Genomic DNA, 57,671 nt, shown 5'->3' on the forward strand with positions numbered 1-57,671 from the left:
TTTGCGCTATTTAAGTCAGTAAAGAAAGTTGCATCTTGATTACCTACATAATAAGACTTTGCATCAGCTGTAAGTAGAGAAGGAGAAGCAACCTCAACAGCTTCATTTGAATTACTGCTACTGCTGCTACTTCCGCCACCACCACAAGCAACAAGAGATAAAGCTAAAGGTAATACGAGGCATCGTTTCTTAGTTATAATACTTTTCATTTTATAAATTCAATCCATTTGAAATAAATGACAATGTTAAGATAGTTATATGACAATCTATTATAAAAAAGTACCAGATTTAACGTACCTTTACTAATTATCATTTAATTCGATTTCGAATATTTATTAAAAAATGGATTTGAAGTAAAAATAGAAGCCAATGTGTAAATTATTCTTTAGATTGTTACCATTCGGAGTGGACTACTACAAATATCACATGATCCATGTTATATCACTCTACTAAGTTAATTATCTGAATTTACGTAGAAAAATAAAATTGAGTCATTAATTAGTTATATTGGTATGGGTATGGGGACGGAAATAGGAAATATTAGTAAATAAGGTAATAGCGGCACCCATTTCTCTTAAGGATAGAAAAATGGGTAGTAGGAAACGTGATACTAAATATTTTGTTCCATCGACATTGAAGGCATCTCACAAGAGGGCCTTCCAACTATTTTGGCAGGTACGCCAGCAACCGTTGTATGCGCAGGTACCGTTTCCAATACCACACTACCCGCACCGACTTTAGCACCAGTACCAATTTCAATGTTACCTAATACCTTAGCACCCGCACCAATCATCACGCCTTGACGGATTTTAGGATGACGATCGCCACTATCTTTACCCGTGCCTCCGAGTGTTACACCTTGCAATAATGAGACGTTATCTTCAATAACGGCCGTTTCACCAATAACAACACCTGTTGCATGGTCAAACATAATACCTTTGCCAATTCGCGCAGCGGGATGTACATCTACACCAAACAACTCTGAACTGCGGTTTTGTAAATAAAGTGCAAGAGGCACTCTATTTTCATTCCACAACCAGTGCGCCACTCTATAAATCTGAATAGCATGAAAGCCTTTTAAATATAAAAGGGGAATTGAAAAGTCTTCAACTGCAGGGTCACGTTGTTGTACGGCAATAATATCTGCCATGGCCGCATTCAATATTTTAGGTGATTTAAGAAATGCTTCTTCAATCACTTCACGGACTAAAATAGCCGGCATAGTATGGCTATCTAAACGATTTGCCAGTTGGTAACTCAGCGCTGATTTAAAATTACTGTGATTGAGAATTGTTGAATGAAAAAAGCTGGCTAAGATAGGCTCATTAGCTGAGCTTGCCCACGCCTCTTCACGTATTTTATTCCATAATTGTTGTTGTTCAACTTCCATTAATCGTTATCCTTTACGCTAGTATCTGCCTTGCTTTCAGCATTAAATCCTTTTTTCTCTTTAGGAACAACAGAAAGTGGATCTAAGTGAATTAAAATATCGGCATTTGGAAAATGCGCTTCTAATTCAACCTCTAACTTATCCGCCTTTTCGTGTGCCTCAAAGAGACTTTGATCGTCATCTAACTCTAAATGTAATTGAATGAACTTAGTATTACCTGACTGACGCGTACGCAGGTCGTGAACACCAAGTATTCCTTCAATTTTATATGCCGTTTTTAAAATCAGCTCTTCATCGGACTTAGGTAATTGTTTATCCATCAACGCATCAATCGACTGTGATCCAATTTCCCACGCGCCGTGCAATATATAAAAACTCACTGCAATCGCAAACAAACCATCCGCCCAATGCAAACCAATACTCGCAAGAATAAGCGCAAGTAATACCGCACCATTCATAAAGATATCTGTACGATAATGCATCGAGTCCGCTTTAATAGCCACACTATCGGTCTTTTTGACAATATAACTTTGGAAACTAACCAGTGCGATAGTCGCTAAAACAGAAAACACCATCACCGCAATACCAATGTTAGAAGCGTGGATTTGATTACCATTTAAAAGTGAAGATATACCATTTAACAGCAGCAATACAGAAGACCCAGAAATAAAGGCGGCTTGTGCAAGACCCGCAAGGCTTTCTGCCTTACCGTGCCCGAAGCGATGTTCATCATCTGCTGGTTGTAGTGCAATTTTGATTGCAAAAAGGTTAATAATTGACGTTGTCACATCCATTAACGAGTCGGTTAAGGCGGCTAATACACTGGATGATCCGGTCATAAACCAGGCAAGTAACTTTACGACTATCAACAGAGAAGCAACCGCAATAGCGACACGCCCCGCAATATTAACTAACCGTGCGTACTCTTCTTTAGATATGTTTTTTTGCAAAATAACACCTTAAAAGTCTTATGTTATGAGGATGTTATTATACCCTCCTTCTTATTACAGATGCAAAACACAGCACCTTAACTAAGAGGCTATTTGCAGTCTTTTACATTTCAAAAATCAATCACTCGGATTTTCAGCATCAATTTAACCTGTATTTTGCATCGTAAAAACAACCTTGTTATAAACGACATTGTCAGTATTACATCACTCTCAAATGAAGTCGGTTTATTGAAAAACTTTCACACCTTACCTATTTAGTGTGTCTAAAAATAAAAAACACCTACTTTAAATAACGACTTACGTCTTTATTGAAAAAAATAAAACCATAAGACACTGAAACATAAGACATAAAAACACTACCCATGATAACATCCGCATTTAATGATGCATTCACTTAAAAGTCACTGTATTATATTCAAAATTAAGGAAAATAAAGTAAAATGTAATTTATGATGCGTAAAGAAGTGTAAAGAAGTGTAAATGAGGTTACATTATCAATAGAAAAGGTGCTTAATAGTCGCATCAAAGAAACATCACAACTCTTTAACTACGAATGGATTTGAAGTAGAGATGAACTTAATTTTATTATAACCTGACATAAGTGACTTATACTTATGTCGAGGCATAACAAAAAGGCCACACTATGAAAAATCTTTTATTAATTGATGATGACAAAGAACTTGTTTCCTTGCTTGCTGAATTTTTATCTCTTGAAAACTTCAATATCGATACCGCACCAGACGGTGAAAGTGGCTTACAAAAAGCATTAGCAACTGAATACGACCTTATTTTATTAGATGTCATGATGCCACGTATGAATGGCTTCGAGATGTTAAAACTTCTACGTCAAAAGAGTGATACCCCAGTGTTAATACTTACCGCTAAAGGCGATGAGATAGACAAAGTATTAGGCCTTGAGATGGGTGCTGATGATTACCTTGCAAAACCATTTAGTGAACGTGAATTATTGGCTCGAATCCGCGCTATTCTTCGCCGTACACAATATAAAAACTCTGATACACCAAGTAAAATAACCCATTTAGATATCGAATTATTTCCCACTCAACACCAAGCTATCTGCCAAGATTTCACTATTGAATTGACGGGTACAGAATTATTGTTATTAGAAAAGTTTCTTGCTCACCCGGGTGAATTATTTTCCAAAGCAGAACTAAGTGAAGAAGTTTTAGGTAAGAAGTTACAACCCTTTGACCGCAGCATTGACATGCACCTAAGTAATATACGTCGCAAACTGCCAACAAGAGCAGATGGCCAAACACGTGTTAAAAACTTCAGAGGTCGTGGCTATATGTGGCTAGAAGGTGATTTAAACTTGTCTGCAGCCAGTTAATATGCGATAAATAAAAGCACTACAACAGTAGTGCTTTTTTATAAGGGTCGTAAATATGAAATGGAATTCGCTTAATTCACTGTTTACTAAGATATTTAGTGTATTTTGGTTACTCATCGCACTGATCATTACCGCACTTATTTTTCTACCATTACTTGATGGACGCCAATTACAACCCCTCTCAGATAGCGATCATGAAGACCTTACTCAGCAACATACCTCACTTAGCGAATTAATTAAAAAAAATCCCACACTTAGTCACCAATCTTTATTATATTTACTGTCTAATGGTACCGATAAAGAAATTTATTTAACCGACTTATCAGGGCGACTGATCAATGCACGCGCGCCACGTAAAATGCGTCAATTCATTTTAGATAGCCAAGCACCAGATGCCCCTCTGAAAAAAATAAACACCTATAAAACCTATTTTGGTCCTATCGCGATAACACACGAGAAACAAGGCATACTCATTTATGTCTCAGTCCCTAATCAGAAAAAATCATTGGAATTAGTCGAGTGGTTACTCGATAACCCCTTATTACTCTTATTGACCGTGATTATTATTAGCGCGCCGATTTGTGCTTATTTTGCCTGGCATTTAACTTACCCACTGCGTCAGCTACGTGATATTTCAACCAAAGTTGCGCAGGGTGATCTTGATGCACCTTTCCCAAGTATAAAAAATAGTGATGAATTCACCTTATTAGCTAAATCCATTCAATTAATGGTCATTTCATTAAAAAATATGCTTAATAATCAGCAACGTCTATTAAGTGATATCTCCCATGAATTACGCTCACCATTAACGCGTTTAAGCCTGGCACTAGCCATTACTAAAAGGCACAGTGGCGAAACAAAAGAATTACAGCGCATCGAATTAGAAGCAGAGCGTATTGAAGAAATGATTGCGGAGATGTTAAGCGTTTCTAGAATTCAATTACATCAGGCGAAAAAAGAAGAACTCGCGCTTGATGATTTTTTAGAAGATCTTTTTTTAGATGCAGAGTTTGAAGCAAACGAACACCAGAAGTTATTTACATACCCGACTCTGAGTGACACCTCTATTAATATTTACCCAGAGCTGGCGTACCGTGCGATTGAGAACATTATTCGTAATGCGATTAAATATGCTCAGCATAAAATTCAAGTTGATATCAAAATCGATAAACACACCATCACATTAAGCATTAATAATGATGGACCGCTTATTCCTGATAGTGAACTTTTGAATATATTCCGCCCTTTTTATCGTTTAAATGAATCTCGTGAACGGGAAACTGGCGGGGCCGGATTAGGCTTAAGTATTGCTGAAAACGCCATGTTAAAACATGGGGGTAAAATTTGGGCAGATAACCTTGGCAATCATGTATCGATGCATTTACAATTCCCCAGATTTAATTAATTGATAAGCTGAGACAACATGATTGAAATTGCACTGTTTTCCTGAGAACCGTTAAAAACAGGTGACGCGATTTTAATCCGATTTATATTATTAGAAACTGAGACAACATGATTGAAATTGCATTGTTTGAACCTGAGATCCCGCAAAACACTGGCGCCATTATCCGCCTATGTGCCAATACTGGCTGTGCTTTACATTTGATTGAACCATTAGGCTTTGATTTTAATGAGAAGAGAGTACGCCGTGCGGGTTTGGATTATCACGAAATAGCGAATATTCAACATCACAAAAACTACGAAGCATTTTTAGAGGCTGTAAAAGGCAAACGTATTCTTGCCTGTACCACTAAAACAACCACTTTTCACAGTAATGCCAGTTTTGACAGTAATGATGTTTTATTATTTGGCCCAGAAACACGTGGTTTACCTAGTGAGATTTTAGAAGCGTTACCATTAGAACAAAAACTACGTATTCCTATGCAAGCGGAAAGTCGTTCGATGAACCTTTCTAACGCAGTGTCTGTTTTTGTTTATGAAGCATGGCGTCAGCTTGATTATAATGGCGCAGTATAAATAATGAGTTAACGATTGCAGGAAACATCGCGTTTCCGGCAATCAAACCTTCCTCTATTCAAACCTTACCCGTTTATTCGCTTTCTGCTTTCACTTGATTACGACCGGTATTTTTTGCGCTATAAAGAGCTTTATCTGCACGCCCTAAACAGTCATCAGCGCTATCATCTGATCGAAATTCAGCCACACCAAAACTTGCTGTTTTTCTACCCACATTAATAAAGATCGCTTGGTAAATTATATCTCTTAATTTTTCAGCTAAAATAAGCGCTTCCTGTAGATTTGTTTTAGGACAAATAATAAGAAATTCTTCTCCTCCCCAGCGACCCACTACATCACTGCTACGAATGTTGTCACTGAGTAAAAAAGAGAATTGTTTTAATAACTTGTCACCAATAAGATGGCCAAACTTATCATTCACCTGCTTAAACAAATCAATATCAATGACGATCAAGCTAAAGGTCGTTTTATAGCGTTTACTTTGCGATGCGGACTGTAATAAGACTTTATCAAGGTAAAGACGGTTATGAATATTAGTAAGTTTGTCAGTCTGTGAAAGCTGTAATAATTCCTTTCCTTGTTTTTTTAATAGACGGTTACGATAAAAAGCAAAACCTATAAGCAGCACAATAAGCAACACTAATGCACGCATTCTTTCCGGTGGGTAACGATCAATATATTTCTGTTTTATCCATTTAGACAGGATCTCATGACGCTCTAATGGTGTTTCATGTAATTTTACCTTATTGATAATATCCCACAATATCGGTTTATTACGATTAACAAACAGGGTCAATTCCATATCTAAGTCAGTCACGCCAACAATACGTAGTTCGTATAACCCTAATTCAGAAATTTGATAACTTGCTAATGCCATACTGGTAATTGCTACATCATACTCTTCATCAGCAATCCCTAATAAAGCATCGGAAATATGATCAACACCAATAAAGGATAAATGTGGGTATGACGTCGCAATGGTATTGCTATAACCAGAGCGATTAACCAAAGCAATACGTAAATCTTTAATCGCAGTGAGGTCAGGAATATATTCCATCGAGCTAGGGCCCACGATCACAATCGGGTTTTTAATAGTGGAATAGGTTGAGCGGTAATTTTTTTCAAGTAATGGGTTAGAGGCGCTGCCAGAGATAACATCAACCTGCTGATCCATCGAATACTTCAGAGTATCACTCCAAGAAACCGTCTCACTGACATTAAAAATCAGCCCTGATTTCTCGCTAATGAGGGTTAATACTTCCGCAACAATACCGGTATAGTTGCCATTGATATCAAAACCTTCAAAGGGGAACCACGCGGTATCGCCAATCACACTAATCGATTTATTTTCCTGCATCCATGCTTTCTCTTGCTCGGTAAATACCAATGCAGAGTTCTCGGTGTTAGCAATATTAGTTTCTAACAAAATATCACTTTGGTTAGCAAACAACATCGGCACAGTGAATGACAATGCACTCACTATAGCGATTAAAAAATAACGCATTAAAATCCCTTTTATTTTACTTGTAATAACTCAATTAATAACTGAACGGTTCGATTACCACGAAACTCATTTACATCTAAACGGTAAGCACAAAGGACTTGTTTGATGTTGGGGTTAGGCCATGTTTTTAGATCAACATTAAACGCAATAGCATCAATAGATTTCCCTTCGACTTCTAATACCATTTTAAGGTGTTTTTCACCGACTAAGCGCTGTTGCAATATGTAAAATTCACCGTCAAATAAGGGTGCTGGGAATGCTTGCCCCCATGGACCCGCTTCGCGTAGTTCATGGGCTTGTTCAAGACAAAGCTGATCCGCATTTAACTGACCATCGGAAAGTAATACATTAGTTAGGATAGCCTCATCGACTTGTTCTGCAAGCACGATAATCAAGGTATCACGGAAAAGCTTGAAATCTATCTCTTTAATAGACAAACCCGCTGCCATTGCATGGCCACCAAACTTCAAGATCACACCGGGAATCTTTTTATCAACGAGGTCTAAAATATCGCGAATATGGATGCCAGGAATAGAACGCGCAGAGGCTTTTATCTCACCTTGATTACCCTGGGCAAATACAAACGTTGGGCGATAATAAGCCTCTTTAATACGTGAAGCGACTAAACCAATAACACCTTGGTGCCACTGCGCATCAAACAAACAAATCGCGTGAGGCATATTATCTTCGTCAAACTTCAGGCTCTCTAAGGTTTTAAGTGCCTCTGCCTGCATGCCCTGTTCTATTTCACGGCGAGACTGATTAAGCCCATCAAGTTCATTAGCCATGATATTCGCTTGCATAGGGTCATCACAAAGTAATAACTCAACACCGTAACTCATTTCATCCAAACGCCCTGCAGCATTTAATCGAGGGCCTAATGAGAAGCCTAAATCACTCGCCACTAATTGCGCTTGGTTACGCTTAGCAACGCTAATTAGCGCGCTAATACCTGGGCGACAAATGCCCGCACGAATACGCGCTAAGCCTTGTTGCACTAAGGTTCTGTTATTCGCATCTAGTTGCACCACATCAGCAACCGTGCCTAATGCAACAATATCTAACAACCCTGCAAGGTTAGGTGCTTGTTGAATGAAGTAATTTTTTTCAGAAAGGTAACTACGCAGTGCGAGCATCAGATAAAACGCAACACCAACGCCGGCTAAATTTTTACTCGGAAAAGTACAACCTACTTGATTAGGATTCACAATCGCATCGGCATCAGGTAACTCTTCGGCAGGAAGATGATGGTCCGTGACCAGTACTTGTACACCTAACGATTTTGCATGCGCCACACCGGCAATACTTGAGATGCCGTTATCAACGGTCATAATTAATTTTGCGCCTTTCGCAATGGCTAAATCAACCGTTTCAGGCGTTAAACCATAACCGTAATCAAAACGATTAGGTACAAGGTAATCAATATTGGTAAAACCAAGGGCACGAAAAGCAAGCATACTTAATGCGGTACTGGTTGCGCCATCGGCATCAAAATCACCGACGACCACTATTTTAGTTGAAGATAACAAGGCGTTATAAAGCAGTTCACAGGCATCATCAATGCCTTTTAATTGTTTCGCATGAAGCAATGTTTTAGTGCTGTTATCTAGTTCACTTTCGCAATTGATACCACGATTTGCGTAAAGCTGCTTTAAAAGAGGCGAGCAGGAAAGCGTTAGAAAACTTGCGTCAACATGTGTTCTATTTTTAACTTGAATGGAAGACATAAAAACTGCACTAATTTATTAGGAATGTGCACACAGTTTATAGGAAAAGCGTTCTAATTTCTCGGAACAACTCAATACTCATTATAATTTGAGATACTTTGTATAAAAACACAGAGAGGGGAAATAAAAACGCCTAAATTAAACCAGTTAAGCTTAATTTAGGGAAAAATAAGCTCCATTGAAAAGCCTTTCAATGGATTAAGAGACTTAAATAACAATGATTTAAGTCTCAAGGGCTTAGCAACGACCCTTTTCTATCCTTTCTTTTGTTCTAATAACTTGATTAAACGGTCTGCTGGTAAGTAACCAGGCTGTAATGAACCATCTTCTAAGACTAAAGCAGGCGTACCGGTCACACCAAAGAACTGACCCAATTCATATTGTGCTTTAACTGTATTTTTACAGCTTGTAGAATCAATCTGTTTACGTGACTTAGCTTGGTCCATTGCTAATTTTGGATCCTCAGCACACCAAATAGACACCATCGTATTATAAGTATTCGAGTTTAAACCACCACGAGGGAACGCTAGGTAACGCACGGTAATACCGAGGTTATTGTAATCAGCCATTTCTGCATGAAGTTTTTGGCAGTAACCACAACTTGTATCCGTGAACACTGTGATGACATGTTTCTCATTTTCTGCTTTATAAACAATCATGTCTTTTTCAAATGCTTTTAGCTTATTTTGGCGTAATACCGTTAAGCTTTTTTCAGTGACATTTTCCATCTTATTATCTAAATCATAAACATTACCATGCACTAAAAACTGTGCATTTTTACTCACATAATAAACACCACGATTGGTTAATACTTCATACAACCCATCAACGACTGCAGGATTAATTGAATTAACTGATATTTCTAAGGTATTTAGTTTTTTAGTGATGTTTTCAACGGTTGCTTTATCCGCAGTCGCTGCAATAGAAAAAGAGCTAAAAGCCACCAGTGCAAGTGCACCAATAAATTGTTTTTTAAGAAAAGTGAGTTGCATAATATAAACCTATTTGCGCAAAGTAGAATATTTCGATTATGCCTTAAATTGTCACAGACACAAAATTTAATACTGCTTATGAATCAAGGCGCTCACCTCTTTGAGTGCCAATCATCAAGAGTATTTATGCGCTTTATTAATGCAAAGTGGAGTTATGGCTCGCATTCATCTGGCAATCTGCACACTGACCACAGGGTGCTTCCTGTAAATCTTCAGGTAGATTTTTATTCTCATGTTTTTGCATATAAAAAACATGCTCAGAAATAAGCGCATCGGCGTACTTTTTCTGATTGCTTAATGGTGAGTTCTGATAATGCTCCAACAAGGTCACTATGGTGCTATCTAATACCTGTAAAGCACAAAAACGTGTTCTTTCAGTGAGTGCCTGCTTATCTGCAAATTGCTGTATTTGAACATGTGCCAATTGATGATAATGGAAAGCTGCATCGGGCTCACCTTGATACAGGCAAGCTTGTGCAAGGTTATAACAGGCGGTTTTATATAAACGCGCGCTGTGCTCATAAAAAGCGCTTAAGCTGAGATCATCAATCAACTTTTGCGCTTCCATTAATGCTTGACCGTAACCCATGACAGCCTCGGTAAACTCACCAAGACGTAAATTCGTTTGTGCTTCATCCGTTAACGATTTCCAATGCTCAAGCGAAAACTGCCCAATTGAAAAAGATTGCATAATGTACCCATTGTTATTCAAAAATATTCATCAGAGACTTACTTAATGATGTGTCAGTAAGTCTCTGTATTGGCATAAACCAGGCGATTTTTAACCCGCTAATAAACGCACAAAATGGTTATGATTAACCTGTTTTGCTTGGTTTACTTTATGGCCACTTAACGCACGTACTTTTTCAGCATGTGATGAAAAATCAAGATCTTGCTCAATCACTTCTCTGAATTTAATTTCAGGATCTGGCACTGCTGAAATCAACAACTTAGTGTAAGGATGCTGAGGATTATTAATCACTTCATGGGTATCACCCCATTCGACAATTTGTCCTTTGTACATCACCGCAGTTTCTTCAGCGATATAATGCGCGGTCGCTAAATCATGGGTAATGTATAAAAAGGCCATATCGTGTTCGGATTTCATGCGTTTCATGGTATCTAACACACCTAATCGAATCGATACATCTAACATCGAGGTTGGCTCGTCAGCGAGTACTAACTCAGCACCAACAGCTAATGTTTTTGCCATATTGACACGTTGACGTTGACCGCCACTGAGTTCATGTGGGAATTTATCAGCGGTTAATGTGGGTAATTCAACCAGGGTTAATAACTCATCAATACGCGCGCGTAATTTTTTGCCGTTATTAGCACAGCGATCATGAATCAATAATGCACGGCTTAAATGGTGATAAATGGTATGGGTTGGGTTCAGTGAGCTGAATGGGTCTTGAAAGATCATCTGTACATTTTTTCGATAATTTAAAAGATCTTTCCGGCTAGTTATCTCTTTAATATCTTGCCCATGAAAAAGGATATTACCTTCGGTTGGTGTTTCTATTTTGGTAATTAAACGCGCGCAGGTACTTTTACCACAACCAGACTCGCCAACAAGCGCTAATGCTCGGCCTTTATATATTTTGAAATTAATGCCATTTAAAGCACGAAAAATATCACTTTTAGCAAAACCTGTACTTTGGAAATCTTTAACGATAGCGTTCATTTCAAGAATCGGAGTATTTGAATCAGACATAAAAACCTCTGTTAAGCGTTAACAATTTGTGGGACAAAATCAAGATTAGGTTTGTAGTGTTTACGCCCTTCATGAATAGAGGGAAATGCAGACCACAGTTTCTTGGTATAAGGATGACGAGGATAATTACGTATCTCCTGGGCGTCATTTACCTCAACAAGCTTGCCTTTATACATAATGCCAATGCGGTCGCAGAACTGTGCCATCAGGCTTAAATCATGCGTAATAAACAGGATAGAGAAACCAAACTCATCTTTAAGTTGGTAGATTTGCTGTAATATTTCGCGTTGCACAACAACATCCAAGGCTGTTGTTGGTTCATCCATCACAATTAATTGCGCATTCAGCACTAAGCAAATTGCGATCACCAAACGCTGGCGCATACCGCCTGAGAACTGATGCGGGTAATCTTTGATACGTTCACGTGGAATTTTAACCACGTCCATGAGCTGTTTAGCACGCTCAATGGCTTCACTACGTGTCATGTTAGTGTGCGTTAAAATCACATCACAAAACTGCTCTTCTACAGTAATAACCGGGTTTAATGAATTCATTGCACTTTGAAAAACCATCGCCACTTTAGTCCAGCGATAGGCTTGTAATTCACTATCAGAAAGATTAATTAAATTAACCCCTTTATAAAGAATTTCCCCACTAGGGATGATGGCAGGCGGTTTCTGTAAACGTGTTATTGCAAAGGCAATCGTGCTTTTTCCACAGCCAGATTCCCCCGCTAAACCAAAGACTTCGCCCGGTGCAATATCAAAACTCACCTCATCAACGGCGCGAAAGGCACCTTCATCGGTAATGTATTCAACCACCAGATCTTTCACTTGCAAGATAGGTTGATTCTCTTGGTCATTTTTCATTGAATTCCCTTTAATATAAAATAAAATAACAATACAAATGATAATCATTAACAAATAAGAGTTCAAGGTTTATTTAAAGGTTATCAATGAGATCGTGAGGTGTAATGCCAATCGGAATAAATAAAGGGGTAGATATGAATCGAGAAGGTTTTATAAGCAGTCATTGATCATTGAATAATGACTGCTGTAGAGAATTAAATAATGCAGAACTTAATGCTTAAAACTGCGCAACCACCTGTGTAACAATCGCTTTTATGGACGCTGAAGGTGACTCTTGATCCTTTGATGTCAGGCGTTTTGTCGCCCACCCGTGCCAAGCGGGTTGGTGTGATTGAATATCATAAACATCAATCGCCAGCTTGCCTTCAGTGTACTGTACGATTTGAGTATCGTTGACCATTAACACATCGTTATAATGCCCACGGTGGTAACCTCTGCCCCAACTAAAACGACTGCTATAAGCCACAGGGTAGCTATGTACTTGGACTTTATCGCGATTACCCACAGTATAAGAAATAGCAAAATCAGCTTTTTTAGGATCTTCAATTAAAACATAACCTTTGTTAATAAAGGCCGCTTCAATAGCATCATCAACACGCACTTTCATCACCGGATTAATATCTATCGGTGGTGCTAATACTTTTGCTTCATTTAGCCATACAAAGGTTTTGTATTCGCTGGTATCTATTTTACTATTTTTATCAAAATTTACTTTTGCTTGGTGTGTTGCGCAAGCGCTCGTAAAAGCGGTAAGGCTCACAATCGAGATTAATTTAACGAGTTTCATAATTATCCTTATAAAAAGTACTTGCACTTTAAATGATTCCTATTATCATTTAAAGGAATTGTTAAATGATAATAAGTGGCGACTCAATAAAATAGGAGAGAATAATGGATAACACTCAACAGATAAAACCAATCGTTTTAGAAAAAAACATCAGTGCGAGTAACCTTCTTTTATTACACGCACTGCTAACACATTCGGGTTTACTAATTTTAGACTGTTATCAGTTAATCATGCTTAATACTCATTATCTTGTTATGACAGCGAATAAATCCTTAAAACGCCAAGCACAAAGAAAGCACTGTAAAAATTGGCTGAAATAATAAATGTTCTGTATTCAAATACTACAATGCAAATTGTTGTGCCTGATGACGACGATTTTCTAATAGTTTAACCCACTGTAATGCACGTTTTTTACTTGTTGGGTTTTCAACTAAATCTTGAGCCACATTTTGCGCTTGTTGATACTTCTTCAAGGCAAACAGCGCCTGTATCTTTGTAAGCGCTACCTTACCTTGTAACTGAGTATTATCAGACTTTATTGACGCTAATACGGTTAACATATTTTCGTAACGGCCAAGTAACTGAAGCAATTGTGCCTGCGTTAAATAATGCAAAGCATCACCACTTAAATCAGCACTTTTTCCCCAATATTGCTGTGCTTTATCGTGTTCTCGGGCTGCCTGCCAAAATATCGCCAGGGTTTTATAGTTTTTAGCAGAAATCGCAACCTGTTCATTGTTAATCGCCGACTGAAGCAATAATGCCGCTTGATAAGGCGCTCCGAGCACAGAGCGGAAATACGCCAATTGTTTTATTTCCGCACTACTGGTTAAGAAACCATGTTGATAGGCTAACTCGTAGGTCGCTAATGCTTTTTTATCTTGATTTAATAGACGATAGTTTGAAGCGAGCTGCATCCACCAGCGTTTATTGCTGGCATCCATTTTTGTTAGCTTGAGCAAAGTAATACTCGCTCTTTTGTAGTCTTTTAATTCATAAAGCGCGCTGAGCTGTAAAATATGCACACTTTGATTAAACTCCACACTTAACTTAATCGCATTCTTTGTGGCATCAACTAGCTTATTCCAAGACTTCTGCTGATAGTAAGCAATCGCTAAATGTTTATACAGATCTTCACTCGCCTGCTCTTTAATCAAGGTTTTATATAATTTAATCGCCTTCTCAGCCTGCTTTTGATTTAAATAAAGATCCGCCAGCATACGTTGGCTTTGTCGCTGTTCTTTTTCTGCTAATGCGTTTTCATTCACCGCTAATTGCAGCGCGTCTAATGCTTTTTTCTCATCTCCCGCTTCCCAATAAAGATTACCTTTAAAGCGATTAATATAGGCTTTATCAAAAGCACTACGTGGACGAATATCATTTAATCTTTCTAAGGCTTGTGTCGATTTCCCTAGCTCATACAGCTCAAAAACAGCACTCACTTGTTGCCCTACTTTTGCGCTTAGCGTGAACTTATTAGCGCCATAACTTGGTAATGAGAACAATAAAGTCGCTAATAATAAGCAAGTAGATTTAAAAGATAACGTCATGTTAAGGCTCCATTTTAAAATCAAGGCGGATTTTTTGCCCACGTTGGCTAACGGCTTTTCCATTAACTAACATTGGTTTATATTTCCATTTTTTAAGGGCTCGTTTTGCTGCACGTTCAAACAGGCGTGGAGGTTGCGCTTCTAAGACGTTAATGTTCACCACTCTGCCCGATTCATTCACATCAAAAGATAAAAGCACATGCCCCTGCTTACCCAGGCGTAACGCTTTCCGTGGGTACTTAGGTTCAACACGATATAACGGCATTGCCATCGTTTCCCCAGTCAACGCGCTGTTCGGTTGTTGCATGCTCTCAATGCCCGGCATCGAAATAGCCATTGCAGATACATTACTTGAAAGGTCTAAGCTGGGTAATTCAAGTGTCATGCTCATGTCAGGACTGCTCACACGGGTTTGTTGTACTTGTGTCACTTGTACATTTTCTTGTGTCTGTGGCTCTGGCGGTGTTGGTTTTTTACGTGTACGAGATTCAAAAGACTCATCTTGATTTGATAATACTAAATCAAAATAAGGGTTCTCATGTTGCGTCTGGAATTGATTCACCTTCTGATTAATCAAGCCAGCCATAAACAGCAATAACGCACAGGTGATAATCGGAGCGCCTAAAAAGGCCACTAAAAAACGCATTATTGATCAGCCTGTGCAGCAACGGAGATCTGCTCAATACCCGCCTCTCGCGCTGCATCCATCACTTTAACCACTACACCATGACGTGTTTCTTCGTCGGCTTGAATAACCAAACCCACTTCGCCCTGCGATGCTACAAGACGCTCTAAACTGGCGCGTACACGTTGTAAATCAACCTGTTTTCTATCGATATAAATTTCACCGGTATCTTTAATCGCCACAAAAATGCCCGCTTTAGTTTGCTCTGTCGCCGTGCTGGCACTCGGACGATTTACCTCAAGACCGGATTCACGTACAAATGAAGTGGTAACAATAAAGAAAATAAGCATGATAAATACCACGTCTAACATAGGTGTCATATCGATTTGGCTATCATCTTCAGCACGATTTTTTCTTCTTCTCATTTTAATTTCTCATCTTGATGACTAACTAACTGCAGGGCTAATCCCGCGTGTAATTTTTTTGCATGGCTATCTAAACGGGAATAGATAAACAATCCCGATAACGCGCAGACTAGGCCAGCCATAGTAGGAATGGTGGCTAATGAAATACCCGAGGCTAATAACCGTGGATTACCTGTTCCGTGTACGGCAACCACGTCAAATACTTGAATCATGCCACTCACAGTGCCCAGTAAACCCAATAATGGAAACATCTTGATCAGCGCGTTTAAGAAACTCATATTTTGCTTTAATAATAAAGACGCTCTGGCTAATTTTCCTTGGCGTATTTGTAATGCAAACCAGGATTTTTTGTCATCACGACAACACCATTTATTGACCACTTTTTGTTGGTAGACAGGAAACAATACCAACAGGTAATAAACGCGCTCAATCATCAGCCCCCAAAGTAGTAATAACAGTAATGCAATGGCCAGCAAGACTGGCCCGCCACTCTTTATAAACGTATCAATCAAATACCATTGTTCGTAGATCCAACTCATGCGCATTGGCTCATCGGTTGTTGCTGCTCCCTATGTGTAGCGTCCTTACTCTGAGGTTTTTTATTAACTGGATCCGTGGGTTTTTCATCTTGCTCTGCTTGTGTCGCAATCAGCCCTGCACTTTGTTGCTCAATAATATTAATCAATACATTCGCACGGCTATGTAACAAACTATGAATCAGCAATAATGGCAAAGCTGCAATCAAGCCCATAACCGTAGTAATCAATGCCATTGAAATACCACCCGCCATCAATTTTGGATCGCCCGTACCAAATAAAGTAATCGATTGGAAAGTGCCAATCATGCCGGTCACGGTACCTAATAAACCCATCATAGGTGCAATGGCAGCTAATACTTTTAAAACACTTGAGCCACGCTCAAGCCTTGGCACTTCACGTAATACCGCTTCTTCTAATTTAAGCTCTAATAACTGTGCTGATTGCGTTTTATTATTTTGATAAATCGCAATAATGCGCCCTAATGCATTATTCTCATTGGCCTCTTTTTGTTTTAGTTGTTGCTTAATTTTGGCTGATTCTTTACTTAGCAAAGTGAAACGGGCAATCGCCACTAACAGACCAAATAACAAAATAGATAAAATGATGTAACCGATAATGCCACCTTGTTGTGTACGCTCAGCCCATGTTGGCGTGCGTGACAAAACCGTTAACAACTCGCCTTTAGCGGGATCAAAATAGAAGGGCTGTACGTTATCAGTACTTTTCGACCATTCATCTAATGTAGATTGCACATCACTTGCAACAGGACGAGAAAGGGGTTGTGGTAATTCAGACTGGTTATCAATGACCAGATACTGTGATTCATCAATCAAATTAAAGGCACCAAAACGCGTCACCTCTTTTGTCGTGGCAACCCCTTGTGCATCAAGTATCTTGGTTGAGAATTTTGTCACTTTGCTCGACTCTGTCATGTCTTGTAACATCACAAACCATAATTTCTCTAGCTCAGTCAGTGAGGGTAATGTTTTGCTTTGCGCTAAACCCTCAACAAATGAATTACGTAATGGATATTGAGCAGAGATAATTGAACCCTGCAATTGACCAGAGAAGTCTCCCGATACTTGGCGTACCACACCAAATAATTCTCCTAAATTTTCTTTACTCATGGCGAGCGTATCACTCAGCGAAGCGAGTAATTTTTCATTATTATCAAATTTGTCACCTTGTTGCACAGCTAATACTTTTTCATTTGCTAAACGTGTTTGTGCCGTTTTTAATTTTTCTTGCCACACACTGACATCTGCTGAAAACTCGCTATCACGTTGTGCTTCTAGCGCACGGTTTTCTGACTGTTGTGATTTTACTTTTAATAACAAAATATCTAATGAATCTTGTGCTGCCAAAGCAGGAAAACTGAACATCAGCGTGAATGTTAATAACAATAACTTTTTCATTGGTTTGCCTTACTTAGCAGGGGAAGTTTTAATAGCGCAGGAATATCTGTTTTTTGGGCAATACGAATGGCTTTGTTAATGTCACGTGCGTAACTTGCATCAATGCTTAACCATTGCGCCTTGCTTCTATCCCACATCCATACACTCTTGCTATCCAGCGCGACTGCGACAAAAACAATGCGTCCTAAATAAAAATAATTAACCGTACGCTCAACACCATCAAGACTCAGACCTGCTTGGTATTGTCCCATTTTGCTGCCGTATTCAGCTTCAATATGATAAGCCGTTAATATGCGACGATACTTTTCTGCATCGCTGACATCGGACTTGTTCATCATATTTTTTAATTGTATTAACCGTTCATGGCGCTCAGTCATTAAAAATGGTGAGTCCAAGTTAATAAAGGTTTCTAAGTCTTCTAACATAGTCATCATTAACGGCACGATGCCCTGACGCGTTTCAGTCACACTGCTTATTTGTGTTTCTAAAGACGTTTTTTCAGTGCCTTGATCAGCCAATAAACGACTTAAATACTGGTTATAAATCGTCAAGCTTTGCGCTTCTGCTTGTACACTTTTAACCTGCTCAACAAGGGCAATTTTCTGCGCATCTAACTGGTTAATATTAACTTGAGCTTGTTTACTTTTCTGTTGATCAGTGGCGCTACTGTTTTGTAGTTTTTCAATGCTAGTCGCATGACTAAACAGAGGCAGGCTGAGCATCAGCACGGCAGGTATTATTTTTTTCAATAAAGACACAATAGTTACTTCCAATATAAAATTTAAATGGGGTGATGTAGATTGTTATTCGCTTTTTAGCGATATTATTTAAATTGCATAGACCACCGGATAGTCTGCACTTGGGTGTTTTAAAACCTCTACTGGGTGTTGATAAACTTGTTCTATTTTCTCAGCCGTCAAGGCTTGCCATGGCGTGCCATCGGCTTGAATTTTTCCTTCATTTAAAATCAGCACCCGATCAGAATATTGAGCGGCCAGATTTAAATCATGTAATACGATGATCACAGCAGCGCCTTTGTCTGCCATATTACGGGCGATTGAAAGGGTATTATGTTGGTGAGAAATATCTAAAGCAGAGGTAGGTTCGTCGAGCATCAACACGGTTTTATTGCCTGACTCACTGAGCTGGGTTAATACACGTGCAAGATGCACACGTTGTTTTTCGCCGCCGGATAACAGTGGGTATAAACGAGTTTCAAGGTGTAACGTATCGACTTTTTCTAACATATCGTTAATCACACAATCAGCTTGCTTGCGTGACAAAGAAAGCGGTAACAAACCCAACTCAACCACTTCACGTACCGTAAAAGCAAAGGTCAGGCTGCTTTGTTGCGGTAAAATACCTACATGCTTGGCCAGTTGCCCACGATTCCAATTCGCTTTGCTTTCATTGAAATAATGAATCTCACTGTCTTTATTTACCGTGGCTTTTATTTCATCGGCGAGTATTTTTAATAAGCTACTTTTACCGGCGCCATTAGGCCCTAATAATGTAGTCACTTCACCTTGGCGTATATTCAAACTAATATCGTTTAAAATCACTTTTCCCGCTAACGTTAGATGAATATGTTTGCAGCTAATTGCACTTTTCAAACCCATTTTTACATTCTCCCGCGTTGTTTAAACAACAAATATAAGAAGAAAGGGGCGCCAATAATCGCCGTCACAATGCCAACAGGCAGCTCTGCAGGTGTGACAGCAACACGCGCAATCATATCCGCAATCGTTAATAACAAAGCGCCCATTAGCGCAGATAATGGCAATAACACTTTATGATCAGGCCCGGTTAACATACGCCCTAGATGAGGCACGATTAAACCAATAAACCCTATCATGCCAGCGATACTGACCGTAATACCCACGCCAGCTGCAGTAAGTAAAATCAAACGACGTTTTAATTTTTGGGTATTCACGCCTAAATGCCCCGCTTCTGCTTCACCTAATAACAGTGCATTTAAGCCTTTGGCATTACGCATAAAAAGGGTTAATAACAGGGCTAAACACACGCTCGCTAAGGTAATACTTGACCACGTTGCGCCCGCTAACGATCCCATCGACCATAATGAAAGGTCACGTAACATTTGATCCGTCGCGATAAAATTCAAATAACCAATACCAGCACCAGAAAGTGCGCCAATCGCCACACCCGCTAATAACATCACCGCAACAGACGTGCCGTGTTTACTGGTGCCTAATGAATAAACTAAAAGAGTGGTTAACGCGCCACCTAAAAAGGCAAACAGTGGCACAGCAGCAATATTCATTAATAACGGATATTGCATCGCAATCGAAGAAAAGGCCACAATGGCAATGGCTGCACCGAGTCCAGCACCGGCTGATACGCCAATAATGCCCGGTTCAGCGAGGGGGTTACGAAATAACCCCTGCATCACAGTGCCACTTATCGCCAGAATAGCGCCAACCACTAAACACAATAAGGTGCGTGGTAATCGAATTTGATGAATCACTAATTGAATATGCGCAGGTAACTCGTTAGCCCAAGGCGATAAACCTTTAAAGCTATCAAATATTGAGATTGTCATGGGCCCAACAACAATTGAAAAAGTCGCAACCAATACCATCAGTGTAATAACAAAGATCATTAATAATGAGAAAGGGATCTGACGTAATAACATCGTAGTCTCGTTAATATAACAGGCTGTTTAGGCGTTTCGCTTCGGCTAAACTTTTTAGCCCCAAGCCACCTAACAAAGCAGCACCATCAATCACTTCAATGGCTCTATTTTTACCCGCTGGTGTTGCAGCTAACGTAGGTAATGCAGCTAAAATCGCATCGATTCCGCCCATTTTTTTCATACTACGTTGGCTGACTAAAATAAGGTCAGGTTGCATCTCCACCAGCGATTCCATGGCTAACGGTTTATAAGAGGTAATTTTCTCCGCTGCCGGATTAATCGCGCCTGCTAAACGAATAATTTCATTCGCACTGGTTTCTTTACCTGCAACATTCGCCGGACGGCCTTCATGAATCATTAAAAACAGCACCTTTTTTTGTGTCGATAAAGGTGGCTGATTACTTTCTAATGCGTCGACTGTTTTATTAATGGTGTTTTTTAGTGCACCACTGTTTTGTTGGCTTTGAGTAATTTCAGCAAGTTGATCAACCCGCTTAAGTAATCCCTCAATCGTTGCTTCGGTATTAACCACATCGACAGTAATACCGACCTGTTTTAATAAGTCTAATGTTGAGTCTGGCCCCATTTCATCAGAGCCCACAACATGTGTCGGGTTAAGTGCAATTAAGCCTTCTGCTGATAATTGGCGGTGATAACCGACTTTTGGCAAGGTTGACTCAGCAGGTAAGTGACTGGTGACATCAACCGCGACTAATTGCTGCTCTGCACCTAATGCATATATAAGTTCAGTGACCGCATTACCTGCGCTAATAATGCGCGGTGGTACTGATTCAGCTTGGCTTACACTGCTATAAAAAAACATCACCATAGAGGCGAATAGGGCAACTCGTTTATTCATCAACACGCTTTTCCTTTATTCATATTAGTCACAATGCGATGTTATCAATTATCATTTGTGTTTAATAGTAATAATGATTATCATTTGAAAATAATTTAAATGATTGCGTTATAAATGTACTGAAGTTCCTCTTATTACCACCAGCACGTTACTTCAGCCCCTTGTCTCATCGATAAAAGGCAACTAATAGAATGTTAACAGAACAACTTACTGAGCAAGTTCAGTCAATGCTTGAGCAACAACCCGGCTTGCTACCCAGTGAAATAGCGCAACAATTACAGGTAAGCGAAGCACAGGTCGTTTTTTCTTTTAATGGCCAGATGGTGACACGTGTTGACGGCAAGCAAACAGAAGCGTTGCTCGGAGAGTTAAACTCATGGGGTAACGTCACAACAATAATGCACAGCGAAGGCTCTATTTTTGAAGTGAAAGCCCCCTTTCCCAAAGGTAAGGTCGCACATGGCTATTACAACTTAATGGGTAAAGCGGGAGAAATACATGGCCATCTACGTATTGACCTCATTACCGATATTGCCTTAGTCAGCAAACCTTTTCGTGGTAATGAAAGCCACTATTTTGGATTTTTTACCAAACAGGGAAATAGCGTGTTTAAAATTTATTTAGGCCGTGACAAAAAACGTCAATTACTCGCAGAGCAAGTGCAAAGCTTTAGCCAATTAAAAACAAAATATGGACAAACACTATGAACATTGAAGTGAAAAAAGAGCGCTTACAGAGCCGTTTAGGGCCTGAGATTAAGGAGTTTCGCGAATCTCGTCGTACCTTACAACTAGCAACAATCTGTGCACAAGGGAAACCTAATGTCAGTTACACGCCTTTTGTTTTAGTCGATGGCAGTTATTATATTCTTATCTCTAAAATCGCACGTCATGCTCGTAACTTACTAGAAAACCCACAGGTATCCTTCATGATGATTGAAGATGAAGAGAACCTAAAAATGGTGCATGCGCGTAAACGTTTAACCTATGAAGCACAGGCTATTGCGATTGACCGTGAAAGCGCGCAGTGGCAAATAGGTATTGATGCGATGCAAGGTCGATTTGGTGAGATTATTGATAACCTCAGTAATATGGCGGATTTTATTCTTTTCCATCTTCAGCCAGAAAATGGGTTGTTTGTGAAAGGGTTTGGTAAAGCGTTTCAAGTCGGTTCAGACGATCAGATAGACTTTGTACATCTAGACCAAGGTCATCAGGCTATCGATAAAGATAAACTCAACTAGCACCTATCAATACACACTAGTTAGTGGCGATATGAACGTATATCGTCATTGCTGATTAAAACCATTTCAACGATAAATTACAGCATCCTTCTAACGCTTCATTATTTGCAGTTAAGTCTTTGTTAGCGACGATATAAGGTAAGTTGGTCAGTTTACACATCGCTTCTACATCAAGTAGCACGACTATTTCACGCTTACCACTGATCACTCCCGCTTGGCGAAAACGCTTAAACAAACGCGACAATGTTTCTGGGGTGATATTGAGTTGCCCCGCTAAAACGCTGTAACTAACAGGTAAAGTTAGCCATTCGCTTTTCTGTGCACCACTTAACTCAAGCAGGTAAGAGACTAAACGTTGCCCAGCATTTTTAAGAGTAAGCTGATCAACACGGTTTATCGCTTGATATAATTTATCCGACATAGCGGCCATTATTTGCATCATAAAATTGGGGTTGTTATGGCAATAATTCACCAAAGCTTGCTGCGGAAAAACCACCACTTCGCAATCAGTTTGTGCCTTAGCATTAACCGGATACAGCGCTGGTTGCATAAACATAACCGCTTCAGCCAAAGTATCACCCTCGCTTAATATTTGGAAAACCTTCTCGTCACCTTCTGGAGAGTAACGATACAAGCTGATTTCTCCTGATTTTATAAAGTAAAAGTAGTGCCCGCTATCACCCTCACGAAATAAGTGTTGGCCTTGCTTTACGCTTTTTAATTTTGCATTACGTCCTATTTCATAAAACTCCGCCATTGAGAAATTTTTAAATAATAAGGATTTTTGTAAATTTATTTGGGTGATGGATAACATCAACTTTTCCTAATTGATAAATGTCATGAATAATTAACAACAACCAATATATATTGATAATCATTACCAATATAACCCAAAGTAGATGAATTACACAAATCACTTTTTCAGGAAGGAAATACCAAATGAGCTATTCGTTATTAGTCACAGTGCACCTTTTATGCGCCACATTATTCATCGGTATCGTTGCCTTTGAAGTATTAATTTTAGAAGGTATACGCCCACATTTACCCGCAAAAACAATGTCATTAGTGGAACAGGGAATTCATCTGCGTGGCAGAAAAATAATGCCCTGGGTAGTGGTAACCCTATTTATCAGTGGTATTACTATGGCAACTATCCATTACAGCAATATTGGTTGGCCGTTAAATAGTAGTTTTGGCACTTTATTAATGGTCAAAATCATCTTAGCTATTAGTGTATTAGTTCATTTTATTCTGGCAATGAAGCACTCAATTTGTGGTGACATGACCAGTAAACGTTTCAAATACACCCACCTCAGCGTGTTCTTCCATATGTTACTTATCATCCTACTCGCTAAAGGCATGTTTTTTATTAGCTGGTGATACTTAACCTCTCAGACACTTAATAAAAATAATCTTTACTTTTAACCGTTATTTTTTGTAATTGACAAATGTCATGTGCGAAATAAGAAATCATCCGTATAGTTGTCGATAATGATTATCAATCAAAACCAATAAACACTTAAAAAACTTTCAAGGAGAACAATATGAAATTACAAAAATCACTGACGCTAGGTCTGATGTTAACTTGTGCGAGTAGCGCTTCCTTTGCAGTTAATGAAGGCACTGCGGGGTTGACTGGCGCATATGTTGGAGACTACCAATTAGATGTTATTAACAGCTCACAACAAGTAAAAGCAAAGAGTTTAAACTCGTATAGCTGGTCCTGGGACTTTGATAATAAAACCATCGCTATCGACGCAGGTAAAATTTATAAAAACCCTTTCAAATGGTTACGATTTAATTACTTCACAACAACAGCTATTCCATTCATTGATAATGGCGACGGCACCTATACAGCCAATTACCAGTTCCGAGTTAATTACCCATTTTATTACAACCCTAAAGCACAAGCTTCAACCACCTTCAAGATTGTTGAACAATCAGGATCTTTGACGATCAGTTCTGTCGACATCGAATTAGATGGCACACAAGATGGTAGCCCAGGCACCAGAATGCAGGATGAGTTCCCAGAAATAATTCAACTAAATTGGCATGGCGCAGCACAATCATTAAGTAGTCATTGGCAGACTCTCACCCCAGCAGAACTGTGGAAGTAACCCTCATTATTTAAGGAAAAATGATGCAATTAACAAACCTATTTAAAGCGAAGAAAGCGATACTATTATTGTCAGCGCTGTCTTTTTTATCATCCTCTTTATATGCAAGTAATGACATAACAGGTAGTTATTTTGGTACTTATCAGTTATCAATGAATGTGCTATTTCCTGGCGATGACGGCATGCCAGATCGTGGAGTCCAACTAGGGGCAACCGTACAGAATGGTTACTGGCAATGGGATTTTGATAACAACTTAATTATTTGGGGTGGTAGTCGTCACAGCACTATGTTGGGCCCATACCCATCTTTTCAGCCTTATACTTCGGCAATGCTAAATAACCAACAAAAAACAGATGAAATTTATGCACAAATAGAAGATGTTAGCGAAATTTCAATTCCTTTTATCGATAATGGTGATGGTACTTATAGTGTTGATTACGCACATAAAATTCATCTAGTGCTAGGGGATCCAACGAATCCGATTGCAGACAAACCAATTGGTGCCGCTAATATAACTTTTCAAGCAACGAAATCGGAGATGGGTGAATTAGTCATTAAAACATTAGATAGAGAGATAAATGGTCCAGACGGTATACCAGGGACCATTATTCTAGGTGTATTCCCAATGCCTGTTCAGCCACAGTTTGACTCTGTGAAAATGCTTTTTGATGATCAACAAGACAGTAATAACGATGGTATTACTGATGCGATTGCAACCACTCTGATGCTTGATATTAATAGTACTAACAGTGATGCAGATAACTTTTCAGATCTTGAAGAGTTAGGTATCTTTGTACGCCCAACAGACAGTGATAACGATGGTCTAGCAGATGTTTATGAGCCGGGAGATAGTGCCTTACAAGCAAATATTGTTAGTCAACTTCCTTTACTTTCCGGAGAGAAAGTTGAGCTTAAAATTAATACAGGAGAACATTTTTCATTTACGCATGCACAACCTATTCCAGAAAAGATCACTTTTGCAGAAGGTACAGCCGCACCTGCATCAACGTTAAATAAATCCATGGGTTTTATCTCTTTTAATATGACTAATTTTCAAGGAGATAGCAGTACAACATTGCGTTTTGCGCAGCCAATTCCAAAAGATTTACAACTATTTCAATTCAGTTATACGGAAACAGAAGGTGAGCCAGCTGTTGTTACTATCATCGCCATGGCAATAGAAGCAACAGAGTTACAGTGGACTCAGGTTAATGAAAGTGAGGTTTCATTTAACTTAGATATTAGACAGCCTAATCCAACAAGAATACCTGCTGAAGGTGAGTTTGATACAACGAATAACTCCGGCACGATCACTGGCCTGATGTTAGTTCACAGTGAAAAGAACCGTTTATCTAAACCTGTTGCAGAAGTACCCGTTGCTGAAATACCTGTTGTCGAAGTGCCAGTGACTCCTGAAGTGATTATGGTAAATAGCCCTGTGGTTGATACAAGTACTGGCTCAAAAAGCGGCGGTAGCATGAATTGGTTATTTATTATCTGCTTAGGGTTCGTTGCCTTGGGTCGTAAAAAATTAACCAAAGGTAAGGTTAGTCTTTAATGTTACGTCTTTTAAATTGCAAACTACTGACTGCTTTTTTAGCTGCCAGTAGTTTTTCTTGTTACGCCGAAACTGACGATATTCAACGTACAGAAAACATTGAGATTATTGGTCATTCATCTACTTATCAAAAACAGGAAATTGAGATCGATTTACAACAAGTTGCGGGGGCGACCAACTTAATCAACCTTGATGCTTTTCATGGTAGCCAAAGCTCGCTGGCTAAAGTTTTAAACTATCAACCAGGCATTGTGGTTCAGGAATTTTTTGGCGGTAATGATCAACCACGTATTAATATTCGTGGTTCTGGCATCCAAGATAATCCGGTCAATCGTGGTATTCAGTTACTTTATGATGGCTTAGCGCTTAATCAAGCCGATGGCTCCTTTATTATTGGCTTATTAGATCCTGAACAAGCAAAATATATCTCCGTATATAGAGGCTCAAATGCCATGCGTTATGGGGCAACGACACTAGGTGGTGCTATTAATTTGCACTCTCGTAATGCCACTAATAGCCAGCAATCACTAAAACTTGAAACGGGATCTTTTGGTTTATTTAAAGGTGCCATCGCATTAGGCAATAAACATGAAAAGTGGGATTATTACCTCAATGCAGCGCATTATCAGCAACAGGGTTTTCGTTCGCACAGTGAAGGTGAACGTAATAATGTTGCTTTAAATATCGGCTTTACAGAGAATAACTTTGAAAATAGAAGTTATTTTAACTATACAGATAACCAATTTAATATTCCTTTCCTGCTCACCAAAGAGCAAGCCATCAACAATCCTGAATCGGTGATGGGCGAAGGTAATACACCGATGGATAAATTATTAGACATCAATATTCGTGAGCCTCTACGAGAAAGTAAACAGTTACGACTTGCTAATAAAAGTCGCTATTTTAATGAAAACAGTCAGCACAGTTTAGGTTTATACGCAGAACAGGTTGATGATGTTTTTCGTAACCCTTTAACTCATGTGATCACTGAGAATAAAAATATTGGTTTAGATTACGCCTTTAACCACCAGCAATATAATCAACAAGATCAAGCCACTGATTATCTATTATTTGCTTCAGCTAATGCCGGTGAGATGCCCCGCTCTTTTCATGCTATTAACCCTATTAACGGCGAACTAATGCAAGAGTTTGCCAATATTGAGCAAAATGCCAGTAATGTCACCCTGGGAGGACAAGTCAATTATCCGCTGAGCGATAACATGACTACGGTCGCCTCATTGCAATGGGTTAATAATCGTCGCGAGATTAAAGATCTTAAAAACAGTGGTGTATTAGATAGCAGTTTTTTATATACCGTGATTAACCCTAAAGTTGGATTAATCTATCAAGCCGAACAACAGCAACGCTATTTTACTAACTTGAGTGGTAGTTCTGAAGCGCCTAATTTTTGGCAACTGAGCACGGTGTCATCCAACCCGAATGACCCACTTAACAGTTATGTATATGTTAACGATTTAAAGATGCAAACAGCAACAACCTGGGAAATTGGTACACAACAAACCTATCAAAATATTAACTGGGAATTAGCCTACTACTACTCAATTGTTGAAGATGAGCTTATCTCTGTGGTGGGTGATTTTGCCGTGAATGGTAAAACCATTAACTATCAAGGTGATACCAGCCATCAAGGTATTGAGTTTGCAGCCAACAGCCGCTATCAATCATTATTTACTGGACAAGATCAACTCATTAGCAAGTTTATCTATAACTACAGTAACTTCCGTTTTGAAGAGGGAGACTACGCAGGTAATCAGATAGCAGGTATTCCAGATCACCTTATTCAAACAGAGTTAAGTTATCTGCCTTTTGAAAGCTGGTCTGTTAGTACCAACCTACGCTGGCAACCAAAAGATACTTGGGTTGACCATCTTAATAGTGATTCAGTAAAGCAAGATGCGTATTTCTTATTAGGCCTAAAAAGTAGTTACCAATATCAAAAGCGATTTAAGTTATTTGTTGAACTTAATAACATCACCAATGAAACCTACCAAAGCGCCTATGTTATTCGAGGCCAAAGTGCCCCTGAATTACCGACCTTTATTCCCGGTGCAGGGTTTAACTTCTCTGCCGGTATCTCAGTTAATTGGTAGTTCATTTATATGGAAATTTATATGTTTAAAAAACCAAGCCTTTGTTGCTTAGTCGCATTATTAAACCTATTTACAGGTCAATCTCACCTGGTAGCACAGACACTCGATCCCGCCAACCTAACGGGGGTCTATGTCGGGGATTACCAGCTTATTATGCGTGCAGCACCAACTGGTGCCATTTTGGGAAAAAGTGTGCAACGTGCGAAATGGCGTTGGGATTTTGATAACAATTCAGCCACTATCGCAGGTAATACCTTGTCAGTGGGTTTCAATTACGCATTACATGATGTTGAAGATGCCAGCATCGATAATGATATTCTCTACTTTGATAATAACGGCGATGGTACCTATCGTCTTTATTATTCCCTGCAAATCTATCACCCCGGTTTAGGCAACCCAATGGCGAGCACATCAACGACTTTTAGAATAACCACGGCCAATAATCAGCTGCAAATAAATACCATTGATGCAGAAGAACCCGAGCTTGATGGCATTATTGGCACAAAAATAACCAATGTTTTTCCGTTAACCATTGAACCTGATTTACAAGGCGTTGCAGTGCAAGCATTAGTCGATTCAAATAATGATGGATTGACCGACCAGATAGCACTCACCTTAGGCCTTGATCCGAGCAATAATGATAGCGACCAAGATGGGCTGGATAATATAAGTGAAATTGGTGCTGATGTTAACACGCCTCTAGACAGTGATAACGATGGCATTATTGATGCACTTGAATTCTCTGAATATGCGTTTAATGCACAAGTAGGAAAAGCATTAACACTTATTTCCGGCGACTATGTTAACCTAACAAGTTCATCAACTTGGGCACTAACTGCCATTATGGCAGGTAGCATGCAGCATAAAGTTGATAATCTAGAAAACATTAACGATATCGTTAATACTGACTCAACGCTTGGCGACCCAGGTCTTGATTATAACTATGGTAATATTAGCTTCACTAGCTATCAGATTGAATCGGACAACAGAGCAACAAACACAACAATTACACTTAACTTTTCGACGCCTTTACCAGATAAATTACTCTTGTATAGCATTCAACCAGACAGTGAAAATGGCAGTTACCATTTACTGGCAGCGGAAACATGGCAACGCATTGATAACAAGAGCATTGTTATTACTATGAGTGATGGAGGTATCTCAGACATTGATCAAATTATCAATGGCAGAGTATCCCTCTCTATCGCAATCACAGGTAATAACCTCGGTGGCATTCAACGCGATGAGAATAGCAGCGCAGGTAGCTTTAGTTGGTTGCTGATTTTAATGTTGTTAAGCCTTAACCTGCGTGTTTATCAACGAAGGGGTAATTAACCGCCATAAACGCGTTATAAAATTATCCAGCATATCGGCTTATCTTAGATTAAAAGTGACTGATAGCATCATAACCAACCTCATACAAAGTAAAAATAAACACCATTAATTAACAACATTATTAAGGATAAATAATGAAAGCAATCAATAAAACAGTACAGAGAGTACTCTTCAGCATCAGTGGCTTAGCATTTTCTGGTAACCTAATGTCTACAGAAAAAGCGATTGTTAATGATAATACGGCTAGCCAGGCCACATCAGAAATAGACCTCAATATCGTAAAGATTAGAAACAAAAAAATGGGCAACAATTTTTGCTTCAATGTAAATAATAATGGCGAGGATCTCTCCTTTATACGATGTGCAGATTCTGAAAGTCAAAAGTGGTACTTTTCAGAAAATGGAACTATTCGGAACTTATCTGATACTTCAAAGTGCTTAACAACACTGGATTCAACGAATACAGAAAGCACTGTAAAATATGGTGTATGCGACGATAATGCGATTAACAGCAAACAGGCTTGGTTTATTAACCGTAACGTTGACGGCAGCATAAGCATAAAAAATAAATACGCTAGCGAATTAGCACCTAATAATACATTAAGTGCAGATCTTTCCAGTCAGACTGTCACTATGTCTATCCCTAATACAGCGCAACAAAGTAAATGGTCATTATCAAAGCCACTTTACCAAACATTAACAAATTCAGCATCGGAACAAAACACCTGCTTAAGCCTTTCAACAAATGGAATTGATGTCACTTTTTTACCCTGTAACGGAGATTCGAAACAGAATTGGCACTTTTCTAATAATGGTTATATTCGTAATCAATCCCAAAAAACAAAATGTCTGAAGTCAGATAACGGTCGAAAGGTTAATTATGGTGCTTGCAGTGGTAGCGGATTTACTTCGCAACGAATTTGGTTTGTCGCGACTAAAGCAGGTGGTAGCTTAGAGCTACAAAATAAATTTAATAACGATCTTAAACATAATGAAACGCTTAATTTTAATGCCGGTAACAATAGTGTTCATATGTCTAAATCTGCTAATAATGAAGCGCAATGGCATTACACTGGCATACTGCCTGAAACATCAATTCCAGTGTTAGGCAATAAAACCGTATTACTCATGGCAACACATTTCAATGGTTTTACCCCAGCATCCCCCGCGCCTATAAAGAAAGCAGTTTTTGGAGATGGAGACGACTATGCTTCTTTAAAGCATTACTTAAAAATTGCATCTAAAGGAAAATTAAGCATCACTGGTACTTTTTTGAGTGGCATTAATTTAGGCGTTCAACCCACTTCTTGTGGCAAAGCTCAGTCAGAAGAAATGCGAACTAAAGCGCGTAATGCAGCCAGAAAAGCAGGTGTTGAGCCTAATGACTTTGATTATCTATTTGTTGATATATCAAACACCAAATCATGTACATGGGCCGGATTAGCATCAAAACCAGGCAATTGGATACTGAGTAATGCATCGGGTCATAAAGTCTGGATGTGGTCTCACGAATTTGGCCATAACTTAGGTTACGAGCACTCTAAAACAGTACTTAACTGCTTGATGAAGAATGACATCGTTCAACTTAATGGTTTTTGTACTATTGGTGGTGGCGCTGATCCGACAGATACAATGGGCGGTGGAGGTAAAAAAATATTCCCTATCAATTACCAAACATTTTCAGGTTGGTCTGACTTTATGGAAGTTCCCTTTATAAAAGAGATAGGGACTTACAAGCTAACTCCTTTATGGAAAGACGATGAAACAGGTAGTCAGAGTTATAGAATAAAACGCCATGATGGTTCTGAACTAACCCTTGAATTTAGACGTTCTCAACAAGGGTTTGATGCTTGGCCAGAGGATAGCCCTTTTATTAATGGTGTTATCGTCAGGGTGACAAAAACATCAAATAATACAATTACTAATTACTTAGTTGATGCGACACCAGATAGCCCAGGAAATACCGATGATGCACCACTGATGCCAGGTCATTCTTTATATGATGCGTTATCTGGTTATACGATTGCAGTCATTTCAGCCGACAAAACAGGCGCAGTGATTAAAGTAACTCAAGGCGAGAATGTTTTACCTGTAGAGTGATCAGCTAAAGTAATTTAAACGTAGTGCTTTTATTAAAAAACGCCTACCAACGACAAATAATTAACCACCATAGAGGGTTTGCTATAAACCCTCTATTTTTACTCACATTCATATATTTTATAATTGGTATAACGCAGCTTGCATTTCTAGGTCGCGATGCTGTAAATAATCTTCAATTTTATATTTAAGACAGATATCAGGAATAATGCCTCGCCCTTTAGTTTGCCTTTTTACTGGCGTAGAAAAACCAAAACGTGGTAGATTAATACCAATATCAGTATTACTTAAACGAGTTATTTTTGAGCGATCGTTACAGATATAACCACCTCCTGATTCTTGCCCGATTAAAGTGCCACGGTTTTGATCAACAAGATGCGATAACAGATGCCCCGTGGTAGAAAACCCTAAGCCATCAATCAAAATAACTAATTTTCCATTAAAGGCATTTTTATTTATCTGACTTTGCTGCGTTAATGGCGAATAAGTTCCGGTTACATCATGGTTAAAATACTGAAATGGAGAAAGAAGCAGATAGGTTAATAATAGCTTTCCTGCATTAGGATCTCCTCCACCATTACCACGAACATCCAAGATAAGATTCTCGATACCTTTCTTTTTTAACTCATCAAAAAAGAAACTAAGCTCGTCACTAAACACTTTAAATTGGGCTTGCTGATAAGTATAAAAATTGGGAATAGTTAAAATTGCATGATTCTTTTGAAAATTAAATGAGAGTGGTTGTTGATTAAAGGCTAAAGGAACATATGCCTCAGGTGCGATAACCGTTTCAAACAACTGCTCGCTATAAGGGTTTGAATAAGTCACATTAAACTCTTCAGGGGAAGCAATAAAAACATAATAAGCAATTTTAAAAGATCCTGAATGTAATGAATAAGATCCACATTCAGAATTTAACTTCGCTTGCTTAGCAATTTTATTAGTACCGTCACTGGTGGATGTATTAACTATTTGTTCAATAATATCAGTAATTTTTTGACCATTAATGCAATGAATCCTGGATCCTTTTTGAAGATTTAAGCTAGGCAAACTATTCATGACATAGACTGCCTGATCGACAACTTTGACATTAAGTGGTAACACATTGCCATTGCGCGCAGAGTTCGCCTCTTGCTCTGATGAATAGAGAATATAAGTATGCCCACAGTGCATTTTTCCAACCACTGGTGCAATGATTTTAAAGAAATCATATTCGCTCATCTCTGCCACTTTATCTCGTTGCAGTAAACAAACACGTTCAAACTCACAAAGGTTAGTAAATGTTTTTGGATGCTGAGTTTTGAAGGCAGTGACTAATTGATCAAAGTCGGCCAGCAACTGCTCTTTTTTATAGAGATCTGTATCCAGACCTCTTTGTTTCACTATGGATGGCAAATTAATCAGCCACCATAAAGGGTTTGATATAACCCCTCTTGTTTGACTAGATCACTGTGGTTACCCGATTGCGCTAAACAACCATCTTCTAATACATAAATGATATCTGCTTGCTTTACCGCTGAAAGACGATGCGCCACAATTAAAGTGGTTCTGCCCGCTAAGAAGGTTTGCATCGCGGTATGCAGTTTGCGCTCAGTGCTCGTATCAAGCGCCGAAGTTGCTTCATCTAAAATGACCAATTTAGGATTGCTTAATACCATACGGGCGATAGCAACACGTTGTCGTTGTCCACCAGAAAGGCGTACACCATGTCGTCCTAATTGTGTGTCTAAACCTTCATTTAACTGGACTTTTACATCCGCTAACTGGGCAATCTCTAATGCATTCCATAACAGTTCATCAGTGTAAGTGGCACCCAATGACAAGTTTTCTCGTAAGCTCCCGTTAAACAAAATAGGTTGTTGTAGCACCACTGAAATATTGGTTCGAATGAGATCTAATCCAATCTCTTTATGACTCACACCATTAAATAAAATGTCCCCACTACTAATAGGATATAAGCCCAATAACAGCTGTATTAATGTCGATTTACCACCGCCACTTGCGCCAACTAAGGCGACTTTTTTACCCGCAGGCAGGGTTAAACAGAGATCTTTTAAGACATGATCTTTACCCGAATAAGCAAAGTTTACATTTTTAATCTCAACCGAAATCGTGCTTTTATCTTTAAAAGGGTCAATTTTACTGATATGTTTTTGCTCTTCATCCACCGCCAATAAAGTATTAATACGTTTGATTGCCGCCGATGCGCTATACCAAGAAAACTGGATGCTCAGTAGCTCTTGCACCGGTGATAACATAAACCACAGGTAACCAAATACGGCAAACATTTGTCCAATACTTAAATCACTAAACAAAACTAATAACATAGCAACCGCGCGAAACAGCTCAAAGCCCACTAAAAACAGTAAAAATGAAAGTCGATTGGCAGCTTCTGATTGCCATGCGTATTTATCCGCGCTGACTTTAATATCATCACAGTCATTTTTAAGTTTGTCTAAAAAGCTTTTTTCTCGATGCCCTGCGCGTAGCTGGTAAATCATGTCCAGCGTTTCAATTAGACGATTTTGAAAAGATTCAAAAGCTTGGTTTTCTTTCTTTTTAAGGCGCTGTACACGGCTACCGAGCATTCTTGAAAGCATGGCAATAACCGGATTTAATAGTAGAATAAACAACCCTAAGCGCCAATCAATCCACAGTAAAATAACCGCCGTACCAATAATGGTTAATAGACTGACTAAGAAACGACTGACGGTGCCACCAATAAATTTATCAATGGTTTCAACGTCGGTAATAATGTGCGCGTTAATGCCACCTGTGCCACGTAACTCGTATTCTGCAATGCTAATACGGCCTAGTTTTTCCAATAATACATGGCGAATTTGGCAGGTAATACGTTTAGAAATAAGAATAAATTGACGGCTCTGCCAGACACTTAAAAATAGTGAGCTGATACGCATCAACACCACACAAGCAAAGATAGTGACAATATAAAAGGCGGGTTGTTGCCAAGCCAGTGGCAACCATTGATTCATAAAATCGATGCCCATTGCAGGCTGGTTTAAAAGCACTTCATCGACCATTAATGGCATTAATAATGGAATTGGCACGCTCACCAATGTAGCGGCAATGGCGATAATATTAGCGAGAACTAATCGTTTTTTGTCTTTTTTAGCTTCGCTAACTAACCAAGCCCAATTTATACTTTTCATGCTTAACCCTTAAAACCTAAAAACCGCGCAGATAAAAGTTATCTGCGCGGTTCATTGTAAACCTAATTGTATTGTAACTAACTAGTATCTATTCACTTTTAGTAAACTACTCTGTGAGCTCTTGGTAACGGAAGACTAAATTGGCACTAGCGAGATCGCCACTTTCACCCTGATTACTTAAGACTTGAACTTTAAATAAACGTGTTCCACTGTCAGCTTCGTCTTTAATCAGGTAAGTGGTGAACGTTGGCCACATAGCATGTCCACCATCGACCGCATATTGAAGGGGTCCGTAGTTACCCGGCGCGCTTAATACACCCGATGCTGAATCTGCAAAGTATTTATAAACTTGTGTTGTATCAGTAGGATCTGTCACTGCATCCACACCACCAGCAGCCATCACAGCGCCCGCACCACCTTTACCTGGACTAGAAGCAGATGCTGACGCCCCGCCATTAACTTGCATTGGGAAGTCTCTGCCGTTAACCATTAGACTAAGATCCCAATCATCAGACTCTGTTACTAATGTATTCGTTTCAAGATCCCAAAAAACACGCGTACTACTAAAATCTAATTCAAGAGAATCAACTGCAGCAGTAAACACAGAGCCAGTCCATAACTCACTTGTTAACACAACTTTATATATTGATGTCGCGCCATGTGCCACTTCAACCGTTTTCACTTTAACCCGTGAATAGTCATCACCATCTGCAGAACGAACAATCCAACCATTATCGACGTTTACACTATATACTGGCGCAGCTTGAGGAGCGGCTGTCACTGTTAGCCAGTCTTTTGTTACAATCGACGTTTTAAGTGCATCGAATGTAAAATCTGTACAAGCATTTGCATCAACTTTATCAAATTCACTGGCAGTGGAGTCTGCTGTTAATGCTTTAAACTTATCAACAACTGGGTTGCCATCGGCATCAAACAAGTCTGCATATTCATGTGCGGCACAGCCACTTACTTTGCCATCTGCTGAAATACCCCCATTTAACTTAAAACCAACAAATTTTTGGTAGGCAATTTGCCAAGTAGTATCTGTTACAGTGCTACCAGACACTAAATCTAAACGCGCAGCTTGGCTACCATCGGTCGCATCAAGACTCGCCACGCTGTATTTAGGTGCGACAGTAGCAGGAACATCAGGTGTAGTATCACTACCCGATGATCCTCCACAAGCACTTAATAGTGTTGATGAAATGATCACTGCCAGTAATTTTTTTGAGGTTAAAAGTTTCATAGTCTCTCCATATATTGTAATAATTAAAAAGTGCTTTTTTTATAAGTGTCTGTTTTATAAGTGACTGCTTTATAATTTCTTAGTTTAAAAGTGCTTGTTCTAAAAATGAGAAGACTAACCGCTGAAACGCACACCAAGGTAGATAAAGCGTCCATTTTCAGGTCGGAAATCATGGCCAGTTAGCGGGACATCACGGGTTACGCCTAAGAAATTATCGACACCCATAAAGAGCGTGAAGTTATTGGTAACATCGGTATTCACCTTAAAATCAAAGGTGCTATAAGCAGGTGATGAGATGAGGTTTTCATCATCAACAAACTGTTCACTTTGATAACTTCCGTATAGCGAAAACAAGCTCTTTAGCGGTAAGACTTTATAACTCACGTTAATTTTGGCTTGATGTTTAGGGCGCTGCGTTAACTGTTTATTAAGCTCTAGGTTAATCGCATCTAAATAGGTATAAGAGATATTGGATGATAAAAATTCAGTAAAGTCATAAGCAGAGGTGATATCAACCCCTTTAGTACGTGCTTCACCTATATTGCTATATTCGTAAATGCTAAGGTTCGTGGCATCGGATTGTTGCTGATTAAGCTCAGTGCTAATTAAGTTTTTAATGTCGTTATAGTAGAAGTTAACATCAGCATGAAAGCTTCCACCAGGGCTGTAATCTGCACCAAATTGCAGGCTAGTCGAGGTTTCAGGGACGAGGTCTTCATTACCAAGCACCATATAACCTAACGCGCTATGGTCGAAAATATAATGACGCTCTTTCAAGGTCGGAGCACGGTAACCACTACCTGCGCCAATTCGGAATTTAACTTGTTTATCTAACCAATTGGGGTCGTACATTAGGTTTATTTTAGGGGCGAGGTATGAGCCAAAGTCACTGTCATTCTGGTAGCGGATTCCTGGTAATATTTCTAACTGATCACCAATAAAAATATCGTCCTGTGCATAAAGCTCAATGCTAGTGCGCTGTTTTTCACCCTGTAGTTCATCAATAGGTACGACGTTAATAGGTGTTGATTCATCTTTTGTTTGCGCTAACGTACTTTTCAATGCAACGATACCCACCGTCAGTATTTGATACTCTCCAAGGGCATGGTCCAACTGCACCTCACCTTTATTAAAGGTACTTTCACCTAGACGGCTTTGATCAATATAGTCAGTGCTTAAGGTATCTTGCTCGGTATTATCGGTAAAACTCTCAAACATATACCAGGCAGAAAGCTCGCTATCTTCGAATACTGGCGAGTCAAAACTAATGCTAATATTTTTGCGTTTAACTTCTTCACGTTTCTCTTTTTTAACCTCACCAACACCAGGCGAAAAAGATCTAAAGTTTTTATTAATATCTTCATAATAATAGCTGGGTGCAATCATCACTTCTGCACCATTTGAAAACTGGTAACCAAGCTTAGCGGCAACATTCGTTTTAGTGCCAGCGGCACCTTCAAAATCCCAGGTAGTATCATCAAGGTCAGTGCCTTGTTTATAACGCACATCAGTCATTAACTGGCCAAACCAACTGCCACTATTGTGGCTGACAAAGAAATTGGCGTGATTATCATTAAAGGGTCCGTCAGATACGTTCTGCTCACCATAACTACCAGAATCTAACGTCACCTTATAAGTCGTTCCGAGTTTAGCGCGCTTGGTAATCACATTAATCACCCCGCCCATGGCTTCACTCCCGTATAAAGCCGATGTCGCGCCTTTTACAATCTCAATATGGGTAACATCTGCAACTGAAATTTGAGTGACATCAACACTTGAGCCTGTAGAGGCAGAGACAGGTTTACTATCCACCAAAATCAATACTCTATCGGCATCAAGCCCTTGCATCCAAACCTCTTGTCCACTTTTACCGTGGATAGGTTTGAGTACAATGCCCGGGACATTTTTTAAAGCTTCGGCAAGATCGCGTGCATGGCTCGTTGCTATGTCTTGCTCAGTAACCACTTCAATACGCACAGGGCTATCGGCAAGCAGACGCTCTGTTTTTGTGCCAGTAACCACCAGCGTTTCAGGGGTTTCACTGGCGGCAAAAAGGGGAAAACTGCAAGCAGAAATAGTCGCAACTAATAACAGTTGAACGGGATGTTTTTTAAAAAAATGTAAACCAGCCATAACCTAAACCTACGAATATTGAAATTCGCAACAATGATAATGAAAATGATTATCACTTGCAACAAAAATATAACAAAGCCGGCGTTATGTTTTATGGCGGTTAATTTAAGCGTTCAAGATCATTCAAAAAAGATCTGTATTTATGATCTTGGGTGATGTTCCGCATGTAACGATTTTAAGCGGTCTTGGGCGATATGGGTGTATATTTGTGTTGTAGAAAGATCGCTGTGCCCCAGTAACATCTGCACGACACGTAGGTCTGCACCGTAGTTAAGTAGGTGTGTTGCAAAAGCATGGCGTAGAACATGTGGGGAGATAAGATCTTTATCGATCGCGCAGATCTGCGCATAAAATTTGATACGATGCCAAAAGGTTTGTCTAACCATTTCAGTGCCACGGCGGCTCGGGAAAAGCACATCACTGCTTTGCCCTTTGAGTAATTCAGCACGCACTTCATTGATATAACGATCCACCCAATAGTTTGCTTCCTCCCCCATTGGCACGAGTCGTGTTTTATTACCTTTACCGGTCACACGCACCACACCTTGCAGCAAGTTTATTTCTTCTATCGAAAGGCCAGTTAACTCCGAAACACGTAAACCCGTTGCATATAACAGCTCTAACATGGCTTTATCACGAAATTGCACGGGGTCGGTGATATCAGGGCTGGATAACAAGGCATCCACTTCTGATTCAGATAATGATTTAGGTAAAGGTTTGATGGTTTTTGGGCTTTGCAATTTTGCACTAGGGTCATCTTCACGCAGTTTTTCACGGCACAAAAATTGGTAATAACGGCGTAATGCACTCATCAGGCGTGCCGTGGAGCTATTTTTATACTCTATATCGCAGCTTAAACGAAAACTAAAATAGTCGCTTAAATCAAGATAACTGGCTTCCGCTAACACTGTGTTACGTTCCGTTAAGAATTTTTCAACTAAACAAAGGTCGAAGCGATACGAGGAAAGCGTGTTTTGCGATAACCCTCGCTCTAACCATAATGAATCTAAAAATTGGTCAATCGTTAATGCTTCCATTACACTGCTACTCATTTTTTATTAAGACTTATTTTCGACAAAATAATTGTTAGGCTCTTCAAGATAAGAGCTGTTTTAACTCACTATAACCGCAACGACTCAGGCTAAGCTATTTATGTTTAATTTGAGGCAAAAAATCGCAGTTTAGTCGTTTAAATAAGCATTATTCAACGAAAAATAAGCTTCAATGCAACGACTGAGTAGTTATTATGAAAATTGGTTTATTTTATGGCTCAAGTACTTGTTACACAGAGATTGTGGCAGAAAAAATTCAAGCCTGTATTGGTGAAGAACTTGTCGAGTTATTCAATATCAAAGAAGAAGGCCTAAGTAAGGTAAACGATTACGATATCCTTATTTTGGGTATCTCTACCTGGGATTTTGGTGAGCTTCAGGAAGATTGGGGCAAGCTCTGGGATGAAGTCGCTGAATTATCGGTCACAGGTAAAATTGTTGCCCTGTTTGGTTTAGGCGACCAAGATGGTTATGGCGAATGGTTCGTCGATGCCATTGGTATGTTGCACGATGAAATACAGCCACAGTCGCCTCGTTTTATCGGTCAATGGCCCATTGAAGGTTACCAATTCACCGATTCAAAAGCGCTAACGCCTGACAAAAAACACTTCTTAGGTCTCGCTATTGATGAAGACACACAATACGAACTCAGTGATGAGCGTATTGACCAATGGTGTTTGCAAATATTAGAAGAGATACAAGCGCAGCTGTAAACCTCATAACCTATGGCAATAAAATAAGTATTAACGTCATAGGTTTAGCACAACACTTCGAACGTCTAAACACTCTGCATAAAAGCGCCCTACTCATCTTGATGATGGAAGATAAAAAAATAAGATCCTATTCAGATCTAATCTTGATCATTTCCGTTAATTTATAACAGTGGCAATAAGTAAACGCTTAAATTTTAACTTAGGCGTACGATATTTGACCATTTCACGCAATTAAGCCCTCTTTTTCATCCCCGCGATCACATTTATAGTCTGACTTTTTAGTTATTTAATTACAGCATCGTTACTATTCTGATCCAGATCAACCGTGAATTTAACACTTTAGTTAAGCTAGCCATCTTAAACTAACGGTCGTTATTATTGCTTTGATATTAGCTTTGGTATTAGTTTTGGTATTAGTTTTGATAGTTGTCATGAATGATAAAAATCATCCATGAACATTATTTAATTTTAAACCTCATAACCGTAAGGGAGTACCCCGAATTATGTCGGATGATAAACAAACTAAGAGTTATCGCGAACTGCATAAACCAGCCAGTGAATTTGAAACACGTTCTGATTACCTAGATCATGAGCTACAAATCATGAAACCACGTCGTTGGGCGCTTAATTTACCCGGTCGTGATTTCAATTTTGAATGGGAAGATCTTGTACCTGCAATCGCCGGCACTATCGGTATTATCGCAATGTATTCAGCGGTAATGATGTCTTGGGCAGACGGCTTAACACAAGCTTGGCCACACGTAACACTAGGCAAAGAGTTTGCCATTGAAGTGGCACGTGTAGAGATGTTAATTCCAGCCTTTCTATTTTGTATTATCGCCTCTGGATTTTTAAACCCGCGCGCTAACCTTGCTGGTAACCACGGCCCGATGATTCCATTAATCGGCGCAATTGCATTAGCAGGTGCACATCCATTAGCATTAGCTATTTTATTGGGCATCTTTGGTCTTTTACTCAGTTACTTTAAAGGTGGCTCAAAACTGGTTAACTTAACCAGCGAAGGGGTTGCTGGCGGTTTATTAGTCTTCCTTGGTTTCACAGGGGCATTTAGTCAGATTGGGCAAATTCAAGATTGGGCAAAAAGCATTGATATGGGCCACATTGGTTTAATCGTATTAGCGGTTAATGTGGTTTTGTATGCTTATCTTGCAAAAATCAACAAGCGTTGGTTAGCGATTCCAGCCTGTTCTATTACCGGTTTAGTGATCGCCTTAGCCTTTGGCGCAGGTTTCGATTTAACCTTCACCACTGAAATGGGTCTACCAAACTTAAACCCTGTTTACTGGTGGGGAAGCACAACGGAAGGTTGGATGTTAGGGCTTCCTAATCTTGAGCATTTCATTGCATCACTACCCTTCGCTATTTTAGCCGTGGCAATGTGGTCGCCTGACTTCTTAGGCCACCGTATTTTCCAAGAGCTTAACTATCCGCGCAATACAGAAAAAGTATTAATGGATGTCGATGATACGATGACAACCTGTTCTATTCGCCAAATCGTCGGTACCGCTGTGGGTGGTGGTAATATCACATCATCTTGGGGTACTTATATGATTCCAGCGGCCATTGCGAAACGTCCAATTCCAGCGGGCTCTATCCTATTAGGTTCATTGTGTATCATTATTGCGATTCTTGGTTTCCCAATGGATGTTGCAGTTTGGCCACCGGTAATGCGTATTGCTTTGTTAGTGGGTGTTTTCTTACCACTACTTGAAGCGGGTATGCAGATGATTAAAAATACTAAAGACTCTCAGTCTGCGGGTATTTGTATCTTCTCTGCAGCTGTATTTAACCCAGTACTTGCTTGGGCATTAACCATGTTCTTAGACAACAACGGCTTAATTGGCGATAAAGAACGTGCAAAACGTTTATCTTTTGTCGATAAAATCGTTATCCCATGTGGTGTATTAGTTATCTGTTTAATCGCCATGCTTGCGGTAGGTATGTTTGAAAGCCAATACGGTCTGGCAGGTTGGCTGTAAAAATAGCCACCAGCGGTTAGCTATCGGCTGTCAGTTAAAGGCAAGCCCCTGATAACCACATAGTTCGACTAATAAAAAAAGGCTATAACGTGCAAACGTTATAGCCTTTTTTGTATCTGGAAGGAAAGCGGTCAGCTTTTAGCTATCAGCCGTCAGTAAAACCAAAATCAAAATAAAAATCAATCCTATCCACCTACGACTAGTGCAGCTAGGCAGACATGGGAACAATGTTTTTGACCCTAACTGAAAGCTGACAGCTGATAACTGACGGCTTCAGAATTGGTTTTTGACCTTAGCTGATAACTAACAGCTTTCTTTATCTGATAGCTTTCTTTCAACCATAAAAAACGCAGCTCAGTGGCTGCGTATGGTTTTACTGATAGCCGACAGCTAAAAACTGACAGCTTCCTTTCTGTTAAGCACTCAAATCAATAATAAGATCATCGGCGATTTCTTGTAACGATGAGACTAATGCACTTTTATTAAATTGCTCATCAACAACAATTTTAAAATGACTGGTGAATAACGTACCACCAATAGCGGGCACACCTAAACGGTTACATTCCATATTATCAACTTGAATACTGTTATCACTGAGCACTTGAGTAATATTACGCACTAACCCTGGGCGGTCTTTTCCATCAATGCATAAATTAAGCGGTGTTGCTTTTTCATGGGTCACAGAGCCTAAATCAATCGATTCGATCTTAATATCGATGGTTTTAAATGCAGTAAGCAGTTTTTCAACATTATCAGCCTCCAGCTCAATTTTTATTAATCCAGCAACATAGTTATCTATATGGCTAATTTTACTGTTTAACCATTTCCCCCCTAATGCGTGTGTTTTATCGGATAGCACTTTGATTAAATCAACTTGGTTTGAACCGCTGACGGTTATCATTATTTGAACACTCATAAACTTACTCCCCAAAACATAGATGTATCATATTGTTATCACTTCTTTATTTACTATACATCTAATGCAATTATAAACCATTAATAGAAAATGGTTATTTAGCATAATTAACACACAGCCTGTTAATGCGCTATTTTGTCTACAGAAGCACGCCTCCAGATCACACCATTAAGAAAATTAGCTACATTTTCAGCTGTTTTTACCTAAATATGTAACATTTATCAGATAAAATATGCAATAAATGGATAAAACTGTAATAAAATTACAACTTAACCCACGTTTTTGACTTACATCAAGTTTGTCGCAGAATCATTTGTTAGACTGATTTTGTTCCAAGAACTAGGAAAAAAAATGAACGAAGCAGAAAATAAAATTGATGAGTTATTACCGCATCAATTAACAGAAAAAGCAGACGATATTGCTTATAGCAAAGCAACAAAAGCTTTTTTATCTGCTTTTTATCTTGCGATTACAGCAGGTATGTTTATTAGTTTGGCGTTTGTATTTTATATTACCGTCACCACAGGCACACAAGAAATGCCTTGGGGTATTAGTAAATTAGTCGGCGGTTTAGCATTTAGCATGGGACTTTTATTAGTCGTTGTTGTTGGCGGTGAGCTCTTCACAAGTAGCACACTGACTTTAATCGCTAAAGCGAGCCATCGAATCACAACAGCTCGTATGTTAAAAAACTGGGCCGTTGTTTATTTTGGTAACTATGTAGGTGCAACATTCTTAGTTTTTCTTATATTTTTTGCAGGGCTTTATAACGCCGATAATGGCCAATGGGGTCTTAACGCATTACAAGTTGCACAGCATAAATTGCACCATTCTTTTACTGAAGCAATTGCCCTTGGCATTTTATGTAACATTATGGTTTGTTTAGCAATTTGGATGGCATTTGGTGCACGTACGATTACCGACAAAATGGTCGCTGTTTTATTACCCGTCGCTATGTTTGTGGCATCTGGTTTTGAACACAGTATTGCGAACATGTTTATGGTACCAACGGGCATTATGATTCACCACTATGCGCCACCCGAGTTTTGGGCCGCTATAGGGCACTCTCCTAGCGAGTTTGCAGATATTACAAGTTTCAACTTTATTGTGAACAACCTAATTCCCGTGACTATCGGCAACATTATTGGTGGTGGCGTGATCGTAGGCTTAATGCATTGGATGATCTATTTACGTCCGGCGCAGAAACAGAAAACAATTTTATAAACGATTTTTATATATCATTCTTTAATCTCTAACTATAAAGGTAAATCTTTATGACAAAACTTAACGAAAACTTTGCATCAGCATGGACCGGTTTTGCTGGCGATACGTGGAAAACTGAAGTTAATGTTCGTGACTTCATCCAAAACAACTACACACCTTTTGAAGGCGACGAAAGTTTCCTAGCTGGTGCGACTAAAGCAACGGATGAGCTTTGGGAAAACGTAATGGTTGGTATCAAACAGGAAAATGCAACACATGCACCTGTTGATTTCGATACAGACGTTATCTCTACGATCACAGCGCATGACGCTGGTTACATCAATAAAGATTTAGAAACGATTGTTGGTCTACAAACTGAAAAACCACTAAAACGTGCGATTATCCCTAACGGCGGTATTCGTATGATTGATGGATCTTGTAAAGTTTACGGTAAAGAGCTTGATGCTGGTATCCGCACAATGTACTCAGATCACCGTAAAACGCATAACCAAGGTGTATTTGATGTTTACACTGGCGACATTCTTAAATGTCGTAAATCTGGTGTACTAACAGGTTTACCAGATGCATACGGCCGTGGTCGTATCATTGGTGATTACCGTCGTGTAACTCTTTACGGTATTGATTACCTAATGGCTGAGAAAGCATCACAACACAAGAGCTTAGAAAAAGATCTTGTTGATGGTGGCACATTAGAAGACACAATGAAATTGCGTGAAGAGATCTTCGAGCAATACCGTGCTTTAGGCCAAATGAAAGAGATGGCGGCTAAATACGGCAGCGATATCTCAGGTCCAGCAACAAACGCAAAAGAAGCAATCCAGTGGACTTACTTTGGTTACCTAGCGGCAATCAAATCTCAAAATGGCGCAGCAATGTCATTTGGTCGTACTGCTTCTTTCTTAGATATCTACCTAGAGAAAGATTTACAATCTGGTGCTATCACAGAAAGTGACGCGCAAGAGCTTATCGATCACTTGGTAATGAAATTACGTATGGTTCGTTTCCTACGTACACCTGAATATGATGACCTATTCTCTGGTGACCCTATCTGGGCAACAGAATCTATCGGTGGTATGGGTGTTGATGGACGTACGCTAGTGACTAAATCTAGCTTCCGTTTCCTACATACTCAATACACTATGGGTCCTTCTCCAGAGCCAAACATTACTGTTTTATGGTCTGAAGCATTACCAATCAACTTCAAAAAATACTGTGCAAAAGTATCTATCGATACGTCTTCTATCCAGTATGAAAATGATGACTTGATGCGTACTGATTTCGATAACGATGACTATGCTATCGCATGTTGTGTTTCACCAATGATTGTTGGTAAACAAATGCAATTCTTTGGTGCGCGTGCCAATCTTGCTAAAACATTATTGTACTCCATCAACGGCGGCGTAGATGAGAAGTCTAAAGCACAAGTTGGCCCAACAACGATTCCAGCAATCACAAGTGAAGTATTAGATTTTGATGAAGTTTACTCAAATCTTGATCACTTCATGGATTGGTTGGCTGAGCAATATGTGACTGCACTTAACTGTATTCATTACATGCATGACAAGTACAGCTACGAGTCTGCGTTAATGGCATTACACGATCGTGATGTTGAACGCACAATGGCATGTGGTATTGCGGGTCTTTCAATTGCAGCGGATTCTTTAGCGGCAATTAAATACGGAACAGTTAAACCTATTCGTGATGAAGACGGCATTGCTATCGACTTTGATATCTCTGGTGATTACCCTAAATTTGGTAATAACGATTCACGTGTTGATGATATCGCTTGTGAGCTTGTTGAAAGCTTCATGAAGAAAATTCAATCACGTAAAATGTACCGTAACGCACGTGCTACTCAGTCTATCCTTACTATTACATCTAACGTTGTATACGGTAAGAAAACAGGTAACACACCAGACGGTCGTCGTTCGGGTGCTCCTTTTGCACCAGGCGCTAACCCAATGCACGGACGTGATGAGAAAGGTGCGGTTGCATCATTAACATCAGTTTCTAAACTTCCGTTTGCTTACGCACAGGATGGTATTTCTTACACATTCTCAATCGTACCAAACGCATTAGGTAAAACAGACGATTCACAAAAATCGAATCTTGCTGGTCTAATGGACGGTTACTTTAAGCACACCCCTGAAATTGAAGGTGGTCAGCACTTAAACGTAAACGTAATGAACCGTGAAATGTTATTAGATGCAATGGAATATCCTGATAAGTACCCTCAGTTGACTATCCGTGTATCTGGCTATGCAGTACGCTTTAACGCGCTAACTCCAGAGCAAAAACAAGACGTAATTACACGTACATTTACAGCTAACCTGTAATAAATACGATAAACAGGCAATCTTTAATCATTGCCTGTTAGATACCCGTTAGTAACTAATACGCTTTAGCCAGTCACTAGCTCGGGTACTAAGACAAGGCGCAACATGATGGTAATGGCAAGCCCTTATCAAGTGTTGCAACACAGTATTAGTATCTGAGCTAGTGACCCATAGGGCTAGTGGGAGGTAAACAGCTTCGTTGTTAGATAATTTTGATTTAACTCGTTAGATCTTCAACTATCTGCCTAGAATCTGCTCCCCTCCCACTCGCTGGCTTTTGCATATTAGTTGCTAACGGGTATAATAAAAAAGGTTTCATCTTCACGGATGAGGCCTTTCTTTTTATCTGTATATAAGTAATTATTTTTCTGTTTTCTTATTAAGAAACCATACAAATAATTAATTTTTTTGAGGTTTTTAATGTCAGTAATTGGACACGTTCACTCTATTGAAACCTGTGGCACTGTTGATGGCCCTGGTATTCGTTTTATCATCTTTTTACAGGGCTGTTTAATGCGCTGTAAATACTGCCATAACCGAGATACTTGGGATCTTGATGGCGGTAAAGATATGACTGTTGAAGAATTAATGACTGAATTACTTCAGTATCGACACTTCATAGAAGCTTCCGGTGGTGGCATCACTATCTCCGGCGGTGAAGCGATGTTACAACCTGAATTTGTTAAAGCTATGTTTGAAGCCTGCCGTTTAGAGGGTATTCATACTTGTCTTGATACTAATGGTTTTGTACGCCGTATTGATGAAACCACGAAAGCCGTGCTTGATGTCGCTGACTTAGTGTTGCTTGATATCAAACAGATGGATAACAAAAAACATATCGATTTAACTCACGTTAGTAACAAGTATACGCTTGATTTTGCACGCTATTTAGCCGAGCAAAACCAACCCGTTTATTTACGTTACGTTGTGTTACCGGGTTATACCGACTGTATTGAAGATGTGCATACGCTGGGTAAATTTATCGAGCCGATGAAAAACATCGAAAAAGTAGAGATGTTACCGTATCACGAACTAGGCAAGCACAAGTGGACCGCAATGGGCGAGATTTACCCATTAGACGGTGTTAATCCACCACCGCGTGCAACAATGGAAGAGATTAAAAATATCCTTCTGCAATACACTGAGCACGTTCTTTATTAACAACCTCAGGGTAAACGCATTATAAATATGCCTACCTAAGTTCAAAGGCGATTAACCACGAAGACATGCTGGTAAGGAATACTAAGACTTATCAGTCTATTCTTCGTGTTCTCTGTGTAACGAAGTGGCTTCGTGGTTGTGGATTTTTATCCACATGCAAAATAGGCAGGACTAAAGTCCCACTTCCTAAATACCTGCGTACTTAGGTATGCTAACCTTACATTCATATCTAATAAGCAATTTAAGAGTCCTCATGTCCCCATTTATCTGCCCACTTTGCCAAAGCGCTTTTTCACAAACCAATAACACGCAAATTTGTGAAAATAACCATCATTTTGATATCGCCAAAGAGGGTTACCTTAATCTGTTACCAGTGAATGCTAAAAACTCTAAAAACCCGGGCGATAATAAAGAGATGATGATGGCACGTCGTACTTTTTTAAACAGTGGCGGTTACTTACCACTGGCAGAAAGATTAACAACCTTAGTACAACAATTACTGGCAGATAAAGACCAAGCAACACTGCTCGATTTAGGCTGTGGCGAAGGTTATTACACTGATTTTTTAGCGTCTCATTTGCCTGAATCAACCATTATTAACGCCTTAGATATCTCTAAAGTCGCAGTGCGTTATGCCGCCAAGCGTTATAAAGCGATAAATTTTTGTGTTGCCAGTGCTTACGATGTACCGCTTGAAAACGACAGTCTTGATGCGCTTATTCGCATTTACGCACCGTCACTGGACAGTGAGTTACAGCGTTTAATTAAGCAAGATGGTTACCTGATTACCGTCACCCCTGCCCCACGCCACCTTTTTGAATTACGTGAAAAAATCTACGAGCAAGTTAATGCGCATCTTAGTGAAAATGAAGCACCCGCTGGTTTTACTAAAGTTGAGCAGATAAACCTTAACTATCCATTAAATATTAGCGATGCGCAGATCTTAAAAGATCTTATCCAAATGACACCGTTTGCATGGAAGTTTAATGATGAAAAAATGCAGGCTTTGTTAGCAGAAGAAAAGTGGAAGATTGAATGTGATTTTAATATTGAGATATATCAAAAGCTTTGAGCTACGGGCTACGAGCTTTTAGCTACGAAACCATGCGTTTCGAACGATCTCAACTAATAACTCGAAGCCTACGCCTTTCGAAGCTCGTAGCTAATAACTCGAAGCTTTGTTAAATCAATTCATTATTCTGTAAGAAATTATCACCACCACGTTTAAAGGCGTTTTTAAGCAATAATGCTAGGTCTAAATAACGTGGTCGCTGCACCATAATCTCATCTCTTGTATTACTGTTATTTAATTTTTTCTCTATCGCTGCATACCAAGGTAATAATTTATTAGGTAAGAAAGCGGTTGAACGTTTTCCTAACCAATACAAACCTTGTACCGGTAATCCCATCAAAAAAAGCACTAAGGTTGCGGTTGCAGGCCAATCTAACATTGTCGGGAAAAACACATTAAAGCTGATGATTAACATAATAAAAGCAGGAATAACTTTGATTGATAGGCGCGTATAAAAAGCCACCTTACTATCAACGAATAAACAATTTAAGGTTTTTTGCTTAGGCCAATTGTTAAGATAAAAATCGCCTTGTCTAACAATATCAAAGAAAATACTCAAAAATAACCTCCTAAATGTGTCAATAAATAGCACACAGATTACCATAAACAACGAAAGCTTAAATAGTTAATCAAAAAATTGATTTTAAATAATCTTTCCCTAAATGCACTTTGTAATTTTATTACAGAAGCGTAGACTTTAAAAATATAAATGTGAGCGGCATCACTTAATGAAACTGAATAATTTATAGATGCCATGCTATCACTTCGTTAATCACACCGAGTTTGGTGTATTACATTTTCAACTTTTATTACTGGAATCTTTCATGAGCAATAAATTAGTCCTTGTCCTTAACTGTGGTAGTTCATCTCTTAAATTTGCTGTCATCAATGCCACTAATGGCGATGAAGTAATCAGCGGTCTTGCAGAATGTTTTTACCTTCCCGATGCGCGTATTAAATGGAATATTTCAGGAAAGAAAGAGGCGGCTCATTTACCTTCAAAGAGCGCACATTCCGAAGCCATCTCTTATATTGTAGAAGAAATTATTAAAAAAGAGCAGGGACTTTCAGAGCAATTTGTTGCTGTTGGTCACCGTGTTGTACATGGTGGTGAAAAATTTACAGAGTCAGTCATCATCACGCCAGACGTATGCGAAAGCATTAAAGAATGTGCATCTTTAGCACCTCTTCATAATCCAGCTGCCATTATGGGCATTAAAGCAGCACGATTAGCCTTTCCAGAATTAGACCAAATTGCTGTTTTTGATACGGCATTTCACCAAACTATGCCTGCAACCGCGTTCCTATACTCATTGCCATACAACCTTTACAAAGAAAAAGGGGTTCGTCGTTACGGCATGCACGGAACAAGTCATCTTTTTGTGAGTCGCGAAGCGGCTAAAGCACTCAATAAACCCATTGCTGAAACCAATGTGATTACTGCACATTTAGGTAATGGCGGATCAATTACCGCGGTTAAAGGCGGTAAAAGTGTTGATACTAGTATGGGCATGACACCATTAGAAGGTTTAGTGATGGGTACGCGCTGTGGTGATATCGACCCAAGTATTATTGAGCACTTAGTCACACGTGAAGGTTATAGCCTTGAAGGTGTGATGGACATGTTACAAAAACAAAGTGGTCTATTAGGTATTTCTGGCGTATCGAGTGATTTTCGCGATATTCAAGAAGCCTGCGAAGAAGGTAATAAAAATGCCATTTTAGCCCGTGATATTTTCTGTTACCGCTTAGCAAAATATATTGCTTCTTATGCAGTGCCATTAGGCCGTGTAGATGCACTTGTATTTACCGGCGGTATCGGTGAAAATTCAGACCTAATGCGTGAAAAAGTACTTAATTTACTCGCTGTTTTTGGTTATCAAATAGATTCACAAAAAAATGCGACTACAAAACTCGGTAAGCAAGGTATTATCACCAAAGATGGCTCCCCTATTGCGATGGTAATTCCAACCAATGAAGAATGGGTGATTGCACAAGATTCTGCAGCACTTGTTTCAGCTTAATCTATAATTTAAAAAATCATCGTCAAATAGCGGTTTATGCGCTTTCAAAAAGCGCATAAAATACCAATAAAACACGAATAACTCAGCCATTGAAGCTTAGTTAAGACGATGAAACACACGGATGTATTTCCAAAGATATTTAGATAAAAACTATCTAAGCATCTATACAAAACTTATTTGAGGAGTATTACTCCTCTTTTTTATTTTACATCCTTATTAAAAAAGGAAGCGTCATGTCTCGTACAATTATGCTCATTCCCATCGGCTCTGGTGTCGGTGTTACTTCTGTTAGTCTTGGAATGGTTCGCGCAATGGAACGCCAAGGTGTTGCAGTTAACTTTTTCAAACCTATTTCACAGCCTCGTAAAGGTGATACTGGTCCTGAACGTTCAACAACAACACTACGTAATGGATCATCAATCAATCCGCCAGAACCTTTTGCAATGAAGTATGCAGAAAACCTAATTTCATCAGGTAATTCTTCTGAGTTATTAGAAAACATTGTAGAGCGCTTCCAAGAAGGCACAAAAAACAGTGATGTGATCATTGTTGAAGGATTAGTACCGACTGACAAACATCAGTTTGCTAACGAAATAAACTACAGTATCGCTAAAGCATTAAGCGCTGAGATGGTATTTGTAACACATCCAAGCAATGATTCTTCGCAACAGCTTAAAGAACGTATGGAAATTGCTGTTTCCTCGTTTGGTGGTAAAAATAACAAACGTATCGCGGGTTGTGTGATTAACAAAGTTGGCGCACCAATGGATGAAAATGACAAACAAAGCCCAGATATGAGCGAAATGTTTGATATTCCAACGGCTGATACGCATAGCAATCTTGAAGTATTGCAAATGTTTAGTAAGAGCCCATTACCGATTTTAGGTTGTATCCCGTGGAGTGCAGACTTAATTGCACCACGTGTAAAAGATTTAGCAATACACCTTAAAGCAAAAGTATTAAACGAAGGTGACTTAGAAAACCGTCGTTTACATTCTGTAACTTTCTGTGCGCGCTCTATTCCTAACATGATTGAACATTTTAAAGCGGGTTCAATGTTAGTAACTTCTGGCGACCGTAGTGATGTAATTATCGCAGCGTGTTTAGCAGTAATGAATGGCATGCAAATTGGTTGTTTATTACTAACAGGTGATTACCCACCTGAAGAAGAAGTAATGAAACTGTGTAACCGTGCAATGGAATCTGGTTTACCGATTCTATTAATCAAGAGTAATACGTGGCAGACAGCGCAACGTCTACAAGATTTCAACATGGAAATTCCAGTTGATGATGTTGAACGTATTGAAAAAGTACAAGAATACATTGCGGGTCATATCGACAAACATTGGTTAAACACGTTAACTGAAGATTCTTCATTAACACGTCGTTTATCGCCACCAGCATTCCGTTACCACTTAACGGAGCTAGCACGTAAAGCGAACCAACGTATCGTATTACCTGAAGGTGAAGAGCCACGTACTATCCAAGCTGCACTTATCTGTGCGCAACGTGGTATCGCAAAACCTGTTTTATTAGGTAACCCTGAAGAGATACACCGCATTGCAACACAACAAGGCATTAAATTAACGGATGATGTTGAAATCATTAATCCAAATGATGTACTTGAAAACTACGTAGCGCCAATGGTTGAATTACGTAAAGCTAAAGGTCTTACAGAAGTTGTTGCTCGTGAGCAATTACAAGATCCTGTGGTACTAGGCACAATGATGTTGGCTGAAAATGAAGTGGCTGGTCTTGTTTCTGGTGCAGTTCACACAACGGCTAATACTATTCGTCCACCGCTACAGTTAATTAAAACAGCACCGGGTGCGAGCATTGTTTCTTCTATCTTCTTCATGTTATTACCTGATCAAGTATTGGTTTACGGAGATTGTGCAATCAATCCAGACCCAACAGCGGATCAATTAGCAGATATCGCGATTCAATCAGCTGATTCTGCAATTGCCTTTGGTATTGACCCTAAAGTAGCGATGATCAGTTACTCAACAGGTGATTCAGGCGCAGGATCTGACGTAGAGAAAGTACGTGAAGCAACTAAAATCGCACAACAACGTCGTCCAGATTTATTAATTGATGGACCACTACAGTACGATGCAGCGGTAATGGAAAACGTAGCAGCAAGTAAAGCGCCAAACTCTAAAGTAGCGGGTAAAGCGACTGTATTTATCTTCCCAGATTTGAATACAGGTAATACTACTTACAAAGCAGTACAACGTAGTGCAGACCTAATCAGTATCGGTCCTATGCTTCAAGGTATGCGTAAACCAGTGAACGATTTGTCTCGTGGTGCACTAGTAGACGATATCGTTTACACAATCGCATTAACAGCGATTCAAGCAACACAAGCAGCTGAAAAAGAAGCAGAAGCAAAGCAAGCGCTAATCGCGACTGTATAAAAATAGTTTTTAGCTGTCAGTTAAAACCAGCTTTTAGCTGTCAGCCATCGGCTGTCAGTTAAACATAAAAAAGGCCCCGTTCATTATGGTTAACATAATGAACGGGGCCTTTTTGTTACGGCAAGCTGCCGTTATCTTTCAGCTGACAGCTAAAAACTGACCGCTGATAGCTTCTCAGCCTTCTAGCTTTCTAGCTTTCTAATTCTACTAGCAGACACTTCAAACCACGATCTGGATTAATATTGATAAAATGATCTTCGGGCATGATTTTTTGTATGATTTTAGCTTGAGGGCATTCCGTTTTTATCACTTCTTCTAAAAACGCAAAATCAAGATCTGGCGAGTTCAAGCAAAGTAACGCTTGTCCACCTGGATTAAGTAACTCGGGTAAACGACGAATAATCTTAGGGTAATCGCGTTTAATATTCACACTGCCTTTTTGCAACGAAGGTGGATCTGCAATCACAATATCGTAAGGGCCTAAACGTTTCACTTTTCCCCACGACTTAAACAGATCATGACCCAGATATTTTATTTTACTTAAATCATGCTCATTTAAACGATGATTATCACGACCGACTGCTAATGCGGCTTTACTCATATCAAGATTAACGACTTTCGACGCGCCACCAGCAATGGCAGCAGTAGAAAAAGCACAAGTATAAGAAAACAAATTCAACACTGACTTCTCTGACGCGTTTTCACGTAACCAGTTACGGCCGTTTTTCATATCTAAGAAAATGCCGTAATTCTGATTGGTGCCTAAGCTGATCTTATATTTAAGCTCACTTTCTGTGGACACAAAATCCGTTGTTGTTTCGCCCCATAACACCTCAGTAGGCGCAAAGTCACGACAACGAAATTGAACTTGTACACTTTTAACGTTAAAGCCTATTTCAGCTGTTTTGGCTAATAAGTCTTTCGTCAGTTTCGCTAGCCATTCACTGTTTTCTTCTTTATATAAAATAATCAGAATAACCGGTGATAACCAATCAATATTGATATGGCTGCTTTCAGGAAAATGAAAACCTCTACCATGGTATAAGCGCTGACATTCTGTTTCTGGTAAGGCTTTAATCGCTGACCAGTTAATTTTTTCTAATAGTTTCATTCTTTATCTTCTGTGTTTTCATCTAGCTGTACAAGTGCATCAATCTCTTCGTCGGAGCTTAATAAAATAGCAAACCATCGTCCCTCGGTACTATTTTCCAAGGCAAGCTTGAAGATCATGGTTAGAGGCACAGATAATAACATACCTACCATGCCTAATAACCACCCCCAAAAAATCAATGAGAGGAACACCACTAGCGTTGAGAGCCCTAAACTACGCCCCATAAATTTAGGTTCAACCACACTACCCATAATCATATTAACTGAGACAAACAAACCGATGACAAAAGTAGCAGGCATCAAACCTAATTGTAAAAAAGTGAGAATAACGGCGGGTACGGCGGCAATAATAGAACCAATATTAGGAATATAATTTAATAAGAATGCCAACAAAGCCCAAAGAACAAAGAAGTCCACACCCATTAACCACAGTACAAAACCGATAATTAACCCTGTTGCTAAGCTAATTAAGGTTTTTATCGCCATATAACGGTTTACCAAGGTTAAGAAATGATCCAACCTTCTTTCCGTTTCTGCGGAATCATCAAAAGCGACATGTAATTTTTTCGCAAACCCTTGCCCTTCAGAGAGCATGAAAACAACCGTCAGTAAGAGTAAAAATATATTACCTAACACGCTACTAAAGCCACTCAAGGTACTGGTAACTAAACCCATTATTTTACTTGGGTCAAAATAGCCACGTACTTCAGTCATGGAGATTGAAACGTTATGGCTCGCCATCCAACCGATAATCCAATCTAATTCATTAGAAAGTTGTGCTTCATAGCTTGGCAATGCAGAACGAAACCCACTCACCGAGCTACCAATGACGCCCCCTAATACAATAAATAAAGAAAAGATAAAAAAGATCACTAAGGTAATCGCTAATCCACGCGGTACTTTTCGCTCTGCAAGTAAATTAATTGCCGGGTTACAAATAATGGCGACAAATAACGAAAGTAAAAAAGGCACCACAATCGGTGCTGCTATTTTTATGCCCGCTAAAGAAATAACAATAGCAGCGCAATAAAGGGCAGTACGGGCAGACGCAGGGATTTGAGGCATAACTAGTCCATATTATGAGCAAAAATAATACTGTACAGGTAACGCTATTTTTTACCATATTTATTAGCGCAGAGTCGCTTTGTAATAAACTTACAACATAAGCTTAACAATTTGAATTTGTTCGCTTAACAGCAGTTAGTTTGTTACAAAATAAGTAAAGTCATTCGCTATCGGCTAAAAAATCGATTAAAAAGCTATCTACGACAGCATTTTCTGTAATTTACTTACAACATGATCTCGATCAATACCGCAAAAATCACATTTTCTTATAATCGTTTTAAGAGTTATTTACTAAGATAGGTTTTCAAGAATAAGACCTTAATTTTACTAAAACATTTTTAAACTTTGATTTTATATAATTATAATTTTCTGGAGAAATATATGACAGTAAGCAATGTCGCTGAACTAGACCTAATGGTTGCACGTGTTAAAGCAGCACAACAAGAATTTGCAAGTTTCACACAAGAGCAAGTTGATGAAATCTTCCGCGCTGCATCACTAGCAGCTTCAACAGCACGTATCGAACTTGCTAAAATGGCAGCAACTGAGTCTGGCATGGGTATCATGGAAGACAAAGTAATCAAAAACCACTTTGCTTCTGAATTTATCTACAACAAATATAAAGACGAACTAACGTGTGGCATCATCGACCGTAACGATGAAGGTGGTACTATTACTATCGCTGAACCACTAGGTATCGTTTGTGCAATCGTTCCAACGACAAACCCTACATCTACTGCAATCTTCAAAGCGTTAATCTGTCTTAAAACACGTAATGGCTGTATCTTCTCGCCACATCCACGTGCTAAAAATGCAACCAACTACGCAGCTAAAATCGTATTAGATGCAGCAGTTAAAGCCGGCGCACCAAAAGACATTATTGGTTGGATTGACGTACCGTCTGTAGAGCTTTCTAACAAACTAATGAAACATGACGATATCAACATGATCCTTGCTACTGGCGGACCTGGTATGGTTAAAGCGGCTTACTCTTCAGGTAAACCAGCTATCGGTGTTGGCGCGGGTAATACACCTGTTGTTATCGATGAAACTGCTGATATCAAACGTGCAGTATCTTCAATCTTAATGTCTAAAACATTCGATAACGGTGTTATCTGTGCTTCTGAGCAAGCAGCTATTGTTGTTGAGTCAATCTACGACGAAGTTAAAGCACGTTTTGCTAAATACGGCGCGGTTATCTTAAGCAAAGAAGACGCAAATAAAGTACGTAAAGTATTACTTATCGATGGCGCACTTAACGCTAAAATCGTTGGCCAAGCAGCATACAAAATTGCTGAACTTGCAGGCGTTAAAGTACCAACTTCTACTAAAATTCTTATCGGTGAAGGCTTAGAAGCTTCATGGGATGACGAATTCGCTCATGAAAAACTATCTCCTACTCTAGGTTTATTCAAAGCGAAAAACTTTGAAGATGCAGTACGCCAAGCGGGTATCGTGTTAGACATAGGTGGTGTTGGTCATACATCAGTACTTTACACTGACCAAGATAATAACGAAGATCGTATCGCTTACTTTGGCGACAAGATGAAAACAGCACGTATCCTAGTGAATACACCTGCATCTCAAGGTGGTATCGGTGACCTTTACAACTTCGAATTGGCACCTTCATTAACATTAGGTTGTGGTTCTTGGGGTGGTAACGCTATCTCAGAAAACGTAGGTCCTAAACACCTTATCAACAAGAAAATTGTAGCTAAGCGAGCAGAAAATATGTTGTGGCATAAACTACCAAAATCTATCTACTTCCGTCGCGGCTGTTTACCAATCGCAATGACTGACCTTGAAGGTAAAAAACGTGCATTAATCGTAACTGACCGCTTCTTATTCAACAACGGTTACATTGATGACTTACGCTCTATCTTGAAAGAAAAAGGCATGGAAGTAGAAATTTTCCATGAAGTAGAAGCGGATCCAACATTAGCAGTAGTGAAAGCAGGCGCAGAAGCATGTCATAGCTACCAACCAGATGTTATTTTAGCAGTCGGCGGTGGTTCACCAATGGATGCAGCGAAAATCATGTGGGTTATGTACGAGCATCCAGAAACTGATTTCGAAGATCTATCAATGCGCTTTATGGATATCCGTAAACGTATTTACAAGTTCCCTAAAATGGGTTCAAAAGCTGAATTAGTATGTATCACAACGACTTCTGGTACAGGTTCTGAAGTAACACCGTTTGCTGTTGTAACTGACGAAAAAACGGGTCAAAAATACCCA

Annotated in this window: 50 protein-coding genes (1 of these 50 running past the window's edge); 21 read left to right on the forward strand and 29 right to left on the reverse strand. The window is 39.3% G+C overall.

Annotated features, from left to right (window positions below; translation table 11 throughout):
* From CXF74_RS09240 to CXF74_RS09250, 3 genes are all read right to left on the reverse strand, one after another.
* A partial coding sequence (locus CXF74_RS09240; protein WP_198552820.1) for a hypothetical protein occupies positions 1 to 209 on the reverse strand: 209 nt, incomplete at its 3' end.
* Between the two features lie 401 nt (positions 210 to 610).
* Positions 611 to 1,390, reverse strand: a complete 780-nt coding sequence (cysE, locus tag CXF74_RS09245) for a serine O-acetyltransferase (protein ID WP_101082124.1) — start codon at positions 1,388 to 1,390, stop codon at positions 611 to 613.
* Positions 1,390 to 2,340 carry a cation diffusion facilitator family transporter gene (locus CXF74_RS09250; protein ID WP_101082125.1) on the reverse strand — a complete coding sequence of 317 codons (951 nt, stop codon included), beginning with the start codon at positions 2,338 to 2,340 and terminating at the stop codon, positions 1,390 to 1,392. The genes cysE and CXF74_RS09250 overlap by 1 nt, the downstream gene beginning before the upstream one ends.
* Before the next feature lie 643 nt (positions 2,341 to 2,983).
* Here CXF74_RS09250 and CXF74_RS09255 point away from each other — a divergent pair.
* The 3 genes from CXF74_RS09255 to trmL all read left to right on the forward strand — a co-directional run bounded on the left by CXF74_RS09255 (position 2,984) and on the right by trmL (position 5,668).
* Positions 2,984 to 3,691 carry a response regulator gene (locus CXF74_RS09255; protein WP_101082126.1) on the forward strand — a complete coding sequence of 236 codons (708 nt, stop codon included), beginning with the start codon at positions 2,984 to 2,986 and terminating at the stop codon, positions 3,689 to 3,691.
* Between the two features lie 55 nt (positions 3,692 to 3,746).
* The gene (locus tag CXF74_RS09260; protein WP_101082127.1) at positions 3,747 to 5,096 is read left to right on the forward strand and encodes an ATP-binding protein; all 1,350 of its coding nucleotides are present in this window, start codon (positions 3,747 to 3,749) and stop codon (positions 5,094 to 5,096) included.
* A gap of 107 nt (positions 5,097 to 5,203) precedes the next feature.
* The gene (gene trmL / locus CXF74_RS09265) at positions 5,204 to 5,668 is read left to right on the forward strand and encodes a tRNA (uridine(34)/cytosine(34)/5-carboxymethylaminomethyluridine(34)-2'-O)-methyltransferase TrmL (RefSeq protein WP_101082128.1); all 465 of its coding nucleotides are present in this window, start codon (positions 5,204 to 5,206) and stop codon (positions 5,666 to 5,668) included.
* A gap of 73 nt (positions 5,669 to 5,741) precedes the next feature.
* On the opposite strand, the gene CXF74_RS09270 is transcribed toward trmL, so the two are convergent.
* From CXF74_RS09270 to CXF74_RS09300, 7 genes are all read right to left on the reverse strand, one after another.
* Positions 5,742 to 7,172, reverse strand: coding sequence for a transporter substrate-binding domain-containing diguanylate cyclase (locus tag CXF74_RS09270; RefSeq protein ID WP_101082129.1), 1,431 nt, complete (start codon positions 7,170 to 7,172; stop codon positions 5,742 to 5,744).
* An 11-nt stretch (positions 7,173 to 7,183) separates the two neighbouring features.
* Positions 7,184 to 8,899, reverse strand: a complete 1,716-nt coding sequence (gene recJ / locus CXF74_RS09275; RefSeq protein WP_101082130.1) for a single-stranded-DNA-specific exonuclease RecJ — start codon at positions 8,897 to 8,899, stop codon at positions 7,184 to 7,186.
* Between the two features lie 254 nt (positions 8,900 to 9,153).
* A complete protein-coding gene (dsbC, locus tag CXF74_RS09280; RefSeq protein ID WP_101082131.1) occupies positions 9,154 to 9,891 on the reverse strand; it encodes a bifunctional protein-disulfide isomerase/oxidoreductase DsbC in 738 nt (245 codons plus the stop codon).
* Between the two features lie 136 nt (positions 9,892 to 10,027).
* Positions 10,028 to 10,582: a hypothetical protein gene (locus tag CXF74_RS09285; RefSeq protein ID WP_101082132.1), complete on the reverse strand. Its 555-nt coding sequence runs from the start codon at positions 10,580 to 10,582 to the stop codon at positions 10,028 to 10,030.
* Between the two features lie 90 nt (positions 10,583 to 10,672).
* Positions 10,673 to 11,608: an ABC transporter ATP-binding protein gene (locus CXF74_RS09290; protein ID WP_101082133.1), complete on the reverse strand. Its 936-nt coding sequence runs from the start codon at positions 11,606 to 11,608 to the stop codon at positions 10,673 to 10,675.
* Positions 11,609 to 11,619: 11 nt separating this feature from the next.
* Positions 11,620 to 12,477 carry an ABC transporter ATP-binding protein gene (locus CXF74_RS09295; protein WP_101082134.1) on the reverse strand — a complete coding sequence of 286 codons (858 nt, stop codon included), beginning with the start codon at positions 12,475 to 12,477 and terminating at the stop codon, positions 11,620 to 11,622.
* A 217-nt stretch (positions 12,478 to 12,694) separates the two neighbouring features.
* Positions 12,695 to 13,264, reverse strand: a complete 570-nt coding sequence (locus CXF74_RS09300; RefSeq protein WP_101082135.1) for a DUF4136 domain-containing protein — start codon at positions 13,262 to 13,264, stop codon at positions 12,695 to 12,697.
* Between the two features lie 104 nt (positions 13,265 to 13,368).
* Between CXF74_RS09300 and CXF74_RS09305 the strand changes: the two genes are divergently transcribed.
* Positions 13,369 to 13,584, forward strand: coding sequence for a hypothetical protein (locus CXF74_RS09305; RefSeq protein WP_101082136.1), 216 nt, complete (start codon positions 13,369 to 13,371; stop codon positions 13,582 to 13,584).
* Positions 13,585 to 13,605: 21 nt separating this feature from the next.
* On the opposite strand, the gene CXF74_RS09310 is transcribed toward CXF74_RS09305, so the two are convergent.
* The 9 genes from CXF74_RS09310 to CXF74_RS09350 form a co-directional block, all read right to left on the reverse strand.
* A complete protein-coding gene (locus tag CXF74_RS09310; RefSeq protein WP_101082137.1) occupies positions 13,606 to 14,814 on the reverse strand; it encodes a tetratricopeptide repeat protein in 1,209 nt (402 codons plus the stop codon).
* 1 nt (position 14,815) lies between these two features.
* Positions 14,816 to 15,460 (reverse strand): energy transducer TonB, encoded by a 645-nt coding sequence (locus CXF74_RS09315; protein ID WP_101082138.1) that lies wholly within the window; start codon positions 15,458 to 15,460, stop codon positions 14,816 to 14,818.
* Positions 15,460 to 15,864, reverse strand: coding sequence for an ExbD/TolR family protein (locus tag CXF74_RS09320; protein ID WP_101082139.1), 405 nt, complete (start codon positions 15,862 to 15,864; stop codon positions 15,460 to 15,462). Before CXF74_RS09320 ends, CXF74_RS09315 begins: the two co-directional genes overlap by 1 nt.
* Entirely contained in the window at positions 15,861 to 16,403 is a 543-nt protein-coding gene (locus CXF74_RS09325; RefSeq protein WP_101082140.1) for a MotA/TolQ/ExbB proton channel family protein, read from the reverse strand. The genes CXF74_RS09320 and CXF74_RS09325 overlap by 4 nt, the downstream gene beginning before the upstream one ends.
* Complete coding sequence (locus CXF74_RS09330; RefSeq protein ID WP_101082141.1) at positions 16,400 to 17,818, reverse strand: MotA/TolQ/ExbB proton channel family protein; 1,419 nt, start codon at positions 17,816 to 17,818, stop codon at positions 16,400 to 16,402. The genes CXF74_RS09325 and CXF74_RS09330 overlap by 4 nt, the downstream gene beginning before the upstream one ends.
* A complete protein-coding gene (locus tag CXF74_RS09335) occupies positions 17,815 to 18,576 on the reverse strand; it encodes a DUF3450 domain-containing protein (protein WP_101082142.1) in 762 nt (253 codons plus the stop codon). Before CXF74_RS09335 ends, CXF74_RS09330 begins: the two co-directional genes overlap by 4 nt.
* Positions 18,577 to 18,645: 69 nt before the next feature.
* Complete coding sequence (locus CXF74_RS09340) at positions 18,646 to 19,437, reverse strand: heme ABC transporter ATP-binding protein (protein WP_101082143.1); 792 nt, start codon at positions 19,435 to 19,437, stop codon at positions 18,646 to 18,648.
* Positions 19,438 to 19,439: 2 nt separating this feature from the next.
* Positions 19,440 to 20,474, reverse strand: coding sequence for a FecCD family ABC transporter permease (locus tag CXF74_RS09345; protein WP_101082144.1), 1,035 nt, complete (start codon positions 20,472 to 20,474; stop codon positions 19,440 to 19,442).
* Between the two features lie 10 nt (positions 20,475 to 20,484).
* Positions 20,485 to 21,333 carry a heme/hemin ABC transporter substrate-binding protein gene (locus CXF74_RS09350; protein WP_101082145.1) on the reverse strand — a complete coding sequence of 283 codons (849 nt, stop codon included), beginning with the start codon at positions 21,331 to 21,333 and terminating at the stop codon, positions 20,485 to 20,487.
* Between the two features lie 191 nt (positions 21,334 to 21,524).
* Between CXF74_RS09350 and hutX the strand changes: the two genes are divergently transcribed.
* On the forward strand, positions 21,525 to 22,040 hold the full coding sequence (hutX, locus tag CXF74_RS09355; RefSeq protein WP_101082146.1) for a heme utilization cystosolic carrier protein HutX: 516 nt from the start codon (positions 21,525 to 21,527) through the stop codon (positions 22,038 to 22,040).
* Positions 22,037 to 22,576 carry a heme utilization protein HutZ gene (gene hutZ / locus CXF74_RS09360; protein ID WP_101082147.1) on the forward strand — a complete coding sequence of 180 codons (540 nt, stop codon included), beginning with the start codon at positions 22,037 to 22,039 and terminating at the stop codon, positions 22,574 to 22,576. Before hutX ends, hutZ begins: the two co-directional genes overlap by 4 nt.
* 55 nt (positions 22,577 to 22,631) lie before the next feature.
* Here hutZ and CXF74_RS09365 read toward each other — a convergent pair whose 3' ends face one another.
* Positions 22,632 to 23,390, reverse strand: a complete 759-nt coding sequence (locus CXF74_RS09365) for a Crp/Fnr family transcriptional regulator (protein WP_101082148.1) — start codon at positions 23,388 to 23,390, stop codon at positions 22,632 to 22,634.
* 125 nt (positions 23,391 to 23,515) lie between these two features.
* On the opposite strand from CXF74_RS09365, the gene CXF74_RS09370 reads away from it, so the two are divergent.
* The 6 genes from CXF74_RS09370 (at position 23,516) to CXF74_RS09395 (ending at position 31,797) form a co-directional block, all read left to right on the forward strand.
* Entirely contained in the window at positions 23,516 to 23,956 is a 441-nt protein-coding gene (locus CXF74_RS09370; RefSeq protein WP_101082149.1) for a CopD family copper resistance protein, read from the forward strand.
* 164 nt (positions 23,957 to 24,120) lie between these two features.
* Positions 24,121 to 24,693, forward strand: coding sequence for a hypothetical protein (locus CXF74_RS09375; protein ID WP_101082150.1), 573 nt, complete (start codon positions 24,121 to 24,123; stop codon positions 24,691 to 24,693).
* Between the two features lie 20 nt (positions 24,694 to 24,713).
* Positions 24,714 to 26,252: a hypothetical protein gene (locus CXF74_RS09380; RefSeq protein ID WP_232772482.1), complete on the forward strand. Its 1,539-nt coding sequence runs from the start codon at positions 24,714 to 24,716 to the stop codon at positions 26,250 to 26,252.
* Positions 26,252 to 28,363 carry a TonB-dependent receptor family protein gene (locus tag CXF74_RS09385; protein ID WP_101082152.1) on the forward strand — a complete coding sequence of 704 codons (2,112 nt, stop codon included), beginning with the start codon at positions 26,252 to 26,254 and terminating at the stop codon, positions 28,361 to 28,363. The genes CXF74_RS09380 and CXF74_RS09385 overlap by 1 nt, the downstream gene beginning before the upstream one ends.
* Positions 28,364 to 28,384: 21 nt before the next feature.
* Complete coding sequence (locus CXF74_RS09390; RefSeq protein WP_101082153.1) at positions 28,385 to 29,698, forward strand: choice-of-anchor U domain-containing protein; 1,314 nt, start codon at positions 28,385 to 28,387, stop codon at positions 29,696 to 29,698.
* A 134-nt stretch (positions 29,699 to 29,832) separates the two neighbouring features.
* Positions 29,833 to 31,797: a ricin-type beta-trefoil lectin domain protein gene (locus tag CXF74_RS09395; protein ID WP_101082154.1), complete on the forward strand. Its 1,965-nt coding sequence runs from the start codon at positions 29,833 to 29,835 to the stop codon at positions 31,795 to 31,797.
* Positions 31,798 to 31,914: 117 nt separating this feature from the next.
* Here CXF74_RS09395 and CXF74_RS09400 read toward each other — a convergent pair whose 3' ends face one another.
* From CXF74_RS09400 to xerD, 5 genes are all read right to left on the reverse strand, one after another.
* Positions 31,915 to 33,189: a S41 family peptidase gene (locus CXF74_RS09400; protein WP_232772483.1), complete on the reverse strand. Its 1,275-nt coding sequence runs from the start codon at positions 33,187 to 33,189 to the stop codon at positions 31,915 to 31,917.
* Between the two features lie 5 nt (positions 33,190 to 33,194).
* Positions 33,195 to 34,964, reverse strand: coding sequence for an ABC transporter ATP-binding protein (locus tag CXF74_RS09405; protein ID WP_101082156.1), 1,770 nt, complete (start codon positions 34,962 to 34,964; stop codon positions 33,195 to 33,197).
* Positions 34,965 to 35,070: 106 nt separating this feature from the next.
* Positions 35,071 to 36,210, reverse strand: a complete 1,140-nt coding sequence (locus tag CXF74_RS09410) for an HmuY family protein (protein ID WP_101082157.1) — start codon at positions 36,208 to 36,210, stop codon at positions 35,071 to 35,073.
* Between the two features lie 114 nt (positions 36,211 to 36,324).
* Complete coding sequence (locus CXF74_RS09415; protein WP_101082159.1) at positions 36,325 to 38,343, reverse strand: TonB-dependent receptor plug domain-containing protein; 2,019 nt, start codon at positions 38,341 to 38,343, stop codon at positions 36,325 to 36,327.
* Between the two features lie 140 nt (positions 38,344 to 38,483).
* On the reverse strand, positions 38,484 to 39,395 hold the full coding sequence (gene xerD / locus CXF74_RS09420; protein WP_442965948.1) for a site-specific tyrosine recombinase XerD: 912 nt from the start codon (positions 39,393 to 39,395) through the stop codon (positions 38,484 to 38,486).
* A gap of 194 nt (positions 39,396 to 39,589) precedes the next feature.
* On the opposite strand from xerD, the gene fldB reads away from it, so the two are divergent.
* Both fldB and CXF74_RS09430 read left to right on the forward strand, forming a co-directional pair.
* Positions 39,590 to 40,108, forward strand: a complete 519-nt coding sequence (fldB, locus tag CXF74_RS09425) for a flavodoxin FldB (protein WP_101082162.1) — start codon at positions 39,590 to 39,592, stop codon at positions 40,106 to 40,108.
* A gap of 503 nt (positions 40,109 to 40,611) precedes the next feature.
* The gene (locus CXF74_RS09430; protein ID WP_101082164.1) at positions 40,612 to 42,108 is read left to right on the forward strand and encodes a DUF3360 family protein; all 1,497 of its coding nucleotides are present in this window, start codon (positions 40,612 to 40,614) and stop codon (positions 42,106 to 42,108) included.
* Positions 42,109 to 42,523: 415 nt separating this feature from the next.
* On the opposite strand, the gene CXF74_RS09435 is transcribed toward CXF74_RS09430, so the two are convergent.
* A complete protein-coding gene (locus CXF74_RS09435) occupies positions 42,524 to 43,024 on the reverse strand; it encodes a glycine cleavage system protein R (RefSeq protein WP_101082166.1) in 501 nt (166 codons plus the stop codon).
* A gap of 351 nt (positions 43,025 to 43,375) precedes the next feature.
* On the opposite strand from CXF74_RS09435, the gene focA reads away from it, so the two are divergent.
* The 4 genes from focA to rlmA all read left to right on the forward strand — a co-directional run bounded on the left by focA (position 43,376) and on the right by rlmA (position 48,817).
* Positions 43,376 to 44,248, forward strand: coding sequence for a formate transporter FocA (gene focA, locus CXF74_RS09440; RefSeq protein WP_101082167.1), 873 nt, complete (start codon positions 43,376 to 43,378; stop codon positions 44,246 to 44,248).
* Between the two features lie 50 nt (positions 44,249 to 44,298).
* The gene (gene pflB / locus CXF74_RS09445) at positions 44,299 to 46,584 is read left to right on the forward strand and encodes a formate C-acetyltransferase (protein WP_101082169.1); all 2,286 of its coding nucleotides are present in this window, start codon (positions 44,299 to 44,301) and stop codon (positions 46,582 to 46,584) included.
* A gap of 420 nt (positions 46,585 to 47,004) precedes the next feature.
* Positions 47,005 to 47,745 (forward strand): pyruvate formate lyase 1-activating protein, encoded by a 741-nt coding sequence (gene pflA / locus CXF74_RS09450; protein WP_101082171.1) that lies wholly within the window; start codon positions 47,005 to 47,007, stop codon positions 47,743 to 47,745.
* Between the two features lie 253 nt (positions 47,746 to 47,998).
* Positions 47,999 to 48,817 carry a 23S rRNA (guanine(745)-N(1))-methyltransferase gene (gene rlmA / locus CXF74_RS09455; protein WP_101082173.1) on the forward strand — a complete coding sequence of 273 codons (819 nt, stop codon included), beginning with the start codon at positions 47,999 to 48,001 and terminating at the stop codon, positions 48,815 to 48,817.
* Positions 48,818 to 48,926: 109 nt separating this feature from the next.
* Here the strand turns inward: rlmA and yfbV are convergent, their stop codons facing one another.
* Positions 48,927 to 49,376 carry a terminus macrodomain insulation protein YfbV gene (gene yfbV / locus CXF74_RS09460; RefSeq protein ID WP_101082175.1) on the reverse strand — a complete coding sequence of 150 codons (450 nt, stop codon included), beginning with the start codon at positions 49,374 to 49,376 and terminating at the stop codon, positions 48,927 to 48,929.
* 265 nt (positions 49,377 to 49,641) lie between these two features.
* Between yfbV and CXF74_RS09465 the strand changes: the two genes are divergently transcribed.
* Together CXF74_RS09465 and pta are read left to right on the forward strand one after the other, a co-directional pair.
* Positions 49,642 to 50,841, forward strand: coding sequence for an acetate kinase (locus CXF74_RS09465; RefSeq protein ID WP_101082177.1), 1,200 nt, complete (start codon positions 49,642 to 49,644; stop codon positions 50,839 to 50,841).
* A gap of 233 nt (positions 50,842 to 51,074) precedes the next feature.
* Positions 51,075 to 53,258 (forward strand): phosphate acetyltransferase, encoded by a 2,184-nt coding sequence (gene pta / locus CXF74_RS09470; protein WP_101082179.1) that lies wholly within the window; start codon positions 51,075 to 51,077, stop codon positions 53,256 to 53,258.
* A 190-nt stretch (positions 53,259 to 53,448) separates the two neighbouring features.
* Here the strand turns inward: pta and CXF74_RS09475 are convergent, their stop codons facing one another.
* Together CXF74_RS09475 and CXF74_RS09480 are read right to left on the reverse strand one after the other, a co-directional pair.
* Positions 53,449 to 54,369, reverse strand: coding sequence for a class I SAM-dependent methyltransferase (locus tag CXF74_RS09475; protein ID WP_101082180.1), 921 nt, complete (start codon positions 54,367 to 54,369; stop codon positions 53,449 to 53,451).
* Complete coding sequence (locus tag CXF74_RS09480) at positions 54,366 to 55,433, reverse strand: AI-2E family transporter (RefSeq protein ID WP_101082182.1); 1,068 nt, start codon at positions 55,431 to 55,433, stop codon at positions 54,366 to 54,368. Before CXF74_RS09480 ends, CXF74_RS09475 begins: the two co-directional genes overlap by 4 nt.
* 381 nt (positions 55,434 to 55,814) lie before the next feature.
* Between CXF74_RS09480 and adhE the strand changes: the two genes are divergently transcribed.
* Positions 55,815 to 57,671 carry the 5' portion of a bifunctional acetaldehyde-CoA/alcohol dehydrogenase gene (adhE, locus tag CXF74_RS09485; RefSeq protein WP_101082183.1) on the forward strand. 813 nt of this gene lie beyond the right edge of the window, so only the first 1,857 of its 2,670 coding nucleotides appear in the window; it begins with the start codon at positions 55,815 to 55,817; its stop codon lies beyond the right edge, outside the window.

Source organism: Psychromonas sp. Urea-02u-13, assembly GCF_002835995.1.
Taxonomy (GTDB): domain Bacteria; phylum Pseudomonadota; class Gammaproteobacteria; order Enterobacterales; family Psychromonadaceae; genus Psychromonas.

Excerpts from the sequence above, each read along its gene's own strand:
- CXF74_RS09270 (WP_101082129.1), bottom strand. The coding sequence starts at position 7,172 with ATGCGTTATTTTTTAATCGCTATAGTGAGTGCATTGTCATTCACTGTG.
- trmL (WP_101082128.1), top strand. The coding sequence starts at position 5,204 with ATGATTGAAATTGCATTGTTTGAACCTGAGATCCCGCAAAACACTGGC.
- CXF74_RS09320 (WP_101082139.1), bottom strand. The coding sequence starts at position 15,864 with ATGAGAAGAAGAAAAAATCGTGCTGAAGATGATAGCCAAATCGATATG.
- CXF74_RS09365 (WP_101082148.1), bottom strand. The coding sequence starts at position 23,390 with ATGTTATCCATCACCCAAATAAATTTACAAAAATCCTTATTATTTAAA.
- CXF74_RS09295 (WP_101082134.1), bottom strand. The coding sequence starts at position 12,477 with ATGAAAAATGACCAAGAGAATCAACCTATCTTGCAAGTGAAAGATCTG.
- hutZ (WP_101082147.1), top strand. The coding sequence starts at position 22,037 with ATGAACATTGAAGTGAAAAAAGAGCGCTTACAGAGCCGTTTAGGGCCT.
- CXF74_RS09350 (WP_101082145.1), bottom strand. The coding sequence starts at position 21,333 with ATGAATAAACGAGTTGCCCTATTCGCCTCTATGGTGATGTTTTTTTAT.
- CXF74_RS09475 (WP_101082180.1), bottom strand. The coding sequence starts at position 54,369 with ATGAAACTATTAGAAAAAATTAACTGGTCAGCGATTAAAGCCTTACCA.
- CXF74_RS09315 (WP_101082138.1), bottom strand. The coding sequence starts at position 15,460 with ATGCGTTTTTTAGTGGCCTTTTTAGGCGCTCCGATTATCACCTGTGCG.
- CXF74_RS09290 (WP_101082133.1), bottom strand. The coding sequence starts at position 11,608 with ATGTCTGATTCAAATACTCCGATTCTTGAAATGAACGCTATCGTTAAA.
- CXF74_RS09395 (WP_101082154.1), top strand. The coding sequence starts at position 29,833 with ATGAAAGCAATCAATAAAACAGTACAGAGAGTACTCTTCAGCATCAGT.
- CXF74_RS09370 (WP_101082149.1), top strand. The coding sequence starts at position 23,516 with ATGAGCTATTCGTTATTAGTCACAGTGCACCTTTTATGCGCCACATTA.
- focA (WP_101082167.1), top strand. The coding sequence starts at position 43,376 with ATGAACGAAGCAGAAAATAAAATTGATGAGTTATTACCGCATCAATTA.
- fldB (WP_101082162.1), top strand. The coding sequence starts at position 39,590 with ATGAAAATTGGTTTATTTTATGGCTCAAGTACTTGTTACACAGAGATT.
- CXF74_RS09285 (WP_101082132.1), bottom strand. The coding sequence starts at position 10,582 with ATGCAATCTTTTTCAATTGGGCAGTTTTCGCTTGAGCATTGGAAATCG.
- recJ (WP_101082130.1), bottom strand. The coding sequence starts at position 8,899 with ATGTCTTCCATTCAAGTTAAAAATAGAACACATGTTGACGCAAGTTTT.
- CXF74_RS09255 (WP_101082126.1), top strand. The coding sequence starts at position 2,984 with ATGAAAAATCTTTTATTAATTGATGATGACAAAGAACTTGTTTCCTTG.
- CXF74_RS09385 (WP_101082152.1), top strand. The coding sequence starts at position 26,252 with ATGTTACGTCTTTTAAATTGCAAACTACTGACTGCTTTTTTAGCTGCC.
- pta (WP_101082179.1), top strand. The coding sequence starts at position 51,075 with ATGTCTCGTACAATTATGCTCATTCCCATCGGCTCTGGTGTCGGTGTT.
- CXF74_RS09465 (WP_101082177.1), top strand. The coding sequence starts at position 49,642 with ATGAGCAATAAATTAGTCCTTGTCCTTAACTGTGGTAGTTCATCTCTT.
- CXF74_RS09390 (WP_101082153.1), top strand. The coding sequence starts at position 28,385 with ATGTTTAAAAAACCAAGCCTTTGTTGCTTAGTCGCATTATTAAACCTA.
- CXF74_RS09340 (WP_101082143.1), bottom strand. The coding sequence starts at position 19,437 with ATGGGTTTGAAAAGTGCAATTAGCTGCAAACATATTCATCTAACGTTA.
- CXF74_RS09310 (WP_101082137.1), bottom strand. The coding sequence starts at position 14,814 with ATGACGTTATCTTTTAAATCTACTTGCTTATTATTAGCGACTTTATTG.
- CXF74_RS09410 (WP_101082157.1), bottom strand. The coding sequence starts at position 36,210 with ATGAAACTTTTAACCTCAAAAAAATTACTGGCAGTGATCATTTCATCA.
- CXF74_RS09415 (WP_101082159.1), bottom strand. The coding sequence starts at position 38,343 with ATGGCTGGTTTACATTTTTTTAAAAAACATCCCGTTCAACTGTTATTA.
- CXF74_RS09260 (WP_101082127.1), top strand. The coding sequence starts at position 3,747 with ATGAAATGGAATTCGCTTAATTCACTGTTTACTAAGATATTTAGTGTA.
- CXF74_RS09300 (WP_101082135.1), bottom strand. The coding sequence starts at position 13,264 with ATGAAACTCGTTAAATTAATCTCGATTGTGAGCCTTACCGCTTTTACG.
- CXF74_RS09345 (WP_101082144.1), bottom strand. The coding sequence starts at position 20,474 with ATGTTATTACGTCAGATCCCTTTCTCATTATTAATGATCTTTGTTATT.
- pflB (WP_101082169.1), top strand. The coding sequence starts at position 44,299 with ATGACAAAACTTAACGAAAACTTTGCATCAGCATGGACCGGTTTTGCT.
- CXF74_RS09325 (WP_101082140.1), bottom strand. The coding sequence starts at position 16,403 with ATGAGTTGGATCTACGAACAATGGTATTTGATTGATACGTTTATAAAG.
- CXF74_RS09330 (WP_101082141.1), bottom strand. The coding sequence starts at position 17,818 with ATGAAAAAGTTATTGTTATTAACATTCACGCTGATGTTCAGTTTTCCT.
- CXF74_RS09480 (WP_101082182.1), bottom strand. The coding sequence starts at position 55,433 with ATGCCTCAAATCCCTGCGTCTGCCCGTACTGCCCTTTATTGCGCTGCT.
- CXF74_RS09405 (WP_101082156.1), bottom strand. The coding sequence starts at position 34,964 with ATGAAAAGTATAAATTGGGCTTGGTTAGTTAGCGAAGCTAAAAAAGAC.
- CXF74_RS09380 (WP_232772482.1), top strand. The coding sequence starts at position 24,714 with ATGATGCAATTAACAAACCTATTTAAAGCGAAGAAAGCGATACTATTA.
- hutX (WP_101082146.1), top strand. The coding sequence starts at position 21,525 with ATGTTAACAGAACAACTTACTGAGCAAGTTCAGTCAATGCTTGAGCAA.
- CXF74_RS09305 (WP_101082136.1), top strand. The coding sequence starts at position 13,369 with ATGGATAACACTCAACAGATAAAACCAATCGTTTTAGAAAAAAACATC.
- pflA (WP_101082171.1), top strand. The coding sequence starts at position 47,005 with ATGTCAGTAATTGGACACGTTCACTCTATTGAAACCTGTGGCACTGTT.
- CXF74_RS09375 (WP_101082150.1), top strand. The coding sequence starts at position 24,121 with ATGAAATTACAAAAATCACTGACGCTAGGTCTGATGTTAACTTGTGCG.
- CXF74_RS09430 (WP_101082164.1), top strand. The coding sequence starts at position 40,612 with ATGTCGGATGATAAACAAACTAAGAGTTATCGCGAACTGCATAAACCA.
- dsbC (WP_101082131.1), bottom strand. The coding sequence starts at position 9,891 with ATGCAACTCACTTTTCTTAAAAAACAATTTATTGGTGCACTTGCACTG.
- xerD (WP_442965948.1), bottom strand. The coding sequence starts at position 39,395 with ATGAGTAGCAGTGTAATGGAAGCATTAACGATTGACCAATTTTTAGAT.
- rlmA (WP_101082173.1), top strand. The coding sequence starts at position 47,999 with ATGTCCCCATTTATCTGCCCACTTTGCCAAAGCGCTTTTTCACAAACC.
- cysE (WP_101082124.1), bottom strand. The coding sequence starts at position 1,390 with ATGGAAGTTGAACAACAACAATTATGGAATAAAATACGTGAAGAGGCG.
- CXF74_RS09435 (WP_101082166.1), bottom strand. The coding sequence starts at position 43,024 with ATGAGTGTTCAAATAATGATAACCGTCAGCGGTTCAAACCAAGTTGAT.